The sequence below is a fragment of the Sporosarcina sp. E16_3 genome, from assembly GCF_017347125.1.
Lineage (GTDB): Bacteria > Bacillota > Bacilli > Bacillales_A > Planococcaceae > Sporosarcina.
Genome location: NZ_JADPRX010000023.1, coordinates 1 through 57671, shown reverse-complemented (window position 1 = coordinate 57671; position 57671 = coordinate 1). Strand labels below are relative to the sequence as shown.

Sequence of the window (57671 nt, the reverse complement as noted above, 5' to 3'; positions counted from 1 at the left end):
AAAGTACTTGCATGGTACGATAACGAGTGGGGTTATTCTGCACGCGTTGTCGATTTAACGAAGAAAGTCGCCGCGGCTCTGAAAACACTAGAACTTGCGTAATTGTGAATAGAAAGCGTCCCTAAAGTTGCTGTACTATGACTTTAGGGACGCTTTTTATTGATGTACAATGTTTCTTTCCCCTCTATTTCGATTTTTTTAGGCATGTTCTGTTATAATTAAGTTATTATCTAAGAAAAAGCGGAGGATACACACTATGAAATGTCCAGCTTGCCAGTTCAATGGCACTCGAGTTGTCGATTCTAGACCGGCCGAGGAGAATAGATCCATCCGGCGTCGCAGAGAATGTGAACAATGCGCATTCCGTTTTACGACATTTGAAAAAGTTGAGGAAATGCCTTTGGTTGTCGTGAAAAAAGATGATTCACGAGAAGAATTTAGCGGTGAAAAAGTGCTCAGAGGCCTTATTCGTGCATGTGAAAAACGTCCTGTATCACTTGAGGACCTAAAAAAAATCGTCTACTCGATTGAAAAAGAATTGAGAAGCGCAGGTGTCGTGGAGATTAATTCTGACGATGTTGGAGAAATGGTTATGGAACAGTTATCGGAAGTTGATGAGGTCGCTTATGTCAGATTCGCTTCGGTCTATCGCCAATATAAGGACATCACAGTTTTCATAAAAGAATTGCAAGATCTACAAAAACGAACGAAAAAGTAACGTATCCCATTTAGATAGGAAGTAGAGTTCGATGGCACCCCTTTATAAAGAACTACAGCCAGTTGACGCATACAAAATACGGTTATCGCAGCCCTTTTCAGATTATGACCGTCAACTCCTCACTTTATTTTATCAACCGCTGATTGGCCCGGGTGCTATGAGTTTGTTTATGACATTATGGGCGGACGCAGAGCGTGAAGATGGCCGTGAATACAACCATTATCACCTTATGAACATTTTGACGATGCCGCTGGGACCTGTTTTCGAAGCAAGAATTTCTCTAGAAGCGATTGGTTTATTGCGCACGTACAAGAAAAAAGATGGCGATGCGAGATTATTTGTTTATGAACTGCTTCCTCCACTTGATGCCAAAGCCTTTTTTCTAGATCCATTGTTGTCGACATTCTTGTTTAGTAAAATTGGGGAACAGGCATACCGAAATCTACGTAGTCGTTTTGCGCTAGACAGTGTTAATGAACTCGGATTTGAAGATGTATCACGAACATTTTTGGATGTCTATACGCCTGTTCAACAGGGCTATAGCATGGATATGGGCGAGGACCAGCAGTTCATCGGACGGAATGAAGCGGAAGGTGTACCATTTTTGCATTCCGACTTTGATTTCGATCTGCTAAGTTCGGGGTTATCTGAACAAATGGTTCCTAAAGCTTCATTATCCTCTGTTTCAAAGGAATTAATTGCGAAACTCGCATTCCTTTATTCGCTCACGCCGCTCGATATGCAAAAAGTCATCATGATGGCGCTCGATGAAGACCTCAAGTTGCCGGAAGACAGATTACGAAAGTCAGCAGCAGATTTTTATAAAATGAATGTTTCAAAAGAGGCTCCAGTCTTGCATAAAGTGTACGCAAAAGAATTACCTAAGTCCGAAACAGGGATATTGACGCGGGATGAAGAATTGGTGCATTACCTTGAAAATACGGCGCCACTTGAAATGTTGCGCGAGATTAACGGGAAAGAGCCGCTATCAGTAGACGTGAAACTTGCCGAAAAGCTGGTCAATACACATGGATTGTCCGTCGGAGTCGTCAATGTCTTGCTGCAATACGTTCATTTACGCAATGACGGGAAAATAACGAACAGTTATGTTGAGCGGATTGCTTCACATTGGATGAACAAAAATGTGGATACGGTGAAAACTGCACTTGAAATGTCGCGTAACGAGCATGACCAGTATGTTAAATGGAAGAACGAAGGGCAGAGTACAGGATCAAAATCAGGGCCTAGACGAAAATCTGCACGGGAAGAGAAAGTACCAGAATGGTTTTATAAAAAAGATGAAAAGAAAGCAAAAACAGATAAACCTGTTAAATCTTCTTCCGCTATTGATGAAGAGCGTCGTAAATTACTTTTGGAATTAGGCGTAACAGGGGACGGGACGGTGAAGTGAAGTGGAACATATTGGCGATACTTTGAAACGGGTTGTGAAATCACCGGCATTTGCTGCAAGGTTCGATGAATTACGAAAAGAAGTGATGGAGAGTCCTGGGGTGCAACAATTTCTGACGGATCATTCCACTGAAGTTGATGGCGAAGTTGTCGAACGGAGTCTTGGGAAATTATATGAGTATGCCACTGCTTCCCATAGTTGCGGAAAATGTCCTGACCTTGCAGGATGTGTGAATTTCCTGAAGGGCTTCGAGCCGAAATTACTATTATCACGCGGCCTCATCGATGTGGAATATACAAAATGTCCAAACAAACTTATGGACGACGATCAACGTACTATTAAGAAGATGATCGACAGTATGTATATGCCGAAAGATGTCATGGAAGCGAAATTACAAAATATTGATATGTTTTTTGACGATAGCAGAGTCCCAGCTGTACGTGCTGCGAAAGACTTTCTGAACATTTTCGATAAAACAGGAAAACTCCCAGAACGCGGAATGTACATTTATGGTCCGTTTGGAATTGGTAAATCGTTCGTGCTTGGAGCCTTGGCGAACGAATTAGCTAATCGTCGGATACGTACAGTTGCTGTATATGTCCCAGAATTCCTAAGGGAAATGAAACAATCTATTCAAGATCAGACATTAAATGAGAAAATTGATTTTGTGAAAAATGCACAAGTACTTATGCTTGATGATATTGGTGCAGAAACAATGTCGGCTTGGACGCGTGATGAAGTGCTTGGTACCATTTTACAATACAGGATGGCAGAAAAACTACCGACTTTTTTCACATCTAATCTTAGTTACGCTGAACTTGAAGATCATTTGACATACACGCAGCGCGGTGAAAAAGAAGTCGTAAAAGCGGCTAGAATTATGGAGAGGGTGCAAATGATTAGCACTCCTATACGACTCGATGGTGAAAATAGACGCGATAAATAAAAGAAAGACGTAAAATGACAGAAGCATTATGCTTCTGTCATTTTTCATAATGCTTATTAGTTATTTTTTTTCAAAACGGTTTGTGCGTTTCTCTTTGTTCGTTTGATTATCATTTTTTTGTTCGTTCAACTTATCAATATCAAATGTAGATCCAAACTCTTCACGCATATCATTTGGATTTTGATTTTTGTTGCGGTCTTGATTTTGTTTTTGGTCACGGTTTGGATTTCTATTATCATTATTCGGCAAGTTCAATCACCTCCACAACTGTATCATGTGTCTAATATTGCTTTTCAATACTTGGGAATTAATTCTGCCAAGTAAATGCGATGTCTGATTCTCTACTTTATGGAGAATGCAGCAATTATCTGTGTGATTAAATTTCAATTACTTTAATTGTCGAAAATAGTTCATCTTCAGTGGAAATAATATTCCGCCCAGTTGGAAAGTACCCGATCGGGTTGCATATCATTTCAATCCCTTTACAGATTTCGTGATGTCGGGTGTGAATATGGCCGAATATGTAATTCTTTACACCACGTAATACAAGGAAATCCAGGAGGTAAATAATGCTTATAAAAAATTACCAAACTAAAACGGCGGTTATTGTCGTTCATGAAATCTATGGCATTAACCGACATATGAAGGGACTTTGTCAGTCCTTGCAGGGCTATGGATTTGATGTCTTTTGCCCAAATTTATTTGGGCAAGAAACATCATTTGACTATTCACAAGCAAAAAACGCTTATAACTATTTTATGGAAAAGGTAGGTTTTACTGCTGCCGTATTGCAAATAAAAAAGTTGATTTCTGACATAAAGGATAATTACCAAAAAGTATTTGTAGTTGGGTTTAGTGTCGGGGCGACTGTTACTTGGTTATGCAGCGAAGAAAAGGCGATTCATGGAGTTGTATGTTTTTACGGTTCGCGTATTAGGCAGTATATGGAGATTACACCCGAATGTCCTGCGCTTTTATTCTTTCCACAGGAAGAAAAATCCTTTAATGTGGATGAATTAATGGCTTCTTTCGATAAAGAGAATACTGAAGTCCTTAAATTTAATGGACAACATGGGTTTAGTGATCCATTTTCACCGGTATATAATGAGGAATCAGCAAAACATTCATTCAATGTTATGATTAGCTTCTTTTTGAAATAAACATCTTCCTAAGTCTCTTTGTTTCCAAATCCGCCAATCTTACTGGAATCGGTAAACGACTTTCATTATTGATTAATTTCAAGGTGATTTCAGTCGTCATTGGTAGATCAATAAAGTTTCCACAGGAGATAAAAATGGGTTTTACATCTGTATGGGTACGCAAAGCTCTTCCGTATATTTCGTTCTTCACAATTATATCTTTATATGAACCTGCTACGTTTTCTGGCATCTTGAAATTGACACCATCTATTTTAAAGTAACTTTTAGCAATGCCGATTGTGGGTTTATTTAAAAAGAAAGAGGCGTGTGTGGCAATTCCCATACGCCTCGGATGCAGAATTCCATTTCCGTCAAATATAAATAAATCTGGTGTTATCGTGAGTTTCTTGGCGGCTTCAATTACAAGTGGCAGTTCCCTGTAAGCCAGGTACCCAGGTCTATATGGCACATGGATTTCACCCTTGCTTACTGCTTTTTCGACAATCGTTCGCGTTTCATAATCGATAACGATAATACTACAGACTCCCCATTCAACCCCTGTTTCTTCCCAGTATGCAACATCCACACCTGCACAGAATTTAATGTCTTGGCCTTTCAGGCTAGTTTCTAGCTTAACTTTTTTGCGGAGATAGGCCTGAATAATTTCAAATTTATCTAATTCAAACTTGAGCGGATGAATGTCCTCGATTTTCATTTGATCTCCCTTATACTTCGCTATAGGATTTCATTGCTAATGAGACTGATTTTAGTCGTCAATCCGTTTTTCGCTCATTAAGTCACTTACAGTACCCAGCCGGTAACCATTGCCTTTAATTTCAATTATCATAGTCTCCAGTCCTTCGAAAACGGCTTTTGTGGGGTGCATAAGAACCATTGAACCGTTACTAACTCCAGCGACAACACGCTTAACCATTTCGGAGGTTGCTGGCTTTCTCCAGTCAACTGTATCGACCGTCCATAGAATGGTTTTCATGCCAAGCTCATTGGCGACAAGAATTGTTTCCTGATTAAAACTTCCGCTGGGCGGTGCAAACCATATCGGTTTTATACCTAGCGTTTCCTCAATTACATCATTTGTTTTTTTTAATTCAGTCACTGTTTCAGCCCGGGAGCGTAGCTTAAGATCGGGATGACTATAAGCGTGATTGCCAATTTCGTGACCCTCAAGACTAATCATCGTAGCCAGGTCGGGATTATTCTTAACCCAACTGCCATCAAAAAAGAATGTTGCCTTTACTTGGTGGTCTTTTAATGTTTTAAGGATACCTGGAATGTACTCATTGCCCCAAGCGACATTTATTAGGAGAGCTACCATAGATTTTTCTGAGTTGCCCCTATAAATTGGTGAGGGTTCTAAATCGTTCAGATGGACTTTTGGAGAAGTTTCAATGAATATGATTTTATTTGTATCAATATCGGTGCTAGGTTTCATATTTTTATAACTGGCTTCAATATCAACTTTCAAACCATTATATCCGGGTATTGCTTTCCAAACTCTGTCTATATTTGCATCAATTGGCTCGATTTCATGTTGGTCATTGTAGGCTGAAATCTTTTTAATCAGGTCATCTTTTTCTGTTTCTGAGAAAGTAGTGATGGCGTTTTCAGCGTTAGACTTTGAAGATATGGCAATAAATGACTTAGTGTATATGCTTGGCATTGAGATTAGTGCAATAAAAATCATAGTCGCGTAAATGATCTTTTTCATGCTCTTTTCCCTCTTGTAATACAGTTAACTAAATGGTGATAGTCAAGCAAATTTACGGCCGCTATATCACTTTGTATCATGGGAATCCCTCCATTCGATAGCTTGATACTGGTAGGCTTCCCGTTCAACGTTGGACTATACTTGTCGTTATCTGACAAGTATTACAAACTAATAAAATAGAAAATTAGTCTGAGTAAATGGGCACTTAAATCAAACGCCCAACATAGCATAGGGAGCAGTTACTAAACAGGAAGAGGTGGAGGATTGCCTTATACAGACAATTATCAAAGGGATACCTACGGCGTCATCGATTTTTGGGTGCGCAATAACTTTGAGCATGGGGAATTTTTTGACAGGGAAATAAGTCACCATGAAATGGAACTGGCACGTGCAAATCAGGCTATGACTCAACGAATGGGTAAAATTTTCGAAAGAACGGAATCGAAGACGGGTGATATCGGCCTGATACTTGCTGAGGCAAAAAGCTCCACACACGAATTTCACGAATTGCTCGTCCATACGATGGATAAAGCGTTACATTGCGAAGTGATTATATCTACGCCAACCTCACTCCTTGATCACATGATTCGGGAAGCGGAAGAGGCCCAAAAAGTTTTTAAATTAATAGAAACGAATGCATACGTAAAACCAGCGGATGCAACGATACATGAAAGTAATTTTTGGCTGAGGCAAATGGTGGATCATCTCATCTTTATAAGCCATTATGTAGATGCATCCAACTACGAACTTCACGATCAGGTTAGGGCGATGACCAGGAAATTTGAAAACCTGTTACTTCAAGCAATTTCACTAAAGACAATGATACGCCGACCGCGTAATGAGGTGTCACCAATTTTAAACAACTTCAACCAGATGGTTATTAAGGAAACAAAGGCACTTGAAGCATTTAAATTGGAATTAAGTGAGCTTATCAAAAACTGTGCTGCTGTCACAACCGCGCCACCGGACTTATTAGAGCATATCGCTAGGGAAGCGCATCACTTATGGAGGAACCTGGAAGACCAGGTTGTATTATAACTGTAAATTGCACTAATAAATGAATCATATCGTAAGAGTAGAAGTAGTTTGGGCCATTGATAAACCTATGTATCGATTGTTTTTTCTTCGGTGCAAGTCAACTCGGTTTATCTATGGCTTTTTATTATTCAGGCAGTTGCGCTTCATTTACTTTTTGTTGACTTCCAGCCAATCTCATTATATATTGTTAATGAAATTGAGAATCATTTTCAATAAAAAACGAATGTTTGGAGATGGAAGTATATGAAGAAGAGTTTGATCTTACTCGTTGTTGCCTTGATGCTTGTACTTGCTGCATGTGGAAGTACAACTAAAAAGGAAAGTGGCGCTGATAAAGATGCAGTAGCTAAGAAACCCGAGAAATCGGAAGTGAATTTGTATACAAGCCGTCATTATGACGTAGATAATGAATTATATAAGAAGTTTGAACAAGAAACGGGCATTAAAGTTAATGTGATAAAAGACGAAGCAGACGTACTAATCGAACGCATTAAACGTGAAGGAACTGCAACAAAAGCGGATTTATTACTGACAGCTGACGTTGGCAGACTGTATCGTGCGAAAGAAGAAGGACTTCTTCAAACAGTGTCAAGTGACATCTTATCGAAACAAATACCAGAAAAATTACGTGATGTTGACGATATGTGGGTCGGTTTGACGAAACGTGCGAGAATTCTAGTGTATAATAAGGAAAAGGTCAAACCGGAAGAGCTTTCTACATACGAAGCACTCACAGAAGAACAGTGGAAAAAACGAGTACTTGTCCGTTCATCTGAGAGTGTTTATAATCAGTCACTTCTTGCTTCATTCATCGAGATAAATGGTGAAGAAAAAGCAAAAGAATGGGCACAAGGAATTGTCAATAACTTTGCACAAAACCCTGAAGGCGGAGATCGAGATCAAGCGAAAGCAATCGCCGCGGGTATCGGTGACATCGCAATAATGAATTCATACTATTTCGGTCAAATGCTTAATTCACAAGAACCTGAAGAAGTGAAAGTAGCGGAAAACCTTGGTGTCTTCTTTCCGAACCAAGAAACGACGGGTACACATGTGAATATTAGTGGAGCTGGAGTTATCAAAGGTTCGAAGAATGCGGATAATGCACTTAAATTACTTGAATTCCTTACAGGGGAGGAAGCGCAAGGCGAGTTTGCCTCAGCGAATTATGAATTCCCTGTGAATCACAATGTAGCACCTTCAGAGCTCCTTAAATCTTGGGGAGAATTTAAAGAACAAGATATACCATTATCGACTTTAGGAGAAAATAACGCGAAAGCGATTATGATTTTTAACGAAGTCGGCTGGAAATAAAAGTCGAGCCCCCTACCGTATTTTCGGCTAGGGGGTTATTGCTTAAAAGGTAGAGGATGGGTTATGTCATGAACAAGCATTTAGCTAATGTAAACGGGTGGACGATAGGGGCAGTACTTATCATCATCTTGCTGTTTTTACCGAATGTGTCGATTGTAACCGGTGTTTTTTCACCAGCAAGTGAAAATTGGGCGCATATAAAAGAATTCATGTTACTTAACTATATAAAGTCGTCGCTCACACTCGTTTTCTTTACTGCGCTGTTCACGATTGCAATCGGGCTAAGTCTCGCTTGGCTCATTGCCCAATATGATTTTCCGCTTAGGAACTTCATGAAATGGGCACTGATTCTTCCTTTATCGATTCCGCCTTTCATTGGTGCCTATACGTATCATGGCATCATTAATTACACGGGTGTCATACAAAAAACACTTCGTAACCATTTCGATGTGACACCGAATCCCGCCTATTTTGATATTATGAATGTCCCAGGCGCGATTTTCATTTATACTCTGTTTCTTTATCCATACGTTTATATGATTACGAGAATTTTTCTTTCTCACCAATCTGCTTCTTTAATTGAAAGTGCGCGCACTTTAGGGAAAGGCCCTTTAGAAATATTCTTTAGAGTTGTGATTCCGATTTCCCGTGTATCCATAATTGGTGGTGCAAGTCTAGTAGTGTTGGAAGTTTTAAACGACTACGGGGTAGTTAAATATTTCGGAATCCAAACGTTTAGTACGGCTATTTTTCAAACGTGGTTTGGGCTTGGTGATTTGGATGCAGCTATTAAGCTAGCTGCATCTTTAATGGGAATCGTTATTTTCATCTTAGTCATCGAACGTTTACTGCGAGGAGGCAAACAGTTTAGTTATTCCACGACAAAAGTAAGACCACTTCCACTTGTAAGATTAAAAGGGAGAAAAGCGGTATTTGCGACGGTGTACACATTTGTTATTTTTAGTGTTGCGTTTCTCATCCCGATTCTTCAGTTGATTGACTGGGTTATTCTTACATTCGGTAAAGTGCCGATGCATGATGTATTGTTTTATACCAAAAACTCCGTTATTGTAGCTGGCCTTGGTGCTTTCCTAATTATTGTATTTTCATTGGTTGTCGGTAACTTTAGTCGAGTGGTCAATCATAAGTTTGCGAAAGTATTGCCGAAATTGACGGTCCTGGGTTATTCAATACCCGGGGTAGTTGTTGCTGTGGCTGTCATAACAACCTTCATTGCGCTTGACCGATTACTTGCGCCTGTTTACCAATATTTTGGCATGGATTCTGAACTCGTCTTGAGTGTTAGTCTATTCATGCTGATCAGCGCTTATGTCATCCGCTTCTTTGCAATCGGTTATAATTCGATTGAATCAGGTTTCGATAAAATCGGAACGGATTTCCGTGATGCATCGCGTATGCTAGGAGCAAATAGCCTACGAACGTTTTTCAAGATAGATGTTCCGATGATGAAGGGTGCTATTATTAGTGGATTTATCCTTGTGTTTGTGGATATACTGAAAGAAATTCCGTTAACACTAATCTTACGACCATTTAATTACGATACACTCGCCACGAAGGCGTTCCAATATGCAAGTGATGAAAAGATTATGGAGGCATCCCAAGCTTCATTATTAATTGTCGGAGTGAGCACAATTGCGATCTTTGTTTTCCATAAGTTACTCAGAGAGGAGCCGAAATAATATGTTTATGGATATCAAAAATTTGCAGTTTACCTATCCCAAATCACCTTTGAATACGGTAGATAACTTTTCATTCACAGTGGAAAAAGGAGAAGTTATTTCAATACTTGGTCGCAGTGGAAGTGGTAAAAGTACACTTTTACGCTTAATTGCAGGACTAGAAATGCCAGCAGGAGGTGCGTTTTCTCTGAACGGCAAGAAGATGTTTTGCGACAAAACTTTCCTGCAACCGGAAAAACGTGGAATCGGTATGGTTTTTCAGGATTACGCACTTTTTCCACATATGAGTGTTGAAGAAAATATACTATTCGGGCTCCCAAAAATGAGTAGGAAAGACAAGAAAAAACGAGCGCAAGAAGTGCTTGAACTTGTAGAATTAATAGGATTTGAGAAACGCTACCCACATCAATTAAGTGGAGGCCAACAGCAACGTGTTGCACTCGCGCGGGCACTGGCTCCGGAACCGGAGCTCCTTCTCCTTGATGAGCCGTTCAGTAATTTGGATACAGATTTACAAGTGAAAATTCGTGGTGATCTTCGACGGATTTTGAAAAAGGCAAAAACGACTGCTATTTTTGTTACGCATAATCAAAATGACGCTCATGCACTTGCAGATCGCATTGTGAAGATTAAAGACGGCAAGATTGAAAAAATCGGTCGACCTTGCGATTTATTGGGTGTTTCACCTACGGAAATTCCTGGCATGGTTGAAATTACTTACGAAGAACTTATCGGTGTTTGATAAAGTGAAACTTTGATCAATGGAGGCTTCATCCCCACTGATTGTTAGTTGAACCAATCGGGCTTTTACGGGCAGTTGATCCCCAACCTATGCCCCTCTATTCAACTTAATCTTGTGCTAAGGATCGTACTGCCCGTTAATGCGGGATAAAGTGAACTTGCAATTAATTCGTAATCGACGTATACTCAGTTTTAATTAATAATCTGAAATGCATGGAAGAGGACAACAATCATTTTGTCTACCTAAAGAGAACGGGGCCATTGGCTGAAAGCCCTGCAGGATAGAAGGATGATTTACCACCTTGGAGCAGCATCGGTGAACTTACTAAAGTAACCGATGACGGAACCCGGTCCGTTACCCGACGTCAAGCTTCATCTTTTTGCTACGTTTGTCTAGCTTTAGTGGTTGTAACAGTCCACTTACGCTTTTCAGAGTACTGAATTGAAGGAAGAAGGGTGGAACCGCGAGCTAAAGCTTCGTCCCTTTCCAGGGATGGGGCTTTTTTTGTTTTTCAATTATAATAAAAGAGGAGTGCTTAACAATGACAACTATGATTAATTTGAAATTTCCAGATGGTGCTGTGAAAGAATTTCCACAAGGTACAACTACAGAAGATGTTGCAGGTTCAATTAGCCCGGGACTTCGAAAAAGTGCGTTGGCAGGTAAAGTTGGAGATAAGTTAATAGACTTAAAATCATCGATTAATGAGGACGGCGATATCGCGATTATCACACCTCAATCACCGGAAGCGCTTGAAATATTACGTCACAGTACAGCACATCTACTTGCCCAAGCTGTAAAACGTAAATTCCCTAATGCGAAGCTAGGTATCGGACCAGTTATTCAAAGCGGATTTTATTATGATATTGATTCGCCTGAACCGATTACAGCAGAAGACTTACCTGAACTTGAAAAAGAGATGAGAAGAATTATTGCTGAAAACGTGGAAGTAATTCGTCATGATGTATCTCGTGAAGAGGCGAAAAGACGTTTCGAAGAAATTGATGATAACTATAAATTAGAACTTTTAGAAGCGATTCCTGAGGGTGAGCAAGTGTCTATCTACGAGCAAGGCGACTTCATTGACTTGTGTCGCGGTGTTCACGTTCCATCTACAGGGAAGTTAAAGGAATTCAAACTTCTTAGCATAGCAGGCGCTTATTGGCGCGGCGATTCGAATAACAAAATGTTACAACGGATTTACGGTACAGCGTTCTTCAAAAAAGAAGAACTGAAAGAACATCTTCGTCTCTTGGAAGAAGCTAAGGAGCGAGATCACCGTAAAATCGGGAAAGAACTTAATCTGTTCATGAACTCTCAAAAAGTGGGTCAAGGCTTGCCGATGTGGTTACCTAAGGGAGCAACAATTCGCCGAATCATTGAGAGATACATCGTTGATAAGGAACAAAAGCTTGGTTATGACCACGTTTATACTCCAGTTCTCGGCAGCGTGGAATTGTATAAAACATCAGGTCACTGGGATCACTATCAAGATGGCATGTTCCCTGTAATGAGCATGGACAACGAAGATCTTGTCCTGCGTCCAATGAACTGTCCACATCATATGATGATTTATAAAAATGGAATTCATTCATACAGAAACCTGCCACTGCGTATTGCAGAACTTGGTACAATGCACCGTTATGAAATGTCAGGAGCACTGTCAGGCTTGCAGCGCGTTCGTGGAATGACTTTGAATGATGCACATATCTTTGTTCGTCCCGATCAGATTAAAGATGAATTCAAACGTGTTGTACAACTAGTTATTGATGTTTATAAAGATTTCAATATTGAAGATTACTCTTTCCGTGTTTCTTACCGGGATCCGGCGGATAAAGAAAAATACTTTGACGACGATGCAATGTGGAATCGTGCTCAAACAATGCTGAAAGAAGCGATGGATGAAATGGGTCTTGACTATGTTGAAGCAGAAGGGGAAGCTGCATTCTACGGACCTAAACTCGATGTTCAAGTGAAAACAGCAATTGGTATGGAAGAAACGTTGTCAACAGTACAACTCGATTTCTTACTTCCTGAACGTTTCGATCTAACATATGTTGGCGAGGATGGAAAACAACATCGCCCAGTTGTCATTCACCGTGGTGTTGTTTCAACTATGGAACGTTTTGTTGCATTCCTAATTGAAGAATACAAAGGCGCATTCCCAACTTGGTTAGCACCTGTTCAAGTAGAAGTAATTCCAGTTTCACCAGATGCGCATTTTGACTATGCAGATAGCGTCCGTGAAAAATTGGTTGCTGCTGGATTCCGTGTTAATATTGATAGCCGTGATGAAAAAATTGGTTACAAGATTCGAGAAGCACAAATGCAAAAAGTACCTTATATGCTCGTTCTTGGCGACAAGGAAGTTGAATCAGGAGAAGTGAACGTCCGTAAATATGGCGAACAGCAATCAGAAAGCTTGCCATTCGACGAATTCCTTGCTAGACTAAAGGAAGAAGTTACGAGTATTTAAATTAATATAGCAGTGGTCAAAACACAGCTATATAAATCTAGTCTTAATTGCTTTTTAAAACCTGTTGACAAGTTTATTGTCACATGGTAAAGTAATTAAGGTTAGTAATGACTGAATACAGTTTGTGGTATAAGAAGAGGCTACCCGCTTCTCACCTGTTCGACGCTAAAACGTTGTTGACGGGTTAAAACATGAGTAAAGTGCCGTGCATTTGCACGTACACATACGCGGGTAGACAAATCCAATTTGTCTACCTTTTTTTATTGGATGGACCTGTGGGACCGCCCGAACAGGACGGTATACCCAAACCATGTATTCGAGAAATATCCGGAGGTGGATTACTATTAGCAAAGACATGTACGTAAATGAGGGCATCCGTGCCCGCGAGCTACGCATTATTGATCACAACGGCGATCAGCTCGGAATCAAAACACGCACTGAGGCACTAGAAATTGCCGCTCTTGCGAATTTGGATCTTGTCCTTGTAGCTCCAACAGCGAAACCCCCAGTGGCTCGTATCATGGACCACGGAAAGTTCAAATTTGAACAGCAGAAAAAGGATCGCGAAGTCCGTAAGAATCAGAAAATCATTCTGCTTAAAGAAGTTCGGTTAAGCCCGACAATCGATGAGCATGATTTCCAGACAAAACTACGGAATGCTATCAAGTTCCTTGAAAAAGGCGACAAAGTTAAAGCTTCAATTCGTTTCCGTGGACGTGCGATTACGCACAAGGAAATCGGACAGCGTGTCCTTGACCGTTTCGCAGAAGCGTGCAAAGATGTATCTACGGTTGAACAACGACCGAAGATGGAAGGCCGCAGCATGTTCCTAGTGCTTGCACCAACTGCTGAAAAAGAGTAACAATGAATGATTTAGGAGGAACAGAACATGCCAAAAATGAAAACTCACCGCGGCTCAGCGAAACGTTTCAAAAAAACCGGTTCTGGTAAATTGAAACGCGGCCGTGCTTACACAAGTCACTTGTTTGCAAACAAACCGACAAAAGCGAAACGTCACCTGCGTAAAGCTTCACTAGTTTCTTCAGGCGATTTCAAACGCATTCGTCAAATGATCACTTACATGAAATAATTCAAAACACAATCGGACAGAAAAGCAGGAGGTAATGAACTATGCCACGCGTAAAAGGTGGAACAGTGACGCGCAAGCGTCGTAATCGAGTATTGAAATTAGCAAAAGGTTACTTTGGTTCAAAACATAGACTTTACAAGGTAGCAAACCAACAGGTAATGAAATCATTCAACTATGCATACCGTGACCGTCGTCAGAAGAAACGTGAATTCCGTAAACTTTGGATTACACGTATCAATGCGGCTGCACGTATCAACGGTCTTTCTTACAGCACTCTAATGCACGGCTTGAAAGTAGCTGGCATTGATGTTAACCGTAAAATGCTTGCTGATCTTGCAGTGACTGACGCGCAAGCGTTCACACAACTTGCGGATGCAGCGAAAAAATCAATCGCAAAATAAGAACGTCATATAGAAGCCGCCAAACGGCCCAGAGTTAATCTGGGTACGAGGTGGCTTTTTTATATAATTTAGGAAACTATATAATCACGTACAGTGGATAAACTGCAACATAAAGACTGCAAGTCCAGACATCAGTGCTTTTGTTCTTGTTCTACTGCGAATGTATAGTTTTTTTGTCGAAAATTCCGCGAAAGCTGTCGTCTAGTTCACCAAGTCTCTCTAACCGAATTATCGTTTTATATTATTCCTTTGTGACGGCTAAACAGTGTAAAATGGTAGTAGATAAAGAAAAGAGGGGAATTGCACTTGCAAACGACAATTTTAGGTTGGATTGCGATTATGTCTGTTTGGGCATTTATTGCGATGGGGTATGATAAGCGTCAGGCAAAAAGAAAAGGACAACGTATACCTGAAAAGAATTTATGGACACTTGCACTGCTTGGTGGAGGTATTGGTGCGTACATTGGGATGCAAACATTCCGTCATAAAACGAGGCGGACATCTTTCCGGATTGGCTTTCTTTTATTAGCAATCGCCTATGGCATTGGCATACTCTATCTTCTTGGTATCACGCTACCGGGAATGGCCGAGGCGTAAAAAGCCCGCTTTTCAACGGGCTTGTACTATTGTTTCATTAGTCGTTCGATTGGGTTTTTCCAACTGATAGTAGCTTTGGGGTAGTTGGTTAAAATTTTGGATAAGAGAAAATCAAAATCAGCTTTTGTGAAATCTTGAAGTTTTGTTTCATCTTTCACCCAAACGAAAATGGAGATTACGTCAATGGAATCATCTGTTGAATCTAAATATTTTTCACCTTCAAACATAGCACCTTTATACGATAGGAAGAAATTTTTCCGCACATTATTCACTTCATCATAGAAATAATACTGGTCCTCCGCATATGCACCATCAAGTTTTCGTTTTGGGTCCGTCAAATAACGAATCCCGCGGTAGAATAAATAAACGATAAAGGCAATAATGATAAAGCGGATAAGCAAGCCCATAACGGATCCCCCTTACGAATTTGTAGATACTATCTTATACGGATGGAAATCTAAAAAGTTTCAATAAAGTTAAAAAACTGGAGGTTATCTATATGCAATTGTCAAAACTATTTTCCATGCAACGTGAACTCGATTTATTTATCCAAAATAACAGGGAGAAACAAACAGATGTTTTTCAAGAAAAAGGACTTGCACTTCTAATTGAACTCGCGGAACTTGCGAATGAAACGCGTTGTTTCAAATTTTGGAGTACAAAAGGTCCTTCAGATGATGCCGTGATTCTTGAAGAATATGTGGACTCAATTCATTTCCTTCTTTCCCTGGGTATTGAAAAGGACTTACATACGCTTACAAACTGGCCAGAAGGTGAAGTTGAAGGAGAGCTAACACAATTATTCCTAGAAACCACGGCTGCGATACACTGCTTCTTGAATGAACTAGACATGAACGCCTATGAGAAAGTTTGGATTCATTATGGAGCCATTGCCAGAAAACTTGGTTTCAAAAATGAAGATATTATTAGTGCGTATTTAGCAAAGAATGAAGAAAATTATAACCGTCAAAAAACAGGTTATTAAATGTTTTATAGAAAAATCAAAAAATAGATTGACAGAAGCCTCTAGATAAAAAATAATAGAGTTGTATATAAACTTTTAGGGGGCGTAAATGTGAACGATTGGAACAAAGAGGATTTTGGTATAAGGTTAAAAAAATTGCGTGAAGAACGCGGATTATCAATGATGGCATTCGGAGCAGCTATTGGAACATCAGCAAGTCGTATTAAAGACTGGGAAAAAGGGAAAAATGCTCCATCGGCGGCTTGGGTGGCAAAAATATCTGAACGGTTTAATGTTTCAACTGATGAGCTGATTCTCGGGAATACGAAGACGTCAAAGCCATTTAAAAGCACAGGATCTGCAAATGTCGATATGCTTTATGATAAATTAAGGGAAAACGTTATCAGCGATATAGAAACGCATGAACAAGAACAAATTCAGCACACAGACGAACTGTATGCAGAACTTGATGCTATACACAAAGAAACATATAGAAGCGGAAAGGGCAGAAAACGTGCAGAAATCGAAATGCTTGCGATAATGACAGAACTGCCGAAAAAAGAGGTCCTTGAACTTTTAGAACTTGCAAGGTTGAAAAAACGCTGGTTGTAATGGAAACGACTGCGAATACAATGGGGAAAAAGATGCCGTTGCGACGTAAATGGTTTTTCATCTTAATCATAATTGTCCTTCTTAGTTTTTTCCTATATAAAGGGAATATGACAGTCGGGGTAACGCGTTATGAAATTGTGTCGGATAAAATCCCGGATAATTTGGACAAATATACAATCGTCCAGATTTCAGATTTACATGATGCTGAATTCGGTGAAAACCACTCGAAGGTTGTTACTAAGGTAAAAATGATTACGCCCCAAGCGATATTCATTACGGGTGATTTTATCGACAGTAACCGCTACGATCTTGAGAAAAGCCTGATTCTTATTGAAGAGCTACAATTTGTCGCACCAATCTATTACGTGACAGGAAATCATGAAATTGCTACGCAGGATATGGACCGTATTCGGGGAGCTCTCGAAGACCTGGGGGTTCGAGTCTTATCGGATGAAGCGGATGTAATTACATTGTATCCTGATAGCCCAATAGCGATTGGTGGAATTGAAGATCCGCTGGCAAGTGACCTTGAAGATGATGAAGCCATTAAGGTATCGATTGAACAAGCATTTAAAAATATCCCTGATGAGATGTTTAAAATGCTATTATCACATAGACCGGAACAATTCGATGTATACGCTGAAGCAGGGATAGATGTGACGTTTAGCGGCCATGCACATGGCGGACAGTTTCGAATACCTGGGATAGGCGGCCTTGTTTCACCAGGGCAAGGCTGGTTTCCTACCTATACATCGGGCGTCCATGAGAAGGATGGCAGCCACTTGGTAGTTAGTCGGGGCCTAGGTAATAGCATTATTCCTGTGCGGCTGTTCAATCAACCGGAAATAGTTGTTGTCACATTACGCAAAATAGAATAGTCATAGCCTCCTTTCGATTATTGAAGGAGGTTTTTTGTTGGAAATAATAATAGAATCTATTGTGAAATCCCATTAAATAACTGCTATTCTCATTTGTCGAAATAGGTTATAATATGAACTTAATGTGAAAATATCCGTGGGTAAGGATAATGGTATTTTTTTGCATGTGTATAGGAAATTACACTGCGAATGTTAATAATGGAATCGGGGGAACTAGAAATGATTGAAAGCGCTTTAAATTGGATTGTAACGACGGGAAATAACCTTTTATGGTCGTATATCCTGATTGGTTTGCTAATTGGTTTAGGTATTTATTTTACGATTCGAACGAAATTTGTCCAGTTCCGCCTATTTGGTGAAATGTTTAAACTTATAGTTGAAAAGCCGGAAGTGAAGGGTGGGATTTCATCCTTTCAAGCGTTTACAATTAGTGCTGCATCACGAGTTGGAACGGGGAATATTACTGGGGTCGCCCTTGCGATTGGCATCGGGGGCCCGGGCGCTATTTTTTGGATGTGGGTCATTGCGATAATTGGAATGGCGACTGCGTTTATCGAAAGTACGCTCGCACAAGTGTATAAAGTGAAGGACGGTGATACGTTCCGCGGAGGGCCTGCTTATTATATGCAAAGTGCCCTTGGCAATCGAAAGCTTGGTATCATATTCGCCGTTTTGCTGACTCTTTGTTTCGGTTTCATTTTTAATGCTGTGCAGTCAAATACAATTAGTTTATCTTTCAATAGTGTGTTTCATATTGAAAAATGGGTGATTGGGTTAGTTCTTATTTTTATAACGGCTCTCGTTATTTTCGGAGGCGTTAAACGGATTGCTCATGTTACACAAATCTTTGTTCCGATTATGGCCATTCTTTATATTGCTGTTGCCTTTTATGTCGTTATTATGAATATAAGTGAGGTTCCTGCAGTATTTAAACTGATCTTCACGAGCGCATTTGGCATGAACGAAGCGGTGGGTGGAGCTGTAGGCGCGGCAATTATGCAAGGAGTGCGACGTGGACTATTCTCCAACGAGGCGGGAATGGGGAGTGTGCCGAACGCTGCGGCAGTAGCAAGTACATCGCATCCGGCAAAACAGGGCCTTGTGCAAAGTCTTGGTGTGTTTTTTGATACAATCATCATCTGTTCAGCAACGGCGTTCATTATTATTCTTGCCGATCTTTATAATACAGGTGAAGTGGATGGGATTCTCTTGACGCAGACATCCCTTGGCGTCCATGTAGGGGAATGGGCACCTTATTTCTTAGCAATTGCGATTCTGTTTTTTGCTTTCAGTTCGATTATTGGAAACTATTATTATGGTGAGACGAATATTGAATTTATCAACGCGAATAAAATATGGCTAACTCTTTACCGTTTTGGCGTGCTCGCGATGGTCATGTTTGGAACGCTTGCAAAAGTAGATCTTGTTTGGAACATGGCGGACCTCTTCATGGGGATGATGGCAGTCATTAACCTTATAGTTATCTTCCTTCTAGGAAAAGTGGCATTCAAAACATTAGATGATTATACAGAACAACGAAAAAGAGGACTCAATCCTGTATTCAAGGCTAGTACAATTCCGGGGCTGAAAGGCACGGAATGTTGGGAAGATGAAAAGGTAAACGACCGCAACTAAAAGATTACTTGAATTGATAAGAAGGCAAGAAACCTATTTGAGTAATAATTGGTTTCTTGCCTTCTTTTACTTTGTACACTATTTCAAAGAGTATGAAAATTATTATCTATTAAGGTATGATAGAGGTAATGTGTACTCAAGAAAGGATGATAAAGATGAAAGCATTTATCCATGAATTCGGGCAGTTGAAAATAGGTGGCATGAAAGAACCAGTTGCGGCAAGTGGTGAAGTCGTCGTCGCGATACGGACGGCTGGTTTGAACCGTCGGGACTTAAATATACCTGGACGTAGGGGGAATGAGGCACAAGCATTGACGCTAGGATCTGACGGCGCGGGAGTTATCGAGTCAATAGGTGCAGGGGTAACAGCGTTTGCGGTAGGGGATGAAGTAATGATTAATCCTTCGCTACGTTGGTTTGAAAATAGTGATGCGCCACCGATAGAGTTTGATATTTTAGGAATGCCTGATAATGGGACGTTTGCAGAGAAAATTGTTATTTCGGATGAACAGATTGAACGGAAACCCGCCCACTTATCGTGGGAAGAGGCAGCGGTACTTTCGTTAGCGGGGTTAACAGGCTATCGTGCACTATTTACTAAAGGGGGATTGAAATCAGGTGATACAGTTTTCATCCCAGGCGCCGGCAGTGGAGTAGCTACGTATCTTATTTCATTCGCCAAAAACGTTGGGGCACGTGTGATTGTCACTTCGCGCAGTGAAGCTAAGCGCAAACAGGCCCTTGAACTTGGTGCGGACATCGCTCTTGATACGAATGGAGATTGGAACAAGGAGTTAGAAGGGGAGACAATCGACCTTGTTATCGAAAGTGTAGGCCGTGCGACGTTTAATCGTTCACTTAGTTTATTGAAAAAAGGCGGACGTATTGTCGTGTTTGGTGCAACGACTGACGATACAGTTGACTTGGACTTACGGGCGTTTTTCTATGGACAGTACCAACTTTTCGGATCTACGTTAGGGAGTCGGGAAGAGTTACGTGACATGATTGCGCATGTCGAAAAATATGGGACACATCCAATTGTCGATAAAGTGTTCAATTTGGACGAAGCGGCAGAGGCATTTGATTATATTGAAGAGGGTAAGCAGTTTGGAAAAGTAGTACTGCGAGTATCGAAATGACGTAGCACTTCAATTATTTAATAATGCCATACAAAAGGCACTGAGATATCCCTGTCTTTGGATAAAGTCAGGGTATACTTAAAATAAAAAAGGTGGGGCAGACATGACAAAAAAAGTATCGCCACTAACTGATTTAGAAATAGCATCACAGGCCACGATGAAATCGATTTGGACGATAGCTAAAGAAGCTGGCATACCCGAAGAGGCGGTCGAACCATACGGTAGATTTAAAGCGAAAATTGATGTAACGAAGTTAACTGGGACTAGCAGGGAAGGGAAAGTTGTACTTGTTACGGCAATCAGTCCAACACCGGCGGGGGAAGGAAAGTCAACTGTCACCGTAGGGCTTGCTGACGCCCTTTCAAAGCTCGGAGAAAAAACGATGATTGCATTACGCGAACCATCCCTTGGACCCGTTATGGGGATGAAGGGTGGGGCTACAGGTGGTGGTTATGCTCAGGTGCTGCCAATGGAAGAAATTAATCTTCATTTTAATGGTGATATTCATGCAATCACGACTGCGAATAATGCGCTTAGTGCACTGATAGATAACCATCTTCATCACGGAAACCTACTCCGGATTGACCCGCGGAGAATTACTTGGAAACGTGTCTTAGATATGAATGATCGTGCATTACGCAACATAACTATTGGGCTCGGCGGTCCTACACAAGGAGTTCCGAGGGAAGATGGTTTCGATATTACGGTCGCATCTGAAATTATGGCGGTTTTCTGTTTGGCGACTAGCCTGCAAGATTTGAAAGAAAGACTTGCACGTATCGTTATCGGTTATACGTATGACAAAGAGGCAGTTACGGTACGAGATCTTGGGGTTCAGGGGGCATTGGTACTTCTACTGAAAGAGGCATTCAAACCAAACCTTGTTCAGACAATTGAAGGGACTCCGGCACTAATTCATGGTGGACCTTTTGCGAACATTGCGCACGGATGTAACTCTTTAATCGCAACAAACACGGCACGTAAACTTGCTGATATTGTCGTTACAGAAGCTGGATTCGGTGCAGATTTAGGTGCGGAGAAATTCATGAATATAAAAGCACGTCAAGGTGGATTCTCACCTGATGCGGTTGTCATTGTCGCGACGGTACGTGCGTTTAAAATGCATGGCGGGGTTCCGAAAAGTCAGCTTGCAGGGGAAAATGTTCAGGCGGTTACGGATGGAATGGTCAACTTAGCAAAGCATATTGATACCATCCGTGCATTTGGTGTTCAGCCGGTGGTTGCGTTGAACAAGTTCATCACGGATACTGCCGCTGAACTGGAAGTTATTTTTGAGTGGTGTGAGGAAAATGACATAAAGGTAGCGCTCACTGACGTCTGGGAACGCGGTGGAGAAGGTGGAATTGCGTTGGCACAAGAAGTTTTAAAGCTTCTGGACGAACCGAATAACTTCGCTCCACTCTATGATGTAGAACAGTCTGTAAGCGATAAAATCACAGCTATTGTTCAAAAGGTATACGGGGGATTGGGGGTTGTGTTTACAGATCAAGCCTTAAAAGATCTTAAAGACATCGAGAACAATGGCTGGGGTATTCTGCCGATATGCATGGCTAAAACGCAGTATTCATTTTCAGATGATCCGAAATTACTTGGGCGCCCTAAAGAGTTCACTATTACTGTTAGAAAAATCATTCCGAAACTTGGAGCTGGATTCCTTGTCTGCTTGACTGGGGATATTATGACGATGCCCGGGTTGCCGAAAACGCCTGCAGCCCTTCACATGGATATTGATACACAAGGCAATGCCGTAGGGTTAATGTGATTTTTGAAATTGTGAATAGGTAAGAAACAGATTGAGGCTGTCCAGATATTTTGGACAGCCTCAATCTTTGTTTTATAGAGCTTTATCGTCAATCGAATCGAGCCATGACTCGATTGTTCCGATGACAGATTCGACGCAGCCGTCTTCGAAAGGTGAGATTAAGTTTGCTTCGGCGACTAGTTTTGTAAATGATTTTGAACCACCCAGTGTGCAAAGATGTAAATAATCTTTCCATGCCGCATCACGGTCTTCAAATGAGCGTTTCCAAAATTGGAACGCACATATTTGCGCCAGCGTATAATCGATATAATAGAATGGGCTTTCATAAATGTGACCCTGACGCTGCCAAATAGCACCCGATTCCAAGTATTCTATGCCATCGTAATCCCGCATAGGTAGATAGATATTCTCGATCTTTTTCCATGCTGCTTTTCGTTCTGCAGCTGTCATTTCAGGGTTTTCATAGATGACATGTTGGAATTCATCGACAGCGACGCCGTATGGTAAAAAAAGCAATGCGCTGCTAAGATGTGCGAATTTATATTTATCCGTTTGTTCTTTGAAGAAGAGTTTCATCCAAGGCCATGTGAAGAATTCCATACTCATTGAGTGAATTTCAGCACCTTCAGATGTAGGCCATAAATATTCAGGTATACCAATATTCTGGCTAGAGAACACTTGGAATGCGTGCCCGGCTTCATGTGTTAACACATCGATATCACCGGACGTTCCGTTGAAGTTAGAAAAGATGAAAGGCGAATCATAATTATCGATGAATGTACAATAACCGCCCGCTTCTTTACCAGTCTTCGCCTCCACGTCCAGTAAGTTCTTGTCCGTCAAGAATTTGAAAAATGCATCTGTTTCGGGTGAAAGTTCAGCATACATCTTTTTACCGTTTTCAATGATCCAGTCAGGAGATCCCTGTGGTGTTGCGTTGCCCGTAAGGAAGTCTAAGGACTGATCGTAAAACTTCAACTTGTCAACACCTATACGTTCAGCTTGACGCGTATAAAGGCGGCTTGCAAGCGGAACGATATGGTCGCGCACTTGATCACGGAATTTCTTAACCATATTTGCATCGTAGTCGATACGGTCCATTCGTAGGTAACCAAGTTCGACAAAGTTTTTATAACCAAGTGTCGTCGCGATTTTATGGCGCAGTTTAACCAGTTCATCATAGATTTCATCGAACTTTTCACCGTTATCAGCGTAGAATTTATATGAAGCTTCCATAGCTGACTTACGAACGGAACGGTCCGTTGATTCTGCATAGGGTCCCATTTGAGCAAGTGTTAGTGTTTTTCCGTCAAATTCAATTTGTGATGATGCGACGAGTTTCGAGTAATCGGAAGTTAGTTTGTTTTCTTTTTGTAACATGCCAACAATTTCTGGAGAAAACGATTTTATGGCATTATCGGCTAAAGCAAATAGTTGAGTACCCCATTTCTCTTCGAGCTGTGCTCTGAAAGGAGTGGAGACAAGTTCTTTGTAGTAAGCGGTTTCAAGTTCTTGGTACTCAGGTCCGATTTCATCGAAATAATCGCGTTCTTTCTGATAAAATTCATCGTTTGTATCGATGGAGGCTCGGATATAGACAAGGTTGGCCATTGTTGAGTAGTCTTTGCCAATTGCATTGATCTTCTCAATGACTTCATTTTGCTGGTCATAAGAACTTGCGGAACGGAATTCTTGCAGCAACGCATCAAAGTCTTGTTTTACTTCTGCCATATTGAGCTTTGTGTATTGATAGTCTTCAAATTTAATCATAAAAATTCCTCCTGCTAGTTTACTTGTGAATGACTTCACTCTATATATTGTTCACGAAGTTCCGGAATATTGCAAAAGAAATGTGCGAATTACCTGCGTTTTGTCAAAAAATCTTGTTAAAGAGGTTTTATGCACTACCATATAGAAATAAAAAAAGGTATGGAAGTAGTTGTAAAGATCCGGACAGATAGAGTATTTAAGAGGTATATGGAGGGAACTGTGAAATGCGAAATGGAACGGAGCAATCGATGGATACGGATATGTTAATTGGATTAAGTGAAGAGGAAGCGTATAAAAGGCTGCATGAATACGGGGTGAATAAACTTAAGGGTAGTAAAAGCCGTTCGCTGATACAGCGGATTTTTGCGCAAATCAATAATGTGTTAATTTATGTACTAATCGTTGCTGCTGTTATTTCCGGAATACTAGGGGAAGTGGCAGACTCTATTATTATTGGATTGGTCGTTATCATCAATGCCATTGTGGGGATCGTCCAGGAATCGAAAGCAGAGGAAGCGCTTAAAGCGTTAAAAAATATGGCAGTACCTAAAGCACTTGTAAGAAGGAACGGCGTCCAGAAAGAGATACCATCGGAAGAAGTTGTTCCAGGTGATGTAATTCTTCTTGATGCAGGCAGGTATGTTCCGTGTGATATAAGACTGATTGAATCTGTGAATTTGAAAATTGAAGAGGCGGCATTGACGGGCGAATCCGTTCCGGTTGAAAAGGACGCACATTTTACTGGAGAGCAGACAATGCCAATCGGAGATCGAAGAGACATGGCCTTCATGTCGACATTGACTACATATGGGCGTGCAACAGGAATTGCCATTGCTACAGGCATGAAAACTGAAATAGGGAAAGTGGCTGCTATGCTTGACCAAGAAGTGGACGACGAGACGCCTCTTCAGAAAAGTCTTGCCCAATTAGGTAAATATCTTGGTATGGCGGCTGTTGCCATCTGTGTCGTCATATTTGCGATTGGCGTACTTCAAGGGCGTGGCTATTTGGAAATGTTTATGTTAGCGATTAGTCTTGCTGTCGCAGCAATACCTGAGGGGATGCCTGCAATCGTTTCAATCGTCCTTGCAATCGGCGTTCAACGGATGATCAAGCAAAACGTCATCATTCGCAAACTTCCTGCTGTGGAAGCGCTAGGCTCTGTGGATGTTATCTGTTCTGATAAAACCGGGACGTTGACACAAAATAGGATGACGGTTACAACGTTTTTTGCAGATGGGACTTTAAACGAGTTAAGTAAAGTCAATCTGAAAAATCCTGTACAAAAACTGTTGTTTGAGAATATCGCATTGTGTAATGATGCGACGTATTCTAAAGCAGAAGAAACAGGAGATCCAACAGAAATTGCCCTCGTCGTAGCAGCAACGGAATCCGGACTGGAAAAAGAACGGTTGGATAAAAACTATCCTAGAATCACGGAGTTACCATTCGATTCAAACCGGAAACGAATGACTACGGTACATCGATCTACAAACGCAATTTATTCACATACTAAAGGCGCTATTGACGGCATCCTACAGAAGTGTTCACATATTGAAGTGGCTGAGGGGTCAAGAATACTTGATGAAAGTGACCGTCAATCAATCTTGGAAGCGGCAATGACGATGTCTTCTGTAGCGTTACGTGTATTAGGCTCCGCCTATAAGATTGTAGAAGAAGCCAAAGCCATGGAACTAGACCAAGCTGAAGAAGGATTGACATTCCTAGGGCTTATCGGAATGATTGACCCGCCGCGTGAAGAAGTGAAAGACGCGATTAAAGTTACGAAAGAAGCTGGGATTAGAACAGTGATGATCACTGGCGATCATCAGGATACGGCATTTGCAATAGCGAAAGAACTAGGAATTGCGACTCACAAATCCGAAGTAATTGAGGGGAAAACAATTGATTCGATGACAGGGGATCAATTGATAGAAAAAACCGGAGATATTAATGTCTATGCCCGGGTTTCGCCAGAACATAAGGTGAAGATTGTACAAGCACTTAAAGCGAAAGATCATACAGTGTCGATGACAGGGGATGGAGTCAACGATGCACCATCATTAAAAGCGGCAGATATTGGCGTGGCGATGGGGATTACGGGAACGGATGTTGCAAAAGGTGCGGCAGACATGATTTTGGCGGATGATAATTTTTCGTCAATCGTGAAAGCTGTCGAAGAGGGACGCACGATTTACCGCAATATTAAGAAGTCCGTCATATTTCTATTGTCATGTAATCTTGGTGAAATTATCGCGCTTTTTGCCGCTATTTTACTAGGATGGCCGCTACTGTTGCGTCCGATTCATATTCTGTGGATAAATCTTGTGACAGATACATTTCCAGCGCTATCACTCGGTGTGGATCCTGAAGAACCTGGAGTAATGAAAGAAAAACCACGACACCGGCATGAGAGTATATTCAAAGGATCCATTCCATTTTTGATTTTTAATGGAATTTTGATTGGTGCGATTACGCTCGTCGCTTTCATGGTTGGAGTATACATGTCAGGTGAGTATGCAGGAAGTTTCCTAGCTCTTTTTTCGTCTAGAATTCCAGAAAGTGCACTCGTTCATGGACAGACAATGGCTTTCATCGCACTGAGTTTCGCCCAACTTATTCACTCCCTTAACTTTAGATCGATGGACAAGTCTGTATTTACAGCAGGAATTTTCAAAAACAAATTCTTGATTTACTCTATTTTACTTGGAATCATTTTGCAAGTGGTCATTGTGTCAGTTGGTCCAATCGCAAAAGTCTTCAGTGTGCAGTCACTAGGACCTAAAGAATGGTTAGTTATTAGCGTTTTAAGTCTATTGCCTCTCCTGATGAACGAAATAATTAAATTCATCAAAAAATAAGTCGTGGTTCAAAGTTAACCCTTTTGGTGTTGAATGATGTATTATGGGGTGTAGTGGCTTTGTAGCCGGGGAATCTAAAATTGTAAGTGAGAGGTTGGTACTACTATGAAAATTACTGAGCACATTATTAAAAAAATTAACGATCCTACGGGGATTATTGCTGGAGAACGCTATGAATACCGATTGTATATTGATCTTGACGAAGAAGATGAGCTTTATTCTGAGGGTGGTACTGGTCTTCGTGTAATATTTGCAATTGACGAGGATGAAGGACGTATTGCATCTTATCACTTCTTTGAGCGTTCAAGTGAGAAAGTTCTCGATTTCGAATTAGAAGATGACGAGAAAGCAGCTGCTCTTGAGTATTGCAGAACGCATCGTGAATAGTAAGAAGTAAAAAGCCTGTACACATATTCGATATGTGTACAGGCTTTTTGTTGCGTACCATTAATTCGGAAAAACAGTAGAACTGCTCTGTATAAATCAGATTATGTGTATTTTATTGTATTTTGTTAGATAATGTGTAGAGTGGGTAGAGAAGAAAACTTTTATCCGAGACTAATCTAATTGGAGTGTTTAAATATGAATAACGAAATCGTTGATATTACAATTATTGGGGGAGGACCGACAGGACTCTTCGCTTCTTTCTATGCTGGAATGCGTGAAATGTCGGTGAAAATCATCGATAGCTTGCCACAACTTGGCGGTCAGTTAATCGAACTGTATCCCGATAAAGATATATATGATGTGGGCGGATTCCCAAAAATTCTAGCGAAAGATTTCGTAGCGAATCTAGTAACGCAAGCTCATTATGCGAAACCGGAAATCCTTCTCGGCGAAACCGCTATGTCGGCAACGCGTGACGGAGATCACTTCATTCTTAAAACGGACAAAGGGGTCCATTTGACACGTACAATTCTTTTGACGGCTGGAATCGGGGCATTCCAACCACGTAAGATTGGTCTCCCTGAAGAAGTACACTTTGAAGGGAACACGCTTCATTATAGCATTAAGGATCTAACGATTTTTAAAGATAAAAATGTTCTCGTTTGTGGCGGTGGGGACTCGGCGGTTGACTGGTCACTTATGTTGGAGGATATTGCTTCAACTGTGACATTGGTTCACCGTCGTGAACGCTTTACTGCACATGAGACGAGCGTTAATCAACTTATGGAATCGAAAGTGGAAGTGAAAACTTCCCGTGCTGTGAAAGTGATCGAAGGAGAAGATGGCAAGGTCAGTGGAATTGTCTTGGCAGAAAAAGACGGAACTGAAGAACGTCTTGACGTCGATCATTTAATTGTAAACTACGGTAATATTTCGTCACTTGGGCCATTGAAGGATTGGGGTCTTGAAATGGACCGCAACTCGATTATGGTTAACACGCGAATGGAGACAAACATCGAAGGTATCTACGCAGCTGGAGACGTTACAAATTATGATGGCAAGGTGAAACTAATCGCTGTTGGACTTGGTGAAGCGCCGATTGCAGTGAATCACGCGAAGGCTTATGTCGATCCAAAAGCAAGATTGCAGCCACTTCATAGTACAAGTATCTTTAGCTGATTATATGTAGTCAACAAAAAAAGCCGCGATGTGCGGCTTTTTTTGTTGCGCATAATTCATAGAAGGAAAGAGATGATCAAAATGAGTAGCAATGGACCGAACAGAATGATGTACCCAATCGGATTAGCAAAGTTAATGGTCCAGCCGACACCGAATCTTTTCTCGACAAAAATGGAAGAGTCGTCTTTATTCACATAGAAAATCCCGGCTTTCCAATACTTATCGTCATCGACGTCAGTGATACCAGAAATAGAATCATCTTCAATCTCGACATTGATTCGTGAGCCACTCTGACCGACTTTGAAGGCATATACAGCTGTCGCGATTAGGATAATTAGTAAAAAACCTAGAGGTAACGCAAGCATCAGTGCCGCATTGCCAAGACCTTCATGGATTGTAGTAAGTTGTAGGAATCCGAAGAGTATGGTCATTAGTACACTTGTCATAAATAAAAACCAACTCGTATATTTACGAAACGATAATTGTTGAACTAGTGATGTTTTTCGTTTTGCGGCATTCAATTTGATGCCGGATTCTTTTATGAATACATTGATTCCTAGCATCATTCCTTGCATAACCAACAGAATGAGTAGGAGGGCAATTACAGAGAAAGGTGTTTTCGCGCTAAAAGCATCTGCTTGGCCACTGGGCCCCCAATGCGTTGGGATCATAGCAGGCATACCACTGTATTGAGTTGCGGTATAGCCAATAAGGCCAACAGTTATAATCATTGGTAATACATAGATAAACGAGGGAAGCATTTCGTCTTTTGCGCGGATTGCTAAATCAGCAATTCGGACTTGTTTCAAATGTAAGCCCCATTCATTGATTTGTTTCAGACGTGTTGTTTTTGCGTGAAAATAAAAATAGAGTCCCATACTCAAAAAGAGGATACCGAACTGAATCGCTAATCCAGTTAAGATAATCGTTTCTTCCGTCAAGTTACTGTTTTGAGCCCACATAAAATAAGCAATAAGTGAGATAAGGCCGGTAATGAAAATAGTTGTAGCAAATATTTTCTTGTATGAAGCAATTGTAGGGTCGTCTGTATGACCTTCTGGAATCGTTACACCGAACGCAATTGTCCGTCTCAATAAAAATGGGGTGGCGGCTAGCAGTACAAAGATAAAACCAATCATGACTAAAAAAAGTGTAAGTCCCATTCTTTACTCCTCCTTAATAGATAAAATGATAGATGAAATAAGTTTATTAATAGCCTCAGGTTTCATCCCGAGGACGATCGCTTCTGCGATGATTGGTTTGATTTCCATGGAAATCCTTTCAAGGTGATCCCCGCGAATCTCATCTTGTGAAAGTGAGTTGACGATGGCCCCCGACTTTGGAACAATTCGAATGATTTCTTTTCTCTCAAGCTCGTGGTAGGCCTTATTGACGGTATGCATATTCATGCCGAGATCAGCTGCTAGTGATCGAACGGATGGTAGCGCATCTCCGCCTACCAGTTTTCCGCGGGCAATCGCTTCGATTAGCTGCGAGGCTAATTGCGCGTATATGGGTATATCTGATTCAGGTTCGATTTGGATGAACATTTGAGTGCCTCCTAACTGTTCTAATCCTATACTAACAAAAGTGTTCTAGTATGTATAGAGCAAACGTTGATTATATATGTTGAAATAAAGAATTCCATTGAATCCGCTACCCTTTGTTAGGCGCCTTCGCTTAGTTTATATAGGTATTCATTTGCTCAACATATATAGATAATTAAACACGTCTGTTGATTAATTAAAAATAACCACCAAATAACTTGATCATACACCGGGTACTACGTGTATAGTTGCTTTGGATCGCTTTGAATTGAACGACTCCTATATCATTACCGAGATATCTAGATCTATAGGGATGCAACTTCGTCGCATCCCTATAGACTTTCTTCGGTAATCGTATGGTGGTCGTTCATCCGTCGCATCCCAAAGGCACAAGTACACGAAGTGCTAAAGCTATTTGGGACGAAAGAATAGTTGGCATTTTATCTGGCTAAAAGCCGCCAAAGATACAATTTTGGCGGCCGAAGACTTTTCTATGGTTTTTTCTTTTTTATTGTAAGGAAGTGTTAATTCCTACAGGCTATCACATGATGACAAGCGTGGTTTTGCTAAAAGTAAGTAAGGAACGGATTGTAGAAAATGCAGGCGTGCCCGAAATTGTATCTTCGGGCACTTATAACTTCTGTGAAAAGTCATCTATTCTTATTTTCCAAGAAACTGCAATTTTCACTTGAACGTTGTAGGTACGCGACAGGCAACTAATCGCAACGGAATTATCGAAAGGGGGGTGGCTAGAAGTGACGAAATCACTTCTAGCCACCCCTGTCCCTCGTGGAGGAATGAACTACAATTCCTCCCAAAACCTGTCGTGATTAATTTAGCCGAAAGCGAGCAGGAAACGTACTAGTTCAAATAAAGACTTTTGCGCCTACCTTACCAGTATCTTATGCAAGAAAATATTTAATCTACACACGTGATAATTAAATTTAAAAACCCCTGAACACAAGTTCAGGGGAGTAAAGTGACGACTTATTCTAACTCTGAAACTGTGACGAATGTATAGCCTTCAGTTTGCAAGTAAGCTAGAACCGCATCGAGACCATCTGCTGTTGATTGATGAATATCGTGCATAAGAATAATGCTGCCATCTTTTGTCGCGCCTTTCACATGTGCAAGAAGCTGGTTTGGATCACGGTATTTCCAGTCGAGCGTATCAACGTCCCATAGAACGACTGGTAAGTTTGTTTGGCTACGAACAGTCTTGTTTACTGCGCCATAAGGGGGTCTAAATGCAGTTACTTTCTCCCCCGTGACATTTTCAATAATGGAAGATGTCTCGTTGATTTCACTGCGAACCTTTGCCACGCCAGCCTTCGTTAAATCGGGGTGGTTCCAGGTATGATTCCCAAGTTCGTGACCTGCTTCTTGCACTTTTTTTGCGATTTCCGGATAGTATTCAACCCTGCTACCGAGCATGAAAAACGTTGCTTTTGCATCGTATTTATTCAACGTCTCAAGTATTTGAATTGTCACTTTAGGATCAGGTCCATCATCGAATGTAAGGGCAATTTGTTTAATGCCATTATCGACTTCTTCTGTGGATCCTGCCGTTCCGTCTTCAGTAGTATCACTGTTGCCTTGATTGCTAGAGGACTCTGTATTCTTAGGGGGGATAGCTGTATTTTCATCCTTTATCGGATCTTTGGTAATCTCAACCTCATCAGTATCTTCAGTTAGCAATTGGAATCTATCGGAAAGTAAGCTATTTATTTCACTTAATGGAATTGCGATAATCGGTGGACCGACTGCTCCGGCTGCAAGTTCATATTCATCGAAATATAGAATAAGAGATTCATCCGTGATTGCGAAATTATCGAAGTTTGCCCAGATTGGTTCCGTCTGGATATGTACTTCTTCTGGGAAAAGGTAGTCTGCGAGTAAAGGATCGTTGTATATTGCTTCACGAACTAAAGTTGAAAGAATTTCAAGGTTTTTTGGATCACGTCCGAGGACATCCGCAATTGTAAAACTTTCTCCTGTTTCAGGATTCAGATGGAATGATCGAATCTCAGTTGTACCGTTTTCTGCTCCGGTTGAACTGCTGTTGACAAGAACGAATGAATAGCTTCCTGAATGATGGGAAAGGGTTTCGAACGAAATGTTGAGTTCACCTGTAAACTCACTGCTAGTTTTTTTGTTTTCTTCCATTGTAGCCAAGTAATTCTGTTTCGCTATTGTTATGTATTTGGAAATAGCTTCATTGAAGGTACTATGTAAACTTTGCGGATATTGGATGGCAAATGGTATATATGCATCATTCGAAGTTGCCGTAATGATTTTAATGCCCGGATAATTGGAGTCAATCGTATCGATTACGACGGAAGCAGCAGCTTGTTTCTTTTTAGGAAGCGAAGAAGCCTCGTTTTTAGTAGTTTGCGATATTAAATAGATAGCTGATACGGTTAATGCGATGATTGCGATTGAGAATGTAACGTCAATCCAGGCTGAACGACGTTTTCGATGTGTATATTTCATACTGAAGGCTCCTTTAGTGTTTATAAAAAGTTAGACGGATGAGTCTCGTTAATAGTTTCAAAAAGTTATATGTATATGTCGAAATCTATCATTAAACATACTTTTATAGTATACATGAAAAGAAAGAATGCACCAAGGATTGACATAAGTTCCGAAAAAACTGATTATCCTTAGTTAATATTGGTGTAATTTGTGCATATTCAAACTGTGAATAATTTTTGACTAGCATTTCTAAAAGACGTTTTCTACGTCCAGACTCCAGCGCCTAGGGGCTCGGGTCATAAGTCGGTCCTGCTAGGAAGGATTGAACTGCATCCTTCCCGGGTGAAAAACACCGCTTCGCCAGCCCGTCTTATGCCTGCCGCGGGCCTACAGGACGTAGGTTATGCAGCTGTTGCCACAGGAAGTGGCGCACTTAGGCTGCATTCATTTGTAACAGGCGCTTGCGCTTTTGTCTATTTATGCTATAATATCAGCGTCCCGGATCTTGCAAATGCGGGTTTGCTTTTGTCTATTTACAATTATTTGTGAATAATTCGAGCCGGTTGTTGCTATAACATGCAATTATAAAAACAAGGTGGTTGGAAAGAATGGAAAAAAACGCATACCAGGTACTTCTCTATTACAAATATGTAACGATTGAAGATCCTGAAATGTTAGCTGTCGAACATTTGGCGGCATGTAATGAAATTGGTTTAAAAGGTCGTATTATTCTAGGTACTGAGGGAATCAATGGTACATGTTCGGGAACTGTTGAACAAACGGAAGCGTACATGAACATGATGAGAAACGATGAACGATTCAAAGATATCGTTTACAAAATCGACGAAGCAGATGGACATACATTCAAAAAAATGCATGTGCGCGCTCGTGAAGAAATCGTTAACTTGAGCTTGCCTGATGATATTAACCCAAATGAATTGACGGGCAATTACTTAAGCCCTGAAGAATTCTACTTGCAGATGCAAAATGAAGATACAGTTGTTATCGATGCGCGTAATGACTATGAGTTCGATCTGGGACACTTCCGTGGTGCGGTTCGTCCAGAGATTGAAAACTTCCGCGATTTGCCTGAATGGATTCGCGACAATAAAGAACAGTTCGAAGGGAAGAAAATCCTGACGTATTGCACTGGTGGAATTCGATGCGAAAAATTCTCAGGTTGGCTTGTACGTGAAGGTTTCGAAGACGTTGGTCAATTGCACGGAGGAATCGTTACGTACGGCAAAGATCCAGTAGCCAAAGGCCAGCTTTGGGACGGACAATGTTATGTATTTGACGAACGAATTGCAGTTCCAATCAATCAAGTGGAGCATGTAATTGTTGGCCGCGATCATTTCGATGGCACGCCGTGTGAGCGCTATGTGAACTGTGCGAATCCAATATGTAACGCAAAAATCATTTGTTCTGAAGAAAACGAGCATTTATATATGCGTAGCTGTACGGACGAATGCCGTACACACCCACGTAACCGTTACTTTGTTGAGCATAACTTAACAGTAGAGCAATATGATGAGCGTCTTGAAGCAATTGAACGTCGTAAAAACGAAACGCACGCGATTTAAATAATAAAAATGCCTAAACAGATTTATCTGTTTAGGCATTTTTATTGATTGGACAGAAAGTGCATTTTTAGCTATTCATTGCAAATAATGATGGCGGTAGGAAAAGTAATAAGTAATCAAACCGGCAATCGGGATAGATGAAGCAATCAATAAAGTCAACAAAATCGGGTATTTCCCTTCGAAGGTTAGGATTAAAGCCATTGTCGCTAGGGCAATAGGCGTGAGAATAAGTATGGCTAAAAGAGCATTTTTTGCCGCTTTTCCAGTTATTACTGCTTCCCGCTCATCATTCGAATTAAATTCAGGCAAAATCATTTCCTTCATAATAAATCGGCCATCGGGACTGTTCTTTATATATTTATACTGTTGAAAATGAATGAGTCCTAGGACAATCCAAAAGGAAAGCATAATATAAAGTCTTGAGCTACTGCTCGAACTACTGAGTGAAGTAGGTGAATCATAATTAAAGATGCTGAACGCGTAAAGACTAAATGTGATAGTTACCAAAACTCTTAGAGATATTGCTATCGTTACATTTTTCATGGTCTCTCCTCCTTCGAAAAAATCCTTTCAATCGGCATTTCAAACACTTCCGCGATATTCATAGCTAGCAGGAGGGAAGGAGTATAACTGCCTTTTTCTAGTGAGACGATTGTCTGTCTTGTAACCCCAACCTTGTCGGCGAGATCTCCTTGTGTCAAATTGAAACGTGCTCTTAACTCCTTTACGCGGTTTGTAAGCAAATACATCCCTCCATGTTGCATGTTATGTAGATTGTATAGTATGACACTCTAAATGTAAAGTTAACTATACAATTAGAGTACTTAACTTTACATGATGACGACAAAAATTGTCACTTCTGCCCCTTACCCATGGACCCGTTAAAGTGTTATACTTAGACCATTCAATTGAAATTGGAGGAACTATAGTTATGCAATGGAGAAATTTATATCGCGGATTCTTTATGGGGATTAGCGATCTTATTCCTGGTGTGAGCGGAGGAACAATTGCGTTCATTTTGGGAATTTATGATGAATTATTAGCTGCGATTAGCGGATTTTTCAGCCGTAATTGGAAGAAACATATCGGTTTTTTACTGCCACTAGGGATTGGAATGGGTGCTACACTCCTACTGTTCAGTAGGGTAATCGAATACTTACTTGAAAATCATCCTGCACCTACTCAGTTTTTCTTTATGGGGCTTGTTATTGGTGTACTACCTTTCATTACAAAGCAAGCGGGTGTGAAAAGAAATTTCACATGGAAACATTTAATTGTCATTCTGTTAGTTGGAGCGGCACTTGCTTCACTAGCATTCATTAAACCACAAGATACGGTGGTCATTACTTCCTTGACGGCTTCCAATGCGATTGGGCTCTTTTTCGCTGGATGGGCGGGAAGCATGGCCATGTTATTGCCGGGCATTAGCGGTTCATTCATTTTGCTGATTTTGGGCGTCTACTCGACGGCAATTGGTGCATTATCGAACTTTAATTTACCGATTATAGCCGTTATCGGTGCCGGAGTAATTGTCGGGTTCATCGTCAGCAGCAAAGCAATTAGTTATTTGCTGAAGCATTTTATGTACATCACGTTTGCTGTGATTATTGGACTTATTGTCGGTTCGTTATTCGTCATCTATCCCGGGATTCCCGAAAGTGGAACACCATTTGTTATGAGTGTCATTGCTTTCTTTACAGGTATCGTCGTCGCGAATATGTTCAGTTCACCGAACAAAGCTTCAATCGTCAATAAGTAGTGAATAGTGCCGCATCTGAAACGGATTGAACCGTTTCTGGATGTGGCACTTTTCATATTTACCGTCATTATAACTTCTCTCCTCGCATACTATGGATAAAACATGCCCTGACTGGAGGGAAATTGATGGATATTTTAAACAAAGTAAGAAACTTCCGAGAAGAAGAAAACAGACTTAAGTGGGAAGGCACGTTTGCTGATTACCTCGCCATAGTGAAGGACAGAAAAGAAGTCGCACAAACAGCACATTCACGTGTTTATAATATGATTAAAAGCTCTGGGTTAGTGGAAAAAGACGGTAACAGGCTCTATCAATTTTTTGGAGAAGAGATTTTTGGACTTGAAGAGTCAATCGAAAGACTTGTGGAAGAATACTTTCATCCCGCAGCTAAAAGACTAGAGGTTCGTAAACGGATTCTGTTATTGATGGGTCCCGTAAGTGGTGGTAAATCTACAATCGTGACTTTATTGAAACGTGGGCTTGAGAACTATTCCAAAACAGATGAGGGTGCGGTTTATGCCATCAAAGGCTGTCCAATGCATGAAGATCCACTGCATTTAATCCCACAGAATTTGCGCAAAGATTTTTTAGAGGCGTATGGTATTCGTATTGAAGGCAGCTTGTCGCCGTTAAATTCAATGCGGCTAGAACAAGAATATGATGGAGAAATTGAAAATGTACTGGTAGAACGAATCTTTTTCTCAGAAGACAAACGTGTAGGCATTGGAACATTTACACCTTCCGATCCAAAATCACAGGATATTGCAGATTTAACGGGAAGTATCGACTTTTCCACAATTGCCGAATTTGGTTCCGAATCGGATCCGCGTGCTTATCGCTTTGACGGTGAATTGAATAAAGCAAACAGAGGTATGATGGAATTTCAGGAAATGCTGAAGCTGGATGAGAAGTTTCTATGGCACTTATTATCGCTGACCCAGGAAGGTAACTTTAAGGCAGGCAGGTTCGCGTTGATTAGCGCAGATGAACTAATTGTCGCGCATACCAACGAAACAGAGTACCGATCTTTTATTGCCAATAAAAAGAATGAAGCTCTTCACTCAAGAATTATTGTGATGCCGATTCCTTATAATCTAAAAGTTAGCCAGGAAGAATGTATTTACGAAAAAATGATTAAAGAAAGTGATATGGCACATGTTCATATTGCTCCACATGCTTTAAAGGTAGCGGCGATATTTTCAGTGTTGACACGATTGGAAGACTCCAAGAAACAAGGAATTGATACCGTAAAGAAAATGCGTCTCTATGACGGGGAAGATGTAGAAGGATTTAATCAAATGGATGTGGAGGAATTGAAGAAGGAATTTCCGAACGAAGGGATGAACGGAATTGATCCGCGTTATGTGATCAACCGTATTTCCTCAGCTATCATTCGGAAAGAGGTTTCTTCTATTAATGCACTTGATGTCTTACGATCCTTGAAAGATGGACTCGACCAGCATGCCTCTATTTCGCAGGCAGACCGTGATAAATATATGAACTATATTGCAATCGCAAGAAAAGAATTTGATGAAATTGCCAAGAAAGAAGTGCAAAAAGCATTTGTTTATTCATATGAAGAATCAGCTATTTCGCTGATGGATAACTACCTTGATAACGTAGAGGCCTTTTGCAATAAAAATAAGTTGAGGGATTTCTTAACAGGGGAAGAAATGAATCCGGATGAAAAACTCATGCGCTCCATTGAGGAACAAATCGGCATTTCTGAAAATGCGAAAAAAGCGTTTCGAGAGGAAATCCTCATTCGGCTGTCTGCCTATGCGAGAAGCGGAAAACGTTTTGACTACAATTCTCATGAACGTTTGCGGGAGGCCATTCAAAAGAAACTGTTTGCTGATCTAAAAGATGTAGTAAAAATTACGACTTCATCAAAAACACCGGATGAATCGCATCTTAAAAAAGTGAACGAAGTGATTGCGAGGCTCATTGATGAGCATGGTTATAATTCTATTTCTGCAAATGAATTACTACGCTATGTCGGTAGTCTGCTTAATCGATAATACCAGGAAGTGATGAGAACAAGACTGATGCAGCATTAGTCTTGTTCTTTTCTAAAATCAGTAGCAAACATTGGATAAAAGATGGGTGTGGATGATGATGAATGAAAAAGACAATGAACATTTTGCTGTCTCGCAGGAAAACTGGTCCCTTCACAGAAAAGGATATCAAGATCAGCAACGCCATCTAGATAAAGTGAAAGAAGCAATTCAAAATAATTTACCGGATTTAATCAGTGAGGAAAGTATTATCTTGTCAAAAGGTAAGGATGTTATTAAAATTCCGATACGGTCGCTTGATGAATATAAAATACGGTACAATCACGACAAATCTAAGCATGTAGGGCAAGGAAATGGCGATAGCCAGGTAGGTGATGTAGTTGCGAAAGATGGATCACAGGGGAAAAGTGGGTCTGGTACTGGAAAACAAGCCGGGGATCAAGCGGGGCAAGATTATTATGAGGCGGAAGTTTCGATTGCTGAGTTAGAGGATGCCTTGTTTAAAGAAATGGAATTACCAGACTTGGAACAAAAAGAGCAGGCTGAAAACACAGCAGAAAAAATTGAGTTTAATGATATCCGAAAAAAAGGGCTTATCGGAAATATTGATAAAAAACGAACAATTTTAACGGCTATTAAAAGGAATGCAATAAAAGGGAAAGCTGAAATTGCCCCATTCAACAATGACGATTTACGTTTTAAAACATGGGATGATGTGAAAAAACCAGAATCTAAAGCAGTAGTTCTTGCCATGATGGATACGAGTGCATCAATGGGGAATTTTGAAAAAACGATGGCTAGAAGTTTTTTCTTTTGGATGGCCAATTTTTTACGAACGAAATACGAAACAGTTGAGTTTGAATTTATTGCGCACCATACAGAAGCAAAAGTGGTGTCAGAAGAAGACTTTTTCTCGAAAGGAGAAAGTGGAGGTACAATTTGTTCATCTGCCTATTTAAAAGCACTAGAACTGATTGAGAAAAAATACAATCCCACACGATTTAATATTTACCCTTTCCACTTTTCTGACGGTGAGAATATGTCTTCCGATAACGACAAATGCATAAAGCTTGTTCAAGAAATTATGGCTGTATCCAATATGTTTGGGTACGGCGAGGTAAATGCCTATAACCGTTTTTCAACAATGATGTCCTCATTTAAGAAAATCGATGACCCGAAATTCCGTCATTATATATTGAAAGAAAAACGAGATGTCTACTTTGCACTTAAAAGCTTTTTTCATAAAAACTCGGAGGGATTCGATTGACGGAAATAAAAGCGCTTCATCGTGCGATTGCTGAAATTACAGAGATCGCAACTGGATTTGGCCTCGACTATTATCCCATGAGGTATGAAATTTGCCCAGCCGATATTATTTATACATTCGGGGCATATGGGATGCCAACGCGTTTTACACATTGGAGTTTTGGAAAGCAATTTCATAAAATGAAGCTGCAATATGATCTTGGTTTGAGTCAAATCTATGAGTTAGTCATAAATTCGAATCCTTGTTATGCCTTTTTACTGGATACGAACAGCCTTATACAAAATAAACTTATTGTTGCCCATGTTCTTGCACACTGTGACTTTTTCAAAAATAATGTTCGGTTCTCTAATACGAGAAAGGACATGGTAGAGAGTATGACGGCAACGGCCGAGCGCATCGCGAATTATGAAATGATTCATGGTAAAGACGAGGTCGAGCGCTTTTTAGATGCTGTATTGGCCATTCAAGAACATATAGATCCTTCTATACTAAGGTATCAACGACCAGCTGATGACTTGGATGAGGAAAGTGTTAAGGAAGAAATTATTCGGAAAACGCCTTATGATGATTTATGGAATTTGGATAGAAAAGTGGCAGAGAAGAAAGTAACAATTCCAAAGGGAAAGAAAGTACCTCAAAATCAGGAAAAAGATCTATTGCTATTTATTTTAGAGTATAGTCGTGAATTGGAAGAGTGGCAACGTGATATATTAACGATGATGCGCGAGGAAATGCTCTACTTTTGGCCGCAGCTTGAAACAAAAATTATGAATGAGGGCTGGGCATCTTTTTGGCATCAACGAATTTTGAGGGAAATGGATTTAACGTCAGATGAGACAATTGAATTTGCTACATTAAATGCGAATGTTATCCAGCCTTCGAAAACCTCCATCAATCCCTATTATCTGGGATTGAAAATATACGAGGATATTGAAAAGAGATACAATAATCCGACGGAGAAAATGAGAAGATTAGGGGTTCAGCCTAATACGGGTATAGAAAAAATCTTTGAAGTGAGAGAAATTGAATCGGATATATCCTTTATCCGCAACTATGTCACCAAAGAGTTGGTTCAGCAGGAAGATTTATATCTATTTGAAAAAAAGGGCGGCAACTATCAAATTAGCACTAAAGATTATGAAGACGTAAGAAATCAATTAGTCTCTATGCGTGTAAACGGTGGTTTTCCATATATCGTAGTTGAAAATGGGGATTACTTGCGTAACGGAGAACTGTATTTGGTGCATAAATACGAAGGTACCGAACTGGACCTAAAGTATTTAGAAAGTGTGCTACCTTATATTTATCAATTATGGGGACGGATTGTACATTTGGAAACGTATGTAGAGAATTTACAAGTCGTCTATTCGTATGATCGGAACAAGGTATATCGAAGGTATGTTTAGGTGACTGTGCGCTAACCAATAGGCAAACAACGCGATATTTACGGTAAGTTTAATTGTTCCAATAGGTACGTACTATCCCGCAATCGGATCTTCGATTGTGGGATATTTTGTTATAATGTAGAAATAGGTTACTGCGCAAATCTTAGAGGAATTGTATGAATGAATTAAATACCGTATTTTTACGTTTTCCAAAAATGTGAAAAAATGGGTTTCTGATAATTGCGACACTCATAGAAAAATATGTTAGAATAGCAGTTAGAATATAATAAACTTCGAAATAGGGAGGGATATAGATGCCGAATTCTTATGTATTGCATGAAGATAAGGGTCTGGATACTGGAAATGCATATGTTGAAAAAATTATTTTCAGTTTGACTGAAAGTGGAGAGATTCTAAATGCGAATAAAGATTTTTGTACTATTTCGGTGAAAAAAATCCCTTCTATAATCGGTACATCTATGTATGAATTTATTTATGAAGATGATCGACCATTATTCATCGAACGAATCAATAAATCCCAAGGTGGAAAATTGATTCCGTTTACTTTCAGATTTACTGGAAGTACAGGCAGTGACTTTCCACTTTATGTGAATATGTGCAACTGGATTTCTCAGAATGAAGTACTTATACAAGCAATTCCGATTGTAGATACGTTCGCCTATACGTCTGTTGAGCGCTCGTTAATTAATAAAGAAACCACGGTATTTGACATTACAGATAGCGCTGCAATCAATTGTGATTTTGACGGGAATGTTATTGGCGTTAATGACGCTTATATTGAACTCTTTGGATGGACACGTAAAGAGCTAGAGGAGAAGAGAGCTTCAATGGTTCCTGATTTTCTTATGTACGAACTTATAGAAATTAAGGAACGACTCATTAATGGCGAAAAAGTAGTCCGATTGAACACTGTACGAATAACGAAAAATGGACTTATGCTTCCTGTTAATATCGTTTTATTGCCGTATTATGACAACGCCGGAATGGTTCAAGGCATTTTTGCGCTTTCGAGAAAGCTTGAGGAAACGCTAGAAATGAAAGCTTTCGTTGAAAAACAGTTGGGAAATATTTTGCAACAGGAAGTATTAATAAAGGATATTACGAGAAATTTGGAATTTGGCGTATGTCAGTATGATGTTAACAAGGGACTGTACCTGTACGTAAGCCCTGGAATAGAAACACTTATCGGCATCCCTGCCTTAAACTTAATGAAAGATCCTGGACTGTTTGTCTCGACATGTCATCCAGATGATAAAATGGGACTGTTACGGTTTTTTAAGAAATTATCTACAGACATAACTGAAATTGAGTATCGTGTGTTAAATAAGGATGAACAAGTGAGCTGGATTCGAACGAAAATTACCCCTGTCATGGATAAGGTGGGAGTAGTTGTGAGATATGTTTCAATTACGGAAGATATTTCTAAACTAAAAATGCAAGATGAACTTCTTAGAAAGTGGGACATGCTTAACATTGTTGGACAATTATCTGCAAGCTTTGCTCATCAAGTTAGAAATCCATTAACAACTATAAAAGGGTTCATTCAATTACTTACAATGGGGCAGGAAAACACGTTTGGTTCCATTATGACAGAAGAGCTTATAAAAATTGAAATGATTATCGAAGAATTTCTTCAACTAGCAAAACCGAGTAATGGAACGGAATTCACAACTACATCCATCTTTAACGAAATAAACCGAACCATCTCTTTAATGGAGAAAGAAGCAATGCTCCATAATATAGCATTCAATATGAAACTTGATGATAAAGATCAATTCATTCATTGCGAATCGAAGCAAATCCAACAAGTATTCATTAATTTAATAAAAAATTCGATAGATGCAATGCCGAACGGCGGAGAAATAACAATAAGTACAGTGGCTGAGGAAGGTCGAGTTGTCAAGATTTCTCTTTCCGATACTGGTATCGGGATACCATCAGAACGTCTTAATAAGCTTGGAGAACCATTCTATTCACTGAAGGAGAAAGGGACAGGTTTAGGACTTATGGTTAGCTATAAAATTATTGAAAACCATCATGGATCTATTCAATTCAAGAGTAAAGAAGGCCATGGAACGACTGTAGAGATTAGTCTTCCGATAATAACCCCTACTAGTTAAAAGTACTTTTTTCGGTTTCTACGGATCTAACTGGACTGACGGACTTTCATTCCATTATGTCGCTTAATCTGATATTCTTATATAAGATGCTCAGGGCGATAGGAAATGCATGTTTTTGAAAAATAATACAACTTTAAGCGCCATAATCCGGTGCTTTTTTCTTTGATATATAGTTAGGAGATGGTCCAAATCGAAAAAGCTTTAGCGATACTGACAACATATTTCGGATATCCTTCATTTAGAACGGGGCAGGAGCAAGTTATCCGGGGCGTTATGAGTTCTCATGACACGCTTTGTGTCATGCCAACTGGGGGCGGGAAGTCTGTTTGTTATCAGGTACCTGCACTTGTAATGGAGGGTACTGTTCTTGTTATTTCACCCCTTATTTCCTTGATGAAAGATCAGGTTGATGCCCTCCACCAGGCTGGAATTCCAGCGGCATACATTAACAGTTCGATGTCATCTGAGGAATACTTTGAAACAATGGAAAGGGCTGTAATGGGCGAATACCAGCTTCTTTATGTGGCGCCGGAGCGACTGGATTCACCGTCTTTCAAAAACCAGTTGCGCCGGATGACAATTCCAATGGTTGCAATCGACGAGGCGCATTGTATTTCGCAATGGGGTCATGATTTCCGTCCAAGTTACCGTAATATAAGCAGTATCGTTTCTCTGTTCGATAAAAAACCGGTCCTACTTGCACTTACAGCTACCGCCACCCCTGCTGTTCGGGAAGATATTTGCCGACAGCTTGGGATTAGTGAAAACAATACGGTCATGACTGGTTTCGAACGGGCGAATCTTACTTTTTCTGTGGTTAAAGGTCAAGACCGTGAGAAATTCGTCAAAGAATATGTCCGGAAAAATGAAGGGGAAGCGGGCATCATTTACGCTGCGACACGAAAAGCGGTTGATCATGTGCATGACATCCTTCAGAAAAGTGGCGTGTCAGTTGCGAAATACCATGCAGGACTTGGAGATATTGAACGCCAGTCTGGGCAAGACCGCTTTTTGAATGATGAGGCTTCCGTGATGGTTGCGACGAATGCATTTGGTATGGGGATTGATAAATCCAATATCCGTTATGTGATTCATTACCAGATGCCGAAAAACATGGAGAGCTATTATCAGGAGGCAGGGCGTGCAGGAAGGGACGGGCTTGACAGTGCTTGTACTGTGCTTTTTTCATCACAGGATGTCCAGACCCAGCGATTCCTAATTGATCAATCACAAGACCCGAGCAGAATCCCAGCGGAGCTTGAAAAATTGCAGTCAATGATTGACTACTGTCATACGGAAACCTGCCTCCAGAAATTCATTATTTTGTATTTCGGAGAGACAGATGTGAAGAACTGCGGTCGCTGTGCTAATTGTACGGACACACGGGAAAGTACGGATGTGACTGAAGATGTTCAAAAAGTATTGTCATGTGTTATTCGAATGGGACAACGGTTCGGTAAGGCGATGATTGCACAAGTATTAACAGGATCTAGGAATAAGAAAGTGATTGAATTCGGTTTCGATAAATTAACGACATATGGTTTAATGAAAGGGCGTAGTGCAAAAGATATTTCCGATTTCATTGAGTTCATCATTTCGGAAAGTTATCTTGGCGTAGAGAATGGGCAATTTCCAACCATTTACGTCAGTGAACAAGGGAAAGATGTGCTGACTGGCAAAGTAACTGTCAATCGAAAAGTGACTGTTATTACAACGCAAGTTGCGAATGATGATCCGCTATTCGACCAGCTTCGGGCACTTCGTATGAAACTGGCTCAAGAAGCCGGTGTACCTCCGTTCGTCGTTTTTTCAGATAAAACATTACGTGATATGTCGGCCAGAATGCCAATTACAAATGATGATTTCCTTGAGGTTAACGGTGTCGGTCTTGCGAAACTAGAAAGATACGGGGAAGCTTTCATGGAAGAAATCAAGACTTTTCAAATGCAAAACGTTTAACACTAGTGTGAATGAAAGAGGCAGGTACTATCTCAAATCGAGATGGTGCCTGCCTCTTATTTATTCGGAATAATGGATTGTCACTTTAATTGTGTGCGGTTATCGTATTCGTTTTATCTATTTTATCCGTCCTTCTGCATAACGCAACAAGTGCGTAAACAATAGGTGTGTCTAGGATTGCGACAATAAATTTGAAGATATATTGGCTGAAGATCATTCCAATTAAAACGCCTAGTGGCATTGTGCCGTAAAAAGCGATCGAAATAAAAATAGCCGTATCGACAAGCTGGCTTACCATTGTGGATGCGTTATTGCGGATCCACAATTTCTTTGTGCCATGTCGTTTTTTTAGTTTGTCAAAAATCGCAACGTCGAGGTTCTGGCTTATAAGGTAAGCAACCAAACTCGCGATTGTCACACGGAAGCCCGCGCTGAAGATCGTTTCGAACGATTCTTGGTGTTCATAGAAAGGGGCTGCAGGTAACTTAATGGCAATCCAGATGAAGAAAATTGCGAAAAGTTGTGCCATAAAACCTGTTAGAACGGTTCTTCTAGCAGCTTCTTTGCCATACGCTTCTGTTATGACATCCAGGAGCGGATAGGTGCAGACATAAATGAGTGCAGCTGCAGGTAATACAATCCACTCGCCAATACTGAATAATTTCACAGCTAATATATTTGATAAAATTAATAATCCGACGAAAAGTCCATTCAAATAATAAAGCATTGTTGTTACACCTCTTCTTATCGGTTATCGATTTTTTCGGGATACATATCGTGATTCATCAGTCGGTGTTCTGCCATTTGTTCATATTTCGTTTCGGGTTTACCGTAGTTGCAGTAAGGATCGATTGACAAGCCGCCACGCGGAGTAAATTTTCCCCACACTTCGATATAACGCGGTTCAATCAGTTTGATTAAATCATTCATAATAATATTGACGCAGTCTTCATGGAAATCACCGTGATTTCGGAAACTGAATAGATATAACTTGAGTGCTTTGCTTTCCACAAGTTTTTTATCCGGCACAAAACTGATATACATTGTCGCGAAATCGGGTTGCCCTGTCATCGGACAAAGTGATGTAAACTCCGGACAGTTGAATTTCACGAAGTAATCGCGACCCACATGCATATTGTCGACCGACTCTAAAATGTCGGGGTTGTACTCGTACACGTATTTTGTATTTTGATTGCCGAGCAAAGTTAAGTCGGTCAGTGTTGCTTCATCTCTTCCAGCCAATTAAAAAAACCTCCCGTATAATTTGTCAGGGAGGTCCATAGGTGCCGAAAAAGGGGCCATATTGAATGCACATGGCGTAAATTTCGTCATCCATAGTTTTTTATAGAGGGTCGCTATGAACCTCTCCCGAACAGGGTATTCATTTCGTATCTGACATTATAGGACGTGCGATGATTTGTCAATAGAACTTTTGTTCTTCAATCCGATCAAGGTATATAAAGCAACTGCGAGCAGGATGAATCCTGTCAGCATGAAAGCGGCTCGGTATTCCAAGTCCAAGAATCCAATCACGCTTGAACCTGCAACGACACCAATCGAGAAGAACGCGTAAAAATAACCATATGCTTTCCCACGAAATTCAGGAGATGATGAATCAATTAGCAGTGAGTTAATGGATGGGAAGAGGAAAGCGAATCCAGCCCCGTAAATACACATGGCGATATATAAGTTGTTCAATTCCTCAACTTGGCTCAAGAACAACATGCTTAATCCCATAAGTGTTATTCCAAATGCAAGTGTCACAACTGGCCGAACACGGTCAAAGATCCGGTTGATTGGCAATAAAAAGATGAGAATTGCGACGACACCGAATGTGCTTAGTAACAAACCAGTTGTTTTCGTATCAAATCCAAGTGATTCAACTTTTAAAGGCAACACAAGAGCGAGTACACCTTGTGAGAACATTAAAAAGAATGCCCCGGCAAATGCTCTGACCATCCCCGGATGTTGGAAAAGGTATTTGACACGGAAATTGTCAGCTCCTTTTGAAGGCAGTTTTCGTACATATGTAAACGATCGTAAAACAAAAAACGCAAGTATTGCCAGTAGCATCATTATGCCGCCGTTAACCGCCATAATGAAAGGTGTGCTCGTTTTAGCAGCTACAATGCCGCCATATGCTGGACCAATAATGGCTGCCAATCCAACGAATGCGCCGGAAATAGCAACACTTTTACCACGTTTAGACACTTCTGCACGGTTTGCCAAGAAAGTAAACGCAGCTGGGACAATTAGTCCTTCCATGAAACCATGGACAAAGCGGACACCGAGCAATGACGCCGGTCCATCAACAAATGCGTAGAGGAAGAGAGAGAGTGCCGAAGCGAAAAGTCCAAGTACGAGTATAAGGAAGGGTCCTCTTTTGTCAGTCATGAACCCAGAAATAATATTCCCAATTGTATTTGAAAATGAATACATACCAACCGCAAGTCCAACCAAAAATGGCGTAGCACCAAGAGATAATGCAAATGGACTCATAACGGGCAGTTGCGAAAATAAATCAAAAAACGAGAAGAAAACGATTAGGTAAACAAAACCACGCATAATGAAGCCTCTTTTCAATTAATAGATATCATCCTACCCTATACTTTAGCATTATTTAGGCCTAAGGGGAAAAGGAGAGATTGTGAACAATCCTTTTAGTTTGCCATTTAACGAACCGTAACGATAAGATTACTACTAAAATTAAATGAAACCAATGAGGTGATAGATTAGTGGGATTCTTTAAAAGAATTTTCGGCAGACAGGATGATTCGGCGATTGTAGAACAGATTGAGAAACGGTATATTTTTGTTCAACTGGACTTGGAGCATTACTACGACCCATTTTATGAAAGGGATTTATTATCCAGAACAGCCGCAGATTTGGATAATCCTGAATATATGGTTGTTCACAAATCATTCACTGAAGGAGCGGTGCTAATTCCGCATATAAAAGCAGATACTTCCATTGAGTTTTTCATTAAAACGGATCAATTTGTTGTCGAGGAAGTCGTCAAGGCGGGTGTTGTTGTGAAGCATGCGCAATCATCCGTTGATAGGATAGTCATGGAAGTGATTATTTGGAAGAGTGACGGCCAGGTGGACACAATTCCATTTGTATTGAATATCAGTACTAATGACGAACAATCCAGATTGTCTACAGCATTAATCAGTGTTCAAAAAGAGATTCCATTCTATTTTGGGCGGGTTGTGAATGAACTGTTCAAAGTAGAAAGGCAACTGATTGTGAATATGCCGGTGGCGATACAAGAAGATATGCAAATCACTTTCGCGGAGTTGTATAGTGATGAATCCAGTAAATCAGGACCATTCATAGAGCTGGAAAGCGTAACAGATCGTGAAATGACGACTGCGGGATGGGTCATGCATTTTGATAATGAGAAGCTGAAGGAAGAGGAATCAGATTTGTCTTTGATGAAAATTAAAATTTTAAGGACGGTTTTTGATAAGATTAGTCGTCTTGGTGTCAAAGGTAGATTTACTGGATGGATTGCAGAAAATGTGGCAGATTCAAGCGGAACTGGTTCATACGGTGAGACGACGACGTTTATCTTTACATCATCGGAACCAATGCATGGTAATGAAAAATTGCATAGTGAAATTATGAAATATATGAACTCGTTAAAAGGGTTTATTCGCGAGGACGGCGGCTATCCATTAAAGTACGATGGCCTTCCTGTGCTGAGACAAAATGGTTATGACTATGGGTTCGTTGCGATTGATGAAGTTTTTTTGATGAAAGCGGACGAGTTATATAGAAAACTGACCAACAAAGAGATAAACTTATACTATAAATTGCTGAAATTGAATGCAACAGATTGAAAGGGGAAATACAACGATGACAATTAGAGTTGGAATTGCAGGTTACGGAAATTTGGGACGCGGTGTTGAATCTGCAATTAGTCAAAACAAAGATATGGAACTAGTCGGTGTGTTTACAAGAAGGAATCCGGAAGACGTGACGTTGCTGAATGACAATGTACCTGTTCATATAATGGATGACATTCATAAATTTACAGACGCAATTGATGTCCTAATTCTTTGTGGCGGCTCGAAAAACGATTTGCCAGAACAAGGACCGGCACTAGCAGCTCTATTCAACACGGTGGATAGCTTCGATACACATGCGAAAATCCCAGGTTACTTTGAAGCAGTCGATGCTTCTGCAAAACCGAATGGTAAGACAGCCATTATATCTGTCGGCTGGGATCCGGGTTTATTCTCCATAAATCGTTTGTACGGCGAAGCGGTTTTATCTGAAGGTGCTACATACACGTTTTGGGGGAAAGGGTTGAGTCAAGGCCATTCCGATGCGCTTAGAAGAATAGAAGGCGTAAAAGGTGCTGTCCAATATACGATTCCCGTACCTGATGCAGTTGATAAAGTACGCAGTGGTTCGTTACCTGAACTAACTACGCGTGAAAAACATACCCGTGAATGTTATGTAGTCTTAGCAGAAGGCGTTGACGCTGACAAAGTGAAAGAAACGATTGTCACGATGCCTGACTACTTCACTGACTACGATACGACAGTGACTTTCATTACAGAAGAAGAATTGAAACAGGATCACTCAGCGATGCCACACGGCGGTTTCGTGATTCGTAGCGGCAAGACAGGCGAAGGCAATGCACAAGTGATGGAGTATTCCCTGAAACTCGACAGCAACCCTGAATTTACATCGAGCGTTCTCGTTGCTTACGCACGCGCAGCTTATAGGTTGCATCAAAATGGTGAGACGGGTGCTAAAACAGTGTTTGACATTGCACCTGGATTGCTTTCTCCGAAAAGTGCTGCTGATTTGCGGAAAGAGTTACTGTAAGGTGTCAATCATCAAGTAAATTCAAAAACAAACAAGGTAATTGTGTTTGTTTGTACAATAAATACAACTTCCCTCAATCGTATAACTGGTTGGGGGATATTTTTGTATTCATGAATGTAGAAACCTAAATGTTTTGATAATGCTACACTTATCGCATATACTACTCATGTACGATTTATTTAGGAGGTCGAAGGAATTGACGAAATTAGACGAAACGTTAGTGATGCTGAAAGAACTTACAGATGCAAAAGGGATTCCTGGTAACGAACGTGAACCCCGTGAAGTTATGAGAAAGTACATAGAGCCATTTACAGATGAAATTGAACAGGATGGTCTTGGTTCATTAATCGCGAAGAAAACTGGCGATGAGAATGGGCCCAAAATCATGCTAGCGGGTCATCTTGATGAAGTCGGATTCATGATTTCTAGAATTGACGATAAAGGTTTCCTATCATTTCAAACGGTGGGCGGCTGGTGGTCACAAGTAATGCTTGCACAGCGTGTGACAATCGTTACTCGCAAAGGGGATACAGTGACAGGTGTTATTGGATCAAAACCGCCACATATTTTATCACCGGAAGCGCGTAAAAAACCGGTCGATATTAAAGATATGTTTATTGACGTTGGGGCAACTTCGAAAGAAGAAGCAATGGAGTGGGGCATTCTACCTGGAGATATGGTTGTACCGTATTTCGAATTCACAGTGATGAATAATGAAAAATACCTTCTTGCAAAAGCGTGGGACAACCGTATTGGCTGTGCAATAGCAATAGATGTAATGAAAGCGCTTAAAGATGAAAAACACCCTAATATTGTTTTTGGTGTTGGCGCTGCACAAGAAGAAATCGGTCTCCGTGGTGCCCGTACAGCGGCAACAAAAATTCAGCCGGACATCGGATTTGCAGTTGATGTAGGAATCGCTGGCGACACGCCGGGCGTTACATCTAAAGAAGCTACTGGTAAAATGGGCGATGGTCCACAAATTCTATTATTCGACGCATCAATGGTATCGCATAAAGGGTTGCGTGAACTTGTTGTTGATACTGCTGAAGAAAATGGCATACCTTATCAATTCGAAACAATTCCAGGCGGCGGCACGGACGCAGGTTCGATTCATCTTTCTGGAAAGGGTGTACCATCACTTGCGATTTGTATTCCTACACGCTATATTCACTCGCATGCAGGTATCCTACATCGCGATGATTATGAAAATACAGTGAAACTAATTGTCGCAGTCATTAAGAAATTAGATCGTGACACAGTGAATAAGATTACATTTGAATAACTGAACGATTAAACTGCTTAAGCCAGCAAAATGGCTTGGGCAGTTTTTTTATTCAATAAAATCTATAATAATACACTTGACTTTATAATTATGCATACATATAATCAGAGATACCAATTGAAATAAACGATAGGGGATGAGGGAATGGTGATGGTAGAGATGGATAATACGAAAATGGTAGAAGGATTGAAAGGGAGAGACTTACTAACATTGCTTGATTATACACATGAAGAGGTCTCGTATTTATTGCATAAAGCAGATGCCATGAAAAAAGATATGGCCGCTGGGAAGATGCCGAATTTATTGGCTGGAAAAACACTGGGGATGATTTTTGAGAAGCATTCAACGCGCACACGTATTTCATTCGAAGTGGGTATGATCCAACTTGGTGGACATGCAATGTTCATGAATGCACGTGACTTGCAAATTGGCCGTGGGGAATCCGTTTATGACACAGGTCATGTATTGTCTGAGTACCTAGATGGCGTTATGATCCGTGCGAACTCACATGAAATGGTGAAGGAACTGGCACAACATACTTCGGTTCCGATCATTAATGGCTTGACGGATATCTTCCATCCGTGTCAGGCACTAGCGGACTTGCTGACGGTTTTGGAAGTGAAAGGCTCGTTAGCGGGAATGAAGTTAGCGTATGTAGGTGACGGCAATAATGTCGCGCATTCACTTGTCATTGCCGCAGCACATATGGGTATGCACGTAGCTGTCGCAACGCCAAAAGGGTTTGAATACAATCCGAACCTCTTGGTGAAAGCGAAAGCCATAGCTGTTAAAAATGGCGGCAGTGTCTTTGAAACAACGGATCCAGTGGAGGCGGTTGCTGGGGCTGATGTCGTTTATACAGATGTCTGGACGAGTATGGGCCAGGAAGAAGAAGCTGCGGCACGTTTAGAGGCATTTAAAGCGTTCCAAATTAACGATGGATTGGTTGCTCATGCGAAAAAAGATTATATGTTCTTACACTGCTTGCCTGCACACCGTGAAGAAGAAGTTGCGACGTCTGTTATTGATGGTCCGAATTCGTATGTTTTCCAGCAAGCAGGGAATCGACTGCATGCGCAAAAAGCAGTACTTGCTTCGTTGTTGTAATAAAATAGGTTACCGAGTCCAGGTTTTGATACCTGGGCTTTTTTGTACATTAAACGTAACCGAATGTTAATACCGTATTCTATGTTAAGTTTAGTATACAGTTAAAAACTATGTATCGGAGGATGAATAATGTTTGAATATTTTTTAGTGTTTCTAGGTGCAGCTATTCCGTGGTTAGAAATCGCACTTGTCATCCCGCTTGGCATCGTTAGCGGGCTGTCCCCAGTTTGGGTCATGATCCTAGCATTTGTAGGAAACTTGCTTACGGTACTCTTCCTCATTATTGCCTTCCAAAAAGTGAAGGCGTGGTTGGAGTCGCGGAAAAAGAAGGACGGCAAAGGAGATTCGAAGCGGACAGAACGGGGCAAACGTGTTTGGAATAAATACGGTATGCCAGGGCTTGCATTACTCGGTCCAATAGTGATAGGGACCCATATCGCGGCATTCATCGGGTTGCTTTTCGGGGCAAGTAAAGTGAATACAACAATTTGGATGACGATTAGCATTGCAATATGGACACTTGTATTTGGTATCGCAACAGCAATGGGCTTTGATTTCTTTGTGAAAAATGCATAATCTGAAAAATACAAAAGCCGCTCAACTGATGAGCGGCTTTACGTTTATCCCAAAACTGTTGTCGGTGCATGAACAAACAGGAAAGATTAAACATTTGCGTTTGTTCGATTTAGCTGGCTGCAAATACTGTTGCCAGTTCGCCTGCCATTTTAGACTTTTCCTGTTCGCCTGCATGGTTCCACAGCTTTTCGAAAAACACTCCTAGACCAGGTAACAGGTGCTCTTCACCTCGCTTAATGGCATCTTCCACAACGTTACGGATATCTTCCGCTGTATTATTCGTCATGTTTGCCGAAATGGCATCTCTAATTTGAAAATCCATTTTATCAACCTCCCACTTTCATTTTGGACACAAATATCGCCAACTATACCGACATTTGATACACTGAAAAGAAAAAGGCGGTAACCTACATATGAAACGGATTGAATCATCACAAAACGCACTCGTGAAACATTGGAAAAAGCTTGTCACAACACGAAAAGAACGCGAACAGTCGAAAGAATTCCTTGTCGAAGGTTTTCATCTCGTTGAAGAAGCATTAAAAAGTAACGGGACAATTCTTGCGTTGATCACCCGTGACGGTGTAGAAATACCTCAAGGATGGTCTATTGAGGGGGTAAAACTTGTTGAGATAACAGAGGCCATCGCGAAAGAAATTTCGGAGACGGAGCAGTCGCAAGGTATTTATGCACATTGCCGTCAGCCGGAGCACGCCGAAGAAGATTATTCTTCGTGGAAAAAACTTTTATTAATTGACGCAGTCCAAGATCCCGGTAATGTCGGGACGATGATTCGGACGGCAGATGCCGCTGGAATGGACGCAGTTATTCTTGGAGTGGGCACGGCTGATTCATTTAACCCGAAAACAGTACGTTCTGCGCAAGGTTCTCATTTCAATATCCCAATCGTCAAAGGGGATCTTATTGAATGGACGGCTAAGGCAAAAGAAGCGGGAATTCAAGTTTTGGGCACCGGATTGAAAAATGCAGTGAATCATTCCGATATTTGGCCGCAAGTCGAATTTGCATTGATTGTCGGAAATGAAGGCAGCGGCGTCAATCCAGAATTGCTTGAGATGGCGGACAATACAGTCAAGATTCCAATGTACGGCAAAGCAGAATCGTTAAACGTTGCGGTTGCAACGGGAATCCTGCTATATACGTATTCCAAAATGTGAAAATTAGCATGTTGTTGATGAACAAATCATAATCGGGTATACTAGTCATTATGAACAGAAATGAAAAGCAATGATCGGGAAAAGTAAACAATACATGAGCCGAAAGGGAGTCCGCGCCTTGACTGAAAGCGCAGATGGGTAAATGGTTGTCGAAGTTCACCCCGTGAGCTGCCGCCAGGACCAGCGTAAGCTGTAAAGGCGTGCCGGTGCCGGACCGTTATTCCGATTTGAGTGATCATATCTTCGGGTATGATAATCAGGGTGGTACCGCGAAATCGTCCTCGTCCCTTTTATAAGGGGCGGGGTTTTTATTGTCTAGGCGTCTAATCAGGCGTCCAGCACTATTGTTTATTTTGAAAGGAGAATTGACATGGAAGCACAATTAGAATTGTTGAAAGTAGAGGCGCTTGCAAAAATTGAAGCAGCTTCAGATGTAAAATCTTTAAACGATGTCCGTGTTGCCTATTTAGGAAAAAAGGGGCCAATTACGGATCTTTTGAAAGGTATGGGGAAACTTCCTGCTGAAGAACGACCTAAGATAGGGGCACTCGTTAACGTCATCCGTGAATCGGTAACAGAAGTTTTGGAAGACCGTATGGCAAAACTCGAGGAACTGGCCATCAACGAGCAGCTTGAAAAAGAATCGATTGACGTGACACTGCCTGGACGACCAGCACGTACAGGGAATCACCATCCACTCACACGTGTTGTAGAGGAAATCGAAGACTTTTTCATCAGCATGGGGTATGAAATCGCTGAAGGGCCTGAAGTTGAGAAAGACTATTATAACTTTGAGGCGTTGAACTTGCCTAAAGGTCATCCAGCACGTGATATGCAAGACTCGTTCTACATATCCGAAGATATTCTTCTTCGTACACATACATCGCCAGTTCAAGCACGGACGATGGAAGCGAAAGGCGGCGCGCCGATTAAGATTATCTGTCCAGGTAAAGTGTACCGTCGTGATAGTGATGATGCGACGCATTCTCACCAATTCACGCAAATTGAAGGGCTTGTTATTGGGGAAGATATCCGCATGAGCGACTTAAAAGGGACACTTTCTTTATTCGCGAAAAAAATGTTTGGCGATGAGCGTGAAATTCGTCTGCGTCCGAGTTTCTTCCCATTCACGGAACCGTCTGTTGAAATGGACATTTCATGCTTTAAATGTGGCGGAGACGGCTGTAACGTTTGTAAAAAAACGGGTTGGATTGAAATTTTGGGTGCCGGCATGGTACACCCGAACGTGCTGAAAATGGCTGGCTATGATCCAGCTGTCGTATCAGGTTTTGCTTTCGGTATGGGACCTGAACGAATTGCAATGTTGAAATATGGTGTGGAAGATATTCGTCATTTCTATACGAATGACGTGCGGTTTGTATCGCAATTCCACCGGACTGAAGCCTAAGGAGGAATTGATATGTTAGTATCTACAAAATGGTTGAGTGAGTACGTAAATATAGAGGGTATTGCTGTTGCAGATCTTGCGGAGAAAATTACACGTTCTGGGATTGAAGTTGATTCCATAATTGACCGTTCACATGACATGACAAATGTAGTTGTGGGTTATGTGGTGGAATGTGTCAAACATCCGGAAGCGGATAAGTTGAACATTTGCCAAGTGGACGTTGGAGAAGAAACCACACAAATTATTTGTGGTGCTTCAAACGTTGCAGCTGGGCAGAAAGTCATCGTCGCACGTCCGGGCGCAGTGCTACCAGGCGGCATGAAAATTAAAAAAGCAAAACTACGCGGTGAAGAATCGAACGGAATGATTTGTTCACTTCAAGAACTTGCGATTGAAGGCAAGCTCGTACCGAAAGCCTATGCAGAAGGAATCTACGTGCTTCCTGAATCTGCTGTACCTGGTTCAGACGCACTTCCATTGCTTGGTCTTGATGATCAAGTGCTTGAATTCGATTTAACTCCAAACCGTTCAGACGCACTCAGTATGATAGGAGTTGCATATGAAGTTGGTGCGATTTTATCACAAGGCATTCAGCTCCCTGAAATTAACTACACGGCTTCAAATGAAAAAGCAGAAGATATGCTGAAACTACGCATCGATGCGATAGAAGACAATTCGATGTACGTAGCGAAAGTCGTAAAAAACGTTAAAGTTGAAGCTTCGCCGTTATGGCTTCAAAACCGTTTGATGGCTGCTGGCGTACGTCCACATAATAACGTTGTCGATATCACAAACTTTGTTTTGATGGAATACGGCCAGCCACTTCATGCATTTGACTATGACCGTCTTGGTACAGGTGAAATCGCTGTCCGTCTTGCAGAACAAGGTGAAAAGATCACGACATTGGATGATGCTGAACGGACGCTTGAAGCGCATCAACTTGTCATTACAAACGGTAAAGAACCTGTAGCGATTGCTGGCGTAATGGGTGGATTAAATACGGAAGTACATGATGGAACGACGACAGTTGTCATCGAATCAGCTTACTTCGCACCAGGATCTGTCCGCCGCACATCGAAAGAGCTTGGACTGCGTAGTGATGCGAGTACACGCTTTGAAAAAGGAGTCGATCCTAATCGGGTCGAAGCAGCAGCAGAACGTGCCGCGCAACTTATGGCTGAAATCGCGGGTGGCGAAGTGCTTGCTGGTTCAGTCATTGTTGATGAACTTGATAAAACGCCTGTACGCATTACTGTTTCACCGGATTATATCAACAACCGCCTGGGTATGAAGATCCCTCTTGAAGAAATGCTAGCTATTTTAGATGGATTGCAAATCCCTACAGAAGCGGTGAACGGAAAACTTATCATTGACGCACCGACACGCAGGCAGGATCTTCGAATTCAAGAAGACATTATCGAAGAGATTGCACGGATGTACGGCTACGACTTGATTCCGATGACACTTCCAGTAACTGAATCAACACCAGGTGGATTGTCGCCGTACCAGGCGAAACGTCGTACAGTTAGAGCGTTCCTTGAAGGCGCAGGACTTTATCAGGCGTTGACGTATTCATTGACATCGAAAGAACATGCTCAAAGCTACGCGCTTGAAACAGCACCTGTTACAGAGCTTCTTATGCCGATGAGTGAAGACCGCAGTATCCTTCGTCAAAGCCTTATTCCGCATCTTCTTGAAGCAGCGACATATAACGTTGCACGTCGTATGGATTCTGTGGCGCTTTATGAAACGGGATCGGTCTTCCTTGGTGAAGAGGAAGATGGTCTGCCACAGGAAGTTGAACATGTTGCAGCTGTTATTACTGGCAAATGGGTCGACCATGCATGGCAAGCCGAAACAAAATCGGTTGACTTCTTCGTACTAAAAGGGATTGTCGAAGGCATGATGGACAGTCTTGGACTAGTTGAAGGTCTGTCATTCGAACAAACTGTTCTTGATGGGATGCATCCTGGACGGACAGCAAACATTTTCCATAACGGCGAACGGATTGGTTTGATTGGACAAATTCACCCGACAGAACAGAAAAAACGTGATTTGAAAAACACATATGTAATGGAAATGAACCTTGCTAAAATCTTGGCGATTGAAACGGATGAATTGCTATACGTTCCGGTTCCACGATTCCCGTCGAGTTCTAGGGATATCGCGCTTGTCGTATCGAGCGAGACATCAGCAGGAATACTTGAGGATGTCATCCGAAGTGCTGGCGGCAAGTTGTTGAAAGATGTTAGATTGTTTGATCTGTACGAAGGGGATAACGTTGAGGAAGGTAAGAAATCACTTGCATTCTCTCTGACATATGCAGACCCAGAGCGCACATTGACAGATGAAGAAGTCGTTAAAGCGCATGGAAAAGTACTGAATGCATTAACGACAGAAGCAGGAGCATTGCTTCGCGGATAAATGAAAATTGGCCGCACACGGAGTTTCGATTCCGTGTGCGGCTTTTTGAATTAAATAGGGTGATTCGTTATATAATTTCCGCGAAGAGTTGCAGTTAGAATCTCGAAGTTGCAATTAGAAACAAAAAGTTACAATTAAAAATGTAAAGTTGCAATTAGAACTCTAGAGTTTCAATTACTGTGATCCCTCGGCACTCTTTGCTTAGATT

The 57671-nt window shown here is 41.0% G+C and carries 52 protein-coding genes, 1 riboswitch and 1 other annotated feature (1 of these 54 running past the window's edge); of the genes, 38 read left to right on the top strand and 14 right to left on the bottom strand.

From position 1 onward, the window contains the following. From I2483_RS13570 to dnaI, 4 genes are all read left to right on the top strand, one after another. Positions 1–102, top strand: partial view of a glyceraldehyde-3-phosphate dehydrogenase gene (locus tag I2483_RS13570; protein ID WP_186670103.1) — the end only. It extends 921 nt beyond the left edge of the window; 102 of the gene's 1023 nt are visible here — the last part of the coding sequence; its start codon lies beyond the left edge, outside the window; it ends in the stop codon at positions 100–102. 154 nt (positions 103–256) lie between these two features. Further along, positions 257–718 (top strand): transcriptional regulator NrdR, encoded by a 462-nt coding sequence (gene nrdR / locus I2483_RS13565; RefSeq protein WP_186670105.1) that lies wholly within the window; start codon positions 257–259, stop codon positions 716–718. 31 nt (positions 719–749) lie between these two features. Next, positions 750–2129, top strand: coding sequence for a replication initiation and membrane attachment family protein (locus I2483_RS13560; protein ID WP_207277666.1), 1380 nt, complete (start codon positions 750–752; stop codon positions 2127–2129). Between the two features lies 1 nt (position 2130). Continuing rightward, positions 2131–3075 carry a primosomal protein DnaI gene (gene dnaI, locus I2483_RS13555; protein ID WP_207277665.1) on the top strand — a complete coding sequence of 315 codons (945 nt, stop codon included), beginning with the start codon at positions 2131–2133 and terminating at the stop codon, positions 3073–3075. A gap of 60 nt (positions 3076–3135) precedes the next feature. Here the strand turns inward: dnaI and I2483_RS13550 are convergent, their stop codons facing one another. Then, entirely contained in the window at positions 3136–3324 is a 189-nt protein-coding gene (locus tag I2483_RS13550; RefSeq protein ID WP_207277664.1) for a histidinol-phosphatase, read from the bottom strand. A 320-nt stretch (positions 3325–3644) separates the two neighbouring features. On the opposite strand from I2483_RS13550, the gene I2483_RS13545 reads away from it, so the two are divergent. Next, on the top strand, positions 3645–4235 hold the full coding sequence (locus tag I2483_RS13545; RefSeq protein ID WP_207277663.1) for a dienelactone hydrolase family protein: 591 nt from the start codon (positions 3645–3647) through the stop codon (positions 4233–4235). On the opposite strand, the gene I2483_RS13540 is transcribed toward I2483_RS13545, so the two are convergent. Together I2483_RS13540 and I2483_RS13535 are read right to left on the bottom strand one after the other, a co-directional pair. Next, positions 4216–4929: an endonuclease V gene (locus I2483_RS13540; protein ID WP_207277662.1), complete on the bottom strand. Its 714-nt coding sequence runs from the start codon at positions 4927–4929 to the stop codon at positions 4216–4218. The genes I2483_RS13545 and I2483_RS13540 overlap by 20 nt on opposite strands. 51 nt (positions 4930–4980) lie before the next feature. Then, positions 4981–5943, bottom strand: a complete 963-nt coding sequence (locus tag I2483_RS13535) for a polysaccharide deacetylase family protein (RefSeq protein WP_207277661.1) — start codon at positions 5941–5943, stop codon at positions 4981–4983. Positions 5944–6207: 264 nt separating this feature from the next. On the opposite strand from I2483_RS13535, the gene I2483_RS13530 reads away from it, so the two are divergent. The 9 genes from I2483_RS13530 to I2483_RS13490 all read left to right on the top strand — a co-directional run bounded on the left by I2483_RS13530 (position 6208) and on the right by I2483_RS13490 (position 15301). Next, positions 6208–6981: a DUF2935 domain-containing protein gene (locus I2483_RS13530; RefSeq protein ID WP_186670119.1), complete on the top strand. Its 774-nt coding sequence runs from the start codon at positions 6208–6210 to the stop codon at positions 6979–6981. Between the two features lie 243 nt (positions 6982–7224). After that, positions 7225–8295, top strand: coding sequence for a Fe(3+) ABC transporter substrate-binding protein (locus tag I2483_RS13525; protein ID WP_207277660.1), 1071 nt, complete (start codon positions 7225–7227; stop codon positions 8293–8295). 68 nt (positions 8296–8363) lie between these two features. Beyond that, positions 8364–9995, top strand: coding sequence for an ABC transporter permease (locus I2483_RS13520; RefSeq protein ID WP_207277659.1), 1632 nt, complete (start codon positions 8364–8366; stop codon positions 9993–9995). A 1-nt stretch (position 9996) separates the two neighbouring features. Then, positions 9997–10737 (top strand): ABC transporter ATP-binding protein, encoded by a 741-nt coding sequence (locus I2483_RS13515; RefSeq protein WP_207277658.1) that lies wholly within the window; start codon positions 9997–9999, stop codon positions 10735–10737. Between the two features lie 541 nt (positions 10738–11278). After that, a complete protein-coding gene (gene thrS, locus I2483_RS13510) occupies positions 11279–13213 on the top strand; it encodes a threonine--tRNA ligase (protein WP_207277657.1) in 1935 nt (644 codons plus the stop codon). A 355-nt stretch (positions 13214–13568) separates the two neighbouring features. Continuing rightward, on the top strand, positions 13569–14075 hold the full coding sequence (gene infC, locus I2483_RS13505) for a translation initiation factor IF-3 (RefSeq protein WP_149580720.1): 507 nt from the start codon (positions 13569–13571) through the stop codon (positions 14073–14075). A 27-nt stretch (positions 14076–14102) separates the two neighbouring features. Further along, positions 14103–14303 (top strand): 50S ribosomal protein L35, encoded by a 201-nt coding sequence (rpmI, locus tag I2483_RS13500; RefSeq protein ID WP_067207701.1) that lies wholly within the window; start codon positions 14103–14105, stop codon positions 14301–14303. Positions 14304–14344: 41 nt separating this feature from the next. Further along, on the top strand, positions 14345–14704 hold the full coding sequence (rplT, locus tag I2483_RS13495) for a 50S ribosomal protein L20 (protein ID WP_067207704.1): 360 nt from the start codon (positions 14345–14347) through the stop codon (positions 14702–14704). A gap of 306 nt (positions 14705–15010) precedes the next feature. Further along, positions 15011–15301, top strand: a complete 291-nt coding sequence (locus tag I2483_RS13490; protein ID WP_255550435.1) for a DUF1294 domain-containing protein — start codon at positions 15011–15013, stop codon at positions 15299–15301. Positions 15302–15327: 26 nt separating this feature from the next. Here I2483_RS13490 and I2483_RS13485 read toward each other — a convergent pair whose 3' ends face one another. Further along, positions 15328–15708, bottom strand: a complete 381-nt coding sequence (locus tag I2483_RS13485) for a sigma-w pathway protein ysdB (protein ID WP_207277656.1) — start codon at positions 15706–15708, stop codon at positions 15328–15330. A gap of 92 nt (positions 15709–15800) precedes the next feature. Here I2483_RS13485 and I2483_RS13480 point away from each other — a divergent pair, with 92 nt between their 5' ends. The 6 genes from I2483_RS13480 (at position 15801) to I2483_RS13455 (ending at position 22312) form a co-directional block, all read left to right on the top strand. Further along, positions 15801–16286, top strand: coding sequence for a dUTP diphosphatase (locus I2483_RS13480; RefSeq protein WP_207277655.1), 486 nt, complete (start codon positions 15801–15803; stop codon positions 16284–16286). Between the two features lie 90 nt (positions 16287–16376). Then, entirely contained in the window at positions 16377–16877 is a 501-nt protein-coding gene (locus I2483_RS13475; RefSeq protein WP_207277654.1) for a helix-turn-helix domain-containing protein, read from the top strand. Further along, the gene (locus I2483_RS13470; protein ID WP_255550434.1) at positions 16877–17755 is read left to right on the top strand and encodes a metallophosphoesterase; all 879 of its coding nucleotides are present in this window, start codon (positions 16877–16879) and stop codon (positions 17753–17755) included. The genes I2483_RS13475 and I2483_RS13470 overlap by 1 nt, the downstream gene beginning before the upstream one ends. 219 nt (positions 17756–17974) lie before the next feature. Continuing rightward, on the top strand, positions 17975–19390 hold the full coding sequence (locus I2483_RS13465; RefSeq protein WP_207277653.1) for an alanine/glycine:cation symporter family protein: 1416 nt from the start codon (positions 17975–17977) through the stop codon (positions 19388–19390). Positions 19391–19545: 155 nt separating this feature from the next. After that, on the top strand, positions 19546–20529 hold the full coding sequence (locus I2483_RS13460; RefSeq protein WP_207277652.1) for a zinc-binding dehydrogenase: 984 nt from the start codon (positions 19546–19548) through the stop codon (positions 20527–20529). A gap of 103 nt (positions 20530–20632) precedes the next feature. Then, positions 20633–22312, top strand: coding sequence for a formate--tetrahydrofolate ligase (locus I2483_RS13455; RefSeq protein WP_207277651.1), 1680 nt, complete (start codon positions 20633–20635; stop codon positions 22310–22312). Positions 22313–22384: 72 nt separating this feature from the next. On the opposite strand, the gene I2483_RS13450 is transcribed toward I2483_RS13455, so the two are convergent. Next, the gene (locus I2483_RS13450; protein WP_207277650.1) at positions 22385–24082 is read right to left on the bottom strand and encodes a M3 family oligoendopeptidase; all 1698 of its coding nucleotides are present in this window, start codon (positions 24080–24082) and stop codon (positions 22385–22387) included. 224 nt (positions 24083–24306) lie between these two features. On the opposite strand from I2483_RS13450, the gene I2483_RS13445 reads away from it, so the two are divergent. The 3 genes from I2483_RS13445 to I2483_RS13435 all read left to right on the top strand — a co-directional run bounded on the left by I2483_RS13445 (position 24307) and on the right by I2483_RS13435 (position 28509). After that, positions 24307–26943: a cation-translocating P-type ATPase gene (locus I2483_RS13445; protein ID WP_207277649.1), complete on the top strand. Its 2637-nt coding sequence runs from the start codon at positions 24307–24309 to the stop codon at positions 26941–26943. Between the two features lie 105 nt (positions 26944–27048). Then, on the top strand, positions 27049–27330 hold the full coding sequence (locus tag I2483_RS13440) for a DUF6509 family protein (protein ID WP_207277648.1): 282 nt from the start codon (positions 27049–27051) through the stop codon (positions 27328–27330). Between the two features lie 195 nt (positions 27331–27525). Continuing rightward, the gene (locus tag I2483_RS13435) at positions 27526–28509 is read left to right on the top strand and encodes an NAD(P)/FAD-dependent oxidoreductase (protein WP_207277647.1); all 984 of its coding nucleotides are present in this window, start codon (positions 27526–27528) and stop codon (positions 28507–28509) included. Between the two features lie 56 nt (positions 28510–28565). Here the strand turns inward: I2483_RS13435 and I2483_RS13430 are convergent, their stop codons facing one another. From I2483_RS13430 to I2483_RS19255, 3 genes are all read right to left on the bottom strand, one after another. After that, a complete protein-coding gene (locus I2483_RS13430; RefSeq protein ID WP_207277646.1) occupies positions 28566–29672 on the bottom strand; it encodes a DUF1648 domain-containing protein in 1107 nt (368 codons plus the stop codon). Between the two features lie 3 nt (positions 29673–29675). Beyond that, positions 29676–30059, bottom strand: a complete 384-nt coding sequence (locus I2483_RS13425; protein ID WP_207277645.1) for a GntR family transcriptional regulator — start codon at positions 30057–30059, stop codon at positions 29676–29678. Between the two features lie 984 nt (positions 30060–31043). After that, the gene (locus I2483_RS19255) at positions 31044–32549 is read right to left on the bottom strand and encodes a polysaccharide deacetylase family protein (RefSeq protein ID WP_218624958.1); all 1506 of its coding nucleotides are present in this window, start codon (positions 32547–32549) and stop codon (positions 31044–31046) included. Between the two features lie 590 nt (positions 32550–33139). Between I2483_RS19255 and trhO the strand changes: the two genes are divergently transcribed. Next, positions 33140–34114 carry an oxygen-dependent tRNA uridine(34) hydroxylase TrhO gene (gene trhO, locus I2483_RS13415; RefSeq protein ID WP_207277644.1) on the top strand — a complete coding sequence of 325 codons (975 nt, stop codon included), beginning with the start codon at positions 33140–33142 and terminating at the stop codon, positions 34112–34114. A gap of 75 nt (positions 34115–34189) precedes the next feature. Here the strand turns inward: trhO and I2483_RS13410 are convergent, their stop codons facing one another. After that, on the bottom strand, positions 34190–34657 hold the full coding sequence (locus tag I2483_RS13410; RefSeq protein ID WP_207277643.1) for a hypothetical protein: 468 nt from the start codon (positions 34655–34657) through the stop codon (positions 34190–34192). Then, the gene (locus I2483_RS13405; protein ID WP_481886347.1) at positions 34654–34857 is read right to left on the bottom strand and encodes a helix-turn-helix transcriptional regulator; all 204 of its coding nucleotides are present in this window, start codon (positions 34855–34857) and stop codon (positions 34654–34656) included. Before I2483_RS13405 ends, I2483_RS13410 begins: the two co-directional genes overlap by 4 nt. 188 nt (positions 34858–35045) lie before the next feature. Between I2483_RS13405 and I2483_RS13400 the strand changes: the two genes are divergently transcribed. From I2483_RS13400 to recQ, 6 genes are all read left to right on the top strand, one after another. After that, positions 35046–35873 (top strand): DUF368 domain-containing protein, encoded by an 828-nt coding sequence (locus I2483_RS13400; protein ID WP_207277641.1) that lies wholly within the window; start codon positions 35046–35048, stop codon positions 35871–35873. A gap of 125 nt (positions 35874–35998) precedes the next feature. Further along, complete coding sequence (locus I2483_RS13395; protein ID WP_207277640.1) at positions 35999–37894, top strand: PrkA family serine protein kinase; 1896 nt, start codon at positions 35999–36001, stop codon at positions 37892–37894. 97 nt (positions 37895–37991) lie between these two features. Beyond that, entirely contained in the window at positions 37992–39158 is a 1167-nt protein-coding gene (gene yhbH, locus I2483_RS13390) for a sporulation protein YhbH (protein ID WP_207277671.1), read from the top strand. Next, positions 39155–40564 (top strand): SpoVR family protein, encoded by a 1410-nt coding sequence (locus tag I2483_RS13385; protein WP_218624957.1) that lies wholly within the window; start codon positions 39155–39157, stop codon positions 40562–40564. The genes yhbH and I2483_RS13385 overlap by 4 nt, the downstream gene beginning before the upstream one ends. Positions 40565–40857: 293 nt before the next feature. Further along, entirely contained in the window at positions 40858–42684 is a 1827-nt protein-coding gene (locus tag I2483_RS13380; protein ID WP_207277639.1) for an ATP-binding protein, read from the top strand. Positions 42685–42864: 180 nt separating this feature from the next. Beyond that, positions 42865–44643, top strand: a complete 1779-nt coding sequence (gene recQ / locus I2483_RS13375) for a DNA helicase RecQ (RefSeq protein WP_207277638.1) — start codon at positions 42865–42867, stop codon at positions 44641–44643. 85 nt (positions 44644–44728) lie between these two features. Here the strand turns inward: recQ and I2483_RS13370 are convergent, their stop codons facing one another. From I2483_RS13370 to I2483_RS13360, 3 genes are all read right to left on the bottom strand, one after another. Beyond that, positions 44729–45370, bottom strand: a complete 642-nt coding sequence (locus I2483_RS13370; protein ID WP_207277637.1) for a queuosine precursor transporter — start codon at positions 45368–45370, stop codon at positions 44729–44731. Positions 45371–45387: 17 nt separating this feature from the next. Further along, positions 45388–45885 carry a preQ(1) synthase gene (gene queF / locus I2483_RS13365; protein ID WP_186670161.1) on the bottom strand — a complete coding sequence of 166 codons (498 nt, stop codon included), beginning with the start codon at positions 45883–45885 and terminating at the stop codon, positions 45388–45390. Between the two features lie 86 nt (positions 45886–45971). Then, a riboswitch (PreQ1 riboswitch) is annotated at positions 45972–46015 on the bottom strand. 26 nt (positions 46016–46041) lie between these two features. Further along, complete coding sequence (locus I2483_RS13360; RefSeq protein ID WP_207277636.1) at positions 46042–47208, bottom strand: MFS transporter; 1167 nt, start codon at positions 47206–47208, stop codon at positions 46042–46044. A gap of 170 nt (positions 47209–47378) precedes the next feature. Here I2483_RS13360 and I2483_RS13355 point away from each other — a divergent pair, with 170 nt between their 5' ends. The 5 genes from I2483_RS13355 (at position 47379) to I2483_RS13335 (ending at position 52453) form a co-directional block, all read left to right on the top strand. Then, positions 47379–48488 carry a hypothetical protein gene (locus I2483_RS13355; protein WP_207277635.1) on the top strand — a complete coding sequence of 370 codons (1110 nt, stop codon included), beginning with the start codon at positions 47379–47381 and terminating at the stop codon, positions 48486–48488. A gap of 16 nt (positions 48489–48504) precedes the next feature. Continuing rightward, positions 48505–49485 carry a diaminopimelate dehydrogenase gene (locus I2483_RS13350; protein ID WP_207277634.1) on the top strand — a complete coding sequence of 327 codons (981 nt, stop codon included), beginning with the start codon at positions 48505–48507 and terminating at the stop codon, positions 49483–49485. A gap of 196 nt (positions 49486–49681) precedes the next feature. Further along, a complete protein-coding gene (locus I2483_RS13345; protein ID WP_207277633.1) occupies positions 49682–50770 on the top strand; it encodes a M42 family metallopeptidase in 1089 nt (362 codons plus the stop codon). 144 nt (positions 50771–50914) lie between these two features. Next, positions 50915–51877 (top strand): ornithine carbamoyltransferase, encoded by a 963-nt coding sequence (argF, locus tag I2483_RS13340; RefSeq protein ID WP_207277632.1) that lies wholly within the window; start codon positions 50915–50917, stop codon positions 51875–51877. A 129-nt stretch (positions 51878–52006) separates the two neighbouring features. After that, positions 52007–52453, top strand: coding sequence for a small multi-drug export protein (locus I2483_RS13335; protein WP_207277631.1), 447 nt, complete (start codon positions 52007–52009; stop codon positions 52451–52453). 109 nt (positions 52454–52562) lie between these two features. Here the strand turns inward: I2483_RS13335 and sspI are convergent, their stop codons facing one another. Then, positions 52563–52775, bottom strand: coding sequence for a small acid-soluble spore protein SspI (gene sspI / locus I2483_RS13330; RefSeq protein WP_186670174.1), 213 nt, complete (start codon positions 52773–52775; stop codon positions 52563–52565). A 91-nt stretch (positions 52776–52866) separates the two neighbouring features. Between sspI and I2483_RS13325 the strand changes: the two genes are divergently transcribed. The 3 genes from I2483_RS13325 to pheT all read left to right on the top strand — a co-directional run bounded on the left by I2483_RS13325 (position 52867) and on the right by pheT (position 57463). Next, positions 52867–53631 (top strand): TrmH family RNA methyltransferase, encoded by a 765-nt coding sequence (locus I2483_RS13325; RefSeq protein WP_207277630.1) that lies wholly within the window; start codon positions 52867–52869, stop codon positions 53629–53631. Positions 53632–53692: 61 nt separating this feature from the next. Next, positions 53693–53923 (top strand) — a binding site (T-box leader). A 78-nt stretch (positions 53924–54001) separates the two neighbouring features. Beyond that, a complete protein-coding gene (gene pheS / locus I2483_RS13320; protein WP_207277629.1) occupies positions 54002–55039 on the top strand; it encodes a phenylalanine--tRNA ligase subunit alpha in 1038 nt (345 codons plus the stop codon). Between the two features lie 12 nt (positions 55040–55051). After that, entirely contained in the window at positions 55052–57463 is a 2412-nt protein-coding gene (gene pheT / locus I2483_RS13315; protein WP_207277628.1) for a phenylalanine--tRNA ligase subunit beta, read from the top strand. Positions 57464–57671: the final 208 nt, after the last annotated feature.

What these genes read in the sequence shown, in the direction of transcription:
- yhbH (WP_207277671.1), top strand. Translation starts at nt 37,992, where the DNA reads ATGAATGAAAAAGACAATGAACATTTTGCTGTCTCGCAGGAAAACTGG.
- I2483_RS19255 (WP_218624958.1), bottom strand. Translation starts at nt 32,549, where the DNA reads ATGAAATATACACATCGAAAACGTCGTTCAGCCTGGATTGACGTTACA.
- pheS (WP_207277629.1), top strand. Translation starts at nt 54,002, where the DNA reads ATGGAAGCACAATTAGAATTGTTGAAAGTAGAGGCGCTTGCAAAAATT.
- I2483_RS13445 (WP_207277649.1), top strand. Translation starts at nt 24,307, where the DNA reads ATGCGAAATGGAACGGAGCAATCGATGGATACGGATATGTTAATTGGA.
- I2483_RS13465 (WP_207277653.1), top strand. Translation starts at nt 17,975, where the DNA reads ATGATTGAAAGCGCTTTAAATTGGATTGTAACGACGGGAAATAACCTT.
- I2483_RS13520 (WP_207277659.1), top strand. Translation starts at nt 8,364, where the DNA reads ATGAACAAGCATTTAGCTAATGTAAACGGGTGGACGATAGGGGCAGTA.
- I2483_RS13545 (WP_207277663.1), top strand. Translation starts at nt 3,645, where the DNA reads ATGCTTATAAAAAATTACCAAACTAAAACGGCGGTTATTGTCGTTCAT.
- infC (WP_149580720.1), top strand. Translation starts at nt 13,569, where the DNA reads ATGTACGTAAATGAGGGCATCCGTGCCCGCGAGCTACGCATTATTGAT.
- I2483_RS13430 (WP_207277646.1), bottom strand. Translation starts at nt 29,672, where the DNA reads ATGGGACTTACACTTTTTTTAGTCATGATTGGTTTTATCTTTGTACTG.
- I2483_RS13425 (WP_207277645.1), bottom strand. Translation starts at nt 30,059, where the DNA reads ATGTTCATCCAAATCGAACCTGAATCAGATATACCCATATACGCGCAA.
- I2483_RS13515 (WP_207277658.1), top strand. Translation starts at nt 9,997, where the DNA reads ATGTTTATGGATATCAAAAATTTGCAGTTTACCTATCCCAAATCACCT.
- I2483_RS13485 (WP_207277656.1), bottom strand. Translation starts at nt 15,708, where the DNA reads ATGGGCTTGCTTATCCGCTTTATCATTATTGCCTTTATCGTTTATTTA.
- I2483_RS13395 (WP_207277640.1), top strand. Translation starts at nt 35,999, where the DNA reads ATGGATATTTTAAACAAAGTAAGAAACTTCCGAGAAGAAGAAAACAGA.
- I2483_RS13450 (WP_207277650.1), bottom strand. Translation starts at nt 24,082, where the DNA reads ATGATTAAATTTGAAGACTATCAATACACAAAGCTCAATATGGCAGAA.
- argF (WP_207277632.1), top strand. Translation starts at nt 50,915, where the DNA reads ATGGTGATGGTAGAGATGGATAATACGAAAATGGTAGAAGGATTGAAA.
- I2483_RS13540 (WP_207277662.1), bottom strand. Translation starts at nt 4,929, where the DNA reads ATGAAAATCGAGGACATTCATCCGCTCAAGTTTGAATTAGATAAATTT.
- rpmI (WP_067207701.1), top strand. Translation starts at nt 14,103, where the DNA reads ATGCCAAAAATGAAAACTCACCGCGGCTCAGCGAAACGTTTCAAAAAA.
- nrdR (WP_186670105.1), top strand. Translation starts at nt 257, where the DNA reads ATGAAATGTCCAGCTTGCCAGTTCAATGGCACTCGAGTTGTCGATTCT.
- thrS (WP_207277657.1), top strand. Translation starts at nt 11,279, where the DNA reads ATGACAACTATGATTAATTTGAAATTTCCAGATGGTGCTGTGAAAGAA.
- trhO (WP_207277644.1), top strand. Translation starts at nt 33,140, where the DNA reads ATGGAAAAAAACGCATACCAGGTACTTCTCTATTACAAATATGTAACG.
- I2483_RS13380 (WP_207277639.1), top strand. Translation starts at nt 40,858, where the DNA reads ATGCCGAATTCTTATGTATTGCATGAAGATAAGGGTCTGGATACTGGA.
- pheT (WP_207277628.1), top strand. Translation starts at nt 55,052, where the DNA reads ATGTTAGTATCTACAAAATGGTTGAGTGAGTACGTAAATATAGAGGGT.
- I2483_RS13460 (WP_207277652.1), top strand. Translation starts at nt 19,546, where the DNA reads ATGAAAGCATTTATCCATGAATTCGGGCAGTTGAAAATAGGTGGCATG.
- I2483_RS13525 (WP_207277660.1), top strand. Translation starts at nt 7,225, where the DNA reads ATGAAGAAGAGTTTGATCTTACTCGTTGTTGCCTTGATGCTTGTACTT.
- I2483_RS13325 (WP_207277630.1), top strand. Translation starts at nt 52,867, where the DNA reads ATGAAACGGATTGAATCATCACAAAACGCACTCGTGAAACATTGGAAA.
- sspI (WP_186670174.1), bottom strand. Translation starts at nt 52,775, where the DNA reads ATGGATTTTCAAATTAGAGATGCCATTTCGGCAAACATGACGAATAAT.
- I2483_RS13370 (WP_207277637.1), bottom strand. Translation starts at nt 45,370, where the DNA reads ATGCTTTATTATTTGAATGGACTTTTCGTCGGATTATTAATTTTATCA.
- I2483_RS13440 (WP_207277648.1), top strand. Translation starts at nt 27,049, where the DNA reads ATGAAAATTACTGAGCACATTATTAAAAAAATTAACGATCCTACGGGG.
- recQ (WP_207277638.1), top strand. Translation starts at nt 42,865, where the DNA reads ATGGTCCAAATCGAAAAAGCTTTAGCGATACTGACAACATATTTCGGA.
- I2483_RS13410 (WP_207277643.1), bottom strand. Translation starts at nt 34,657, where the DNA reads ATGAAAAATGTAACGATAGCAATATCTCTAAGAGTTTTGGTAACTATC.
- I2483_RS13400 (WP_207277641.1), top strand. Translation starts at nt 35,046, where the DNA reads ATGCAATGGAGAAATTTATATCGCGGATTCTTTATGGGGATTAGCGAT.
- I2483_RS13480 (WP_207277655.1), top strand. Translation starts at nt 15,801, where the DNA reads ATGCAATTGTCAAAACTATTTTCCATGCAACGTGAACTCGATTTATTT.
- I2483_RS13350 (WP_207277634.1), top strand. Translation starts at nt 48,505, where the DNA reads ATGACAATTAGAGTTGGAATTGCAGGTTACGGAAATTTGGGACGCGGT.
- I2483_RS13535 (WP_207277661.1), bottom strand. Translation starts at nt 5,943, where the DNA reads ATGAAAAAGATCATTTACGCGACTATGATTTTTATTGCACTAATCTCA.
- I2483_RS13360 (WP_207277636.1), bottom strand. Translation starts at nt 47,208, where the DNA reads ATGCGTGGTTTTGTTTACCTAATCGTTTTCTTCTCGTTTTTTGATTTA.
- I2483_RS13560 (WP_207277666.1), top strand. Translation starts at nt 750, where the DNA reads ATGGCACCCCTTTATAAAGAACTACAGCCAGTTGACGCATACAAAATA.
- rplT (WP_067207704.1), top strand. Translation starts at nt 14,345, where the DNA reads ATGCCACGCGTAAAAGGTGGAACAGTGACGCGCAAGCGTCGTAATCGA.
- I2483_RS13470 (WP_255550434.1), top strand. Translation starts at nt 16,877, where the DNA reads ATGGAAACGACTGCGAATACAATGGGGAAAAAGATGCCGTTGCGACGT.
- I2483_RS13455 (WP_207277651.1), top strand. Translation starts at nt 20,633, where the DNA reads ATGACAAAAAAAGTATCGCCACTAACTGATTTAGAAATAGCATCACAG.
- I2483_RS13335 (WP_207277631.1), top strand. Translation starts at nt 52,007, where the DNA reads ATGTTTGAATATTTTTTAGTGTTTCTAGGTGCAGCTATTCCGTGGTTA.
- I2483_RS13435 (WP_207277647.1), top strand. Translation starts at nt 27,526, where the DNA reads ATGAATAACGAAATCGTTGATATTACAATTATTGGGGGAGGACCGACA.